This is a genomic window from Spirillospora sp. NPDC048819 (assembly GCF_040650055.1).
Classification (GTDB): Bacteria; Actinomycetota; Actinomycetes; order Streptosporangiales; family Streptosporangiaceae; genus Spirillospora.
In genome coordinates, this window is the sequence record NZ_JBEZGN010000001.1 from 566,064 (window position 1) to 621,525 (window position 55,462).

Sequence of the window (55,462 nt, forward strand, 5' to 3'; positions counted from 1 at the left end):
TGGTCTCGCGCGCCCCCTGGTGGAGTCGCTGCGCAACGAGGTCGTGTGCGGCGAGAACGACATCAGCCGGTATATCGCACCACCACCGGAGGGCCCGACCGGCTTCGACGAGTCGGTCGCGCTGGCGCTGCGCCGGGTCCGTGAAGCGGACGTCGCCACGCGCTGGTCGTCGGCCGGCGTCCCCGGCGCCCCGAGCGATCCGCTGCCGACGGACCCGGACTGGGCCGGCGGCAGCCTCTACACCGACGACCGGTCGTGCCGCACGGACGCGCCGCCCGAGCGGCTGTGGGAGGTCGTCGAGGGGATCGGCGGGGAACGCGGCTGGTACTCCTTCCCGATCGCCTGGCGGGCACGGGGTGTCGTCGACCGGCTGGTGGGCGGCGTCGGGCTGCGGCGGGGCCGCCGGGACCCGCGGCGGCTGCGCATCGGGGAGACGGTGGACTTCTGGCGCGTGGAGGAGATCGAGACGGGACGGCTGCTGCGGTTGCGCGCCGAGATGCGGCTGCCCGGCCTGGCCTGGCTGGAACTGGGCGTGGCGGAGCAGGACGGCCGCACGCTGTTCACGCAGCGGGCGCTGTTCCATCCGCGGGGCCTGGCGGGCCACGCGTACTGGTGGGCGTTCCGGCCGTTCCACGACCGGATCTTCGGGGGGATGTGCCGCGGCATCGCCCGCGCGGCCGAGCGACCGCGGGCCGGCGACCCCGCGGGGCGGCGCTGATGGCGGCGCGCGGCCCGGTCGTCGTGGTCGGGGCGGGCCTGTCCGGTCTGTCCGCGGCGATTCACCTGGCGGCCCGGGGCCGTGAGGTCGTGGTGGTCGAGGCCCGCGACGAGCCGGGCGGCTGCTGCGGGTCGGCGGACCTCGGGCCCTACCGGTTCGACACCGGTCCTTCGGTGCTGACCATGCCGGACGTGCTGGCCGAAACGTTGGGCGCGGCCGGGGAGGACGTCGAGGACCTGCTGCCGCTCCGGCGCCTGGACCCGTTCTACCGGCTGAGCTTCCATGACGGCTCACACCTGGACGTGGTCGCCGGTGCACGGGAGATGGCCGACAACGTCCGGGCTCTGTGCGGACCGGACGAGGCCGCCCGGTATCTACGGTTCCGGCGGCGGCTCGGCGCGATGTTCGAGGCGGAATGGTCGTCGTTCATCGACGCGGACATGACCCGGCTGCGCGGGATGGCCCGGCCCGCCGCGCTGCTGAAGCTGGCGGCGGCGGGCGGGTTCCGCCGCCTGGACGGGTTCGTGTCCTCGCAGCTGACCGACGAGCGGCTCATCAGGGCGCACACGTTCCAGGCGCTGTACGTCGGGCTGACCCCGGACAGGGCGCTGGCGATCTATGCCGCCGTCGCGCACATGGACACCGTCGGCGGCGTCTACTTCCCGTCCGGCGGCGGAATGCGCGCCGTCCCGACCGCCCTGGCCGCGGCGGCGGAGAAGGCCGGCGCCCGCATCAGGTACGGCGTGCGCGCCGAACGGGTCGAGACGGACGCGTCCGGGGTGGCGGCGGTCCGGCTCGACACCGGGGAGCGGCTCGCCGCGAGCCACGCGGTGATCGCCTGCGATCTCGTGCGGGCCCACGCGGGGCTGCTGCCCGAGGCGGCCGGCGACTGGCGGCTGCGCCGGCCGCGCTACTCGCCGTCCTGCCTGGTCATGCATGTCGGCCTCGATCGGCGCCTGCGCGGCCGGGCGCACCACACTCTGCATTTCGGGCGGGAGTGGGCGGCCACTTTCGCCGCCCTGGCGTCCGGCCGTCCGCAACCCGACCCGAGCCTGCTGGTCACCTGCCCCGCCTCCGACGCCACCGCCGCGCCGGACGGGCACTCGACGCTGAGCGTGCTGGAACCCGTCCCCAACCTCGCCGGCGGAGCGGATTGGGAACGTCTCACGCCGCGACTGGAGCGCCGAATGCTGAGCCGCCTCGCCGACCTCGGCTACGGGGACCTGGCTGCGGCGCCGAGGATCACGTTCGATCCGCCGGCGTGGGCACGGATGGGGCACTCGGCCGGAACTCCCTTCGCCCTGGACCACCGCTTCCGCCAGACGGCATGGCTACGCCCGTCTGGCCGCAGCCGCCGCGTTCCCGGCCTGCACTTCGCCGGGATGTACACCGCGCCCGGCGTGGGCGTCCCACCCGCCCTGATCTCCGGCAGGCTGGCCGCCGCACGGATCCTGGAGGGCAGCCGATGACGCTGACCACGAGCTACGAGCACTGCCGCCGCCTCAACGCCCGTCACGGGCGCTCCTTCTACCTGGCCACGCTTCTGCTGCCTGCGTGGAAGCGGCGGCATGTGCACGCCCTCTACGGTTTCGCCCGGCACGTCGACGACATCGTCGACACCTCCGACGACGTGGCCGGACGGGCCGAAGCGCTCGACGAGGTGACCCGCCGGCTGGGGACGTGCCTGGCGGGCGAGCCGGTCCACGACCCGGTGCTGCCCGCGTTCGCGCACACCGTGCGTTCCTTCGGCGTCGAACGGGCCGACATCGACGCGTTCCTGGGGTCGATGCGGACCGACCTGACCGTCACGCGCTACGAAACCTACGACGACCTGCTGCTCTACATGGAGGGGTCGGCCGCCGCGATCGGCCTGATGATGCTTCCGGTACTGGAGACGGTGCCGGGCGCCGAGCGGGCGGCGCGCGAGCCCGCCCGTGAGCTGGGACGGGCGTTCCAGCTCACCAACTTCCTGCGGGACGTGGCCGAGGACCTGGCCCGCGGCCGCGTCTACCTGCCGCGAGCCGACCTCGACGCGTTCGGGGTCTCCGAGGCCGACCTCGCCGGCGGATGCACCCGGGGGATGCGCGAACTGGTGGCGTTCGAGGCCGGCCGTGCCCGCGACCACTACCGCCGCGCGCTGGCCGGCGTCGACCTGCTGGCGCCGTCCTCCCGGCCCTGCATCAGCGCCGCGTACGAACTGTACGGCGGCATCCTGGACCGGATCGCCGCCGCCGGCCACGACGTCCTGACGGCACGGGCCCGGGTGCCCCGCCGCCGGAGGGCCACGATCTTCGCGCGGCATCTGCTGGCCGCCTCCGCCGCCGGACGGGCCGAGCGGCGCCCGTCGTCCCGGACGGCGTGACGTGGCCGGCGACCGGAGGTCCCCGGCGGGCGGCGCCGCCCGGCCCGTCGTCCTGGACGCGATGGGCGGCGACCGCGGGCCGGCCGCGACGGTGCCGGGTGCGCTGACGGCGCGCCGCGAACACGGCGTGCCGGTGGTCCTCGTCGGCCGGTCCGAGTCGATCCGCCGTGAGCTGCGGCGGCACGGAGCCGCCCGCGAGGTGGGCGTCCTGCACGCCGACGAGGCCGTGCCCATGACCGAGCCGGGTGCGGGCGCCGCCGCCCGGCCGGGGACGAGCCTGATGGCCGGTTGCGCGCTGGCCCGGCGTGAGGGTGCGGCGTTCGTCTCGGCCGGCTCCACCGGCGCCGTCGTGGCGGGCGCGGTCCGCGTCTTCGGGCGGCGGGAGGGCGTTCTGCGTCCGGCGCTGGCCGTGGCGCTGCCCACGCCGGCCGGGGCGACGGTGCTGATCGACGCCGGCGGGACGGCCGACCCGACCCCGGAGATGCTCGCGCAGTTCGCGCTGATGGGCGCCGCGTACGCGCGGAACGTCCTCGGCGTGCCCGATCCGTCCGTCGGGCTGCTGTCCATCGGCTCCGAGCCGGGGAAGGGCAATCGGCTCGTCCGCCGCGCGGGGCGGCTGCTGCCGGCCGTGCCCGTCCGCTTCCACGGCAACGTCGAGGGCCACGAGGTGCTGGCCGGAACCGTCGACGTGGTCGTGACCGACGGCTTCACCGGCAACATCGTGCTGAAGAACGTCGAAGGCTGCGTGCGCACCACCCTGGATCTCGTCGCCAGGGCCGGCATCGCCGAGCCCAGGCGGCTGGACGAGGTCGGGCGTTTGTACGACGCCGACACCCATGGCGGCGCGGCGCTGCTGGGTCTGACCGGGACGGTCGTCGTCGCGCACGGCTCCTCGACGCCGGCCGCCATCGCCCGCGCCTGCCTGGTCGCGTCCGATCTGGCAGCGTCCGATCTAGCAGGGTCCGAGCCTGCCGAGTCCGAGTCGGCGGCGGGGGATGGCCCGGTGCGGGCGCGCGACCATCCCGCCGTGGGGACGGCCCCATGACGCGTTCAGTCTCGGTCGCGAGGACGCAACGGGTCACGGCCGTCCCAGGTGCCCTGACTCCCATGGGGCGCGAAACGCGCGAACAGCTCTTCGGCGTACCAGCCTTCGCCGCGAACCCGCCCGATGACGTCAGGGTGCGCACCTCCCCGATAGGCGAAGCGGGCGATGGCGGCCTCGTCCTCCCACAACGAGAACGTGGCCTGCCGGGCCACCGGCCATTCCCCCATGCCGACGGAGGCGACGCAGCCGTGCTCGCGGCGCAGCGCCCGGTCCACGTCCGCGATCGACCGGTAGAACGCCACCAGCCGCGTGGGACGGATCGAAGCCCTGGTCAGAACGGCCACGGGCCCGCGGACACGAGGCCCGGCGGCGCCCCGCCGGAAGACGGGGGACGACCCGAACGGGTCGCGTCCGCCCCAGCCGCCGCGCGAGGCCAGCGGCGTGAGGCGCACATGCCACGACTCCTCCCCCTCCTCGCGCCACCGGGCCGCGATCGCCGAGTGCTCCAGGAAGGCGTCCAGGGCCGCCTCGTCGTCCCACACCGCGAACAGCGCCCACCGGCGCAGGTCGGCGCCCAGGCTCATGGACCGGCCGCGGCCCGTGCCCAGCAGCCGCCAGAACCGCAGCCCGCGGGCGGCGCGCAGCTTCGGCCGATCGAACGCCATGTGCCGCATGGCGTCCACACCCGCATACCTGACGAGGTGGAACGAGGCGATGACATCGCTGCCCAGCGTTTCCCCGCCGGCGACGCCCGTTGCCGTGAGATCCCTGCTCGTGCCCGTCATCGGCGGCTACCTGCTCGGCTCGATACCGGTCGCGGTCCTGGTCGGACGCGTCCACGGGTTCGACCCGCGCTCGGTGGGCGACCGCAATCCCGGCTTCTGGAACGTCATGCAGCGCGTGGGCGGACGGTCGGCCGCGCCCGTGTTCGCCGGCGACCTGCTGAAGGGCACGGCGGCGGGCCTGCTGGGGCTGGCGGCCGGCGGTCGCCGGACGGGCCCGCTGGGCGCGGTCACCGGGTCCAGCGTCCTGCCGGTGTACGCGGCGGTGGGCGCCGCGATGGCCGGGCACGCGTGGCCGGTGTTCGCCGGCCGGAAGGGCGGGCGCTGCGTCCTCACCTTCGCCGGAGGCTTCGCGGTCATCTGCCCGCCCGCGTTCGGGCTCGGTCTGGGGCTGCTGGCCGCGACCGGCGCGGGTGGACGCTCGTTCGCCCGGGGAGCGCGCGTCGCGGTGTTCTCGCTGCCCGCGCTGCAACTGCTGTTCGCTCCGGCCGGGCACGTGGCCGGCACCGGGGCGCTGATGTCGCTCATCGGGCTGCGTTTCGGCCAGGCGGCTCTCGCCGACCGCGCGGCGGGCCGCCGTTCGGGCCGGCGCTCCGGTCGCCGCGCGCGGCGTCCTGCGGCGCGTCCAGGCCGCCGGCGCACCGGCGCGCGGGTGTGACGGCGGCCCGCCGGGCGAGGCCGGCCGCGTCGCGTCCGTAGGTGCGGCCGCGCCAGGTTCGGCCGGGGCGCAGCGCGGCCAGCGTCAGCCGCACGGCGGCGACCGGATCGAGCAGCGGTGAGAGCGCCAGGCCCGGTCCCGGTTCGCGGTAGCTGCCGCGGAGCGCCGCCGTCAGCAGGAGCCGCTGCCCCAGCAGGACGAGGTCGAGCGGCGTGGGACGCCCGGCGGCCAGCCTCAGCACCGGCAGCGCTGCGGTCAGCCACACCACCGCCAGGTCCCCGGCGAGGCGGACGGGCGTCGTGACGTCCCGCAACGCGATCGAGCGACCCCATTGGCGCCACACGTCGGCGGCGGACGTGTGCATGTCGACCTCCAGCAGCGCGCCCGCGTCGGCGAACGCGACCCTCCAGCCGTCCCGCGCGAGGAGCCGGCCCAGCGCGACGTCGTCGGTGAGGTGGCGGCGGACGCGGGCGAACCCGTCCGCCCTCACCATCGCCGCCTTGCGGAAGGCCATGCACTGGCCGTTGACGAGCAGACGGCCGGGCGACCTCACCGCCGGGCCGATCGGCCCGAACCGGTAGACCAGCGTGGCCAGGAACGAGGCGTGCAACGCCTGCTCGACGCCGCCGCCGGTGACGAACCGGGGACCGGCGCTGACCAGGTCCCAGGCGTCCAGCAGTCCGGCCAGCGCCGCGCACAACCCGGCCTTGGGACGGGTGTCGGCGTCCAGCAGCACCACCACCGGCCCGGCCGCCGCCTCCACGCCCTGCCGCAGCGCCCACTGCTTCCCCACCCAGCCGGCCGGCGGGGTGGCGCCCGTGACCACGGTCGCGCCCGACCGGGCCGCCAGCGCCGCGGTGCCGTCGCGGGACCCGTCGTCCACGACGATCACCTCCCGCACCGCCGGATCGGCCAGCAGCGGCGCCAGGCACGCCTCGATCCGGGCCTCCTCGTCGCGGGCGGGGATCACCACCGAGATCGGCTCCGCCGGGTCCCGGCCCGCGTGCGAGCCGAACGGCGGCGGACGGTCCCGGCCCCGCGCCAGCCGCGCCGCCACCACCAGCGCCGCGGCCGACTGGGCGGCGGTCACGGCCCTCACGGCCGGCCCCCCTCGCGGCGGACGTGCGACGCGCCGCCGACGGGGAAGTCCTGCTCGACCAGGGACGCGACGATCCGGCCGCCCATCGCGACCAGGGGAAGCCCGCCGCCCGGATGCACCGAGCCGCCCACCAGGTACAGGCCGCGCCTGGGTCCGCGGTTGCCCGGCCTGCGCAGCGGTGCGGCCGGTCCCCCGTAGGCGGTGCCGTAGATCGCCCCGCCCGGCGCGCCATAGCGGTCCCGCAGGTCCGCGGGGGTGAACAGCTCCGTGAACCGCAGCCGTCCCGCCAGGTCGTGCCCGCGCTCCGCGAGCCGCTCCAGCACCAGCTCCCCGTAGTCCTCCGGCGTCATCGGCCACCGCCCGGGGTCTCCCGCCGGGACGTTCACCAGCATCACCCAGTTCTCCGCCCCCGGCGGCGCCTGAGACGGGTCGTCCACCGCCGAGCAGCCGATGTGGACGGTCGGGTCCCGGGGCGGTCTGCGCCGCTGGAAGATGTCGCCGAACTCCCGCCGGTAGTCGGCCGAGAACAGCACCGAATGATGCGGCAGCCCCTCGGTCCGCCCCTCGACCCCGGCCAGGATCAGCAGCGCCGACGACGACGGCCCCAGGCGGGCCATCCCGCGCACCCGCCGCCGGGCGGGCAGCAGCCGGCCGTACAGCGCGGCGGCGTCGGCGTTGACCACCACCGCGTCCGCCGCCTCCCGCTCCCCGGACGCCAGCACCACGCCCCTGACCGAGTCGCCGTCCGCGAGGACGCGGACGACCTCGCTGCCGGTGCGGACCTCCACGCCGGCCGCGGCCACCAGCCCGGCCAGGTCGCCGGCGAGCCGGGCGAGGCCGCCCGGCACGTACCAGCCGCCGTCCCCGTGCTCGATCGCCGGGACGCATCCCAGCGCGGCCGGCGCCCGGTACGGGCTCGACCCGGCGTACGTGGCGTAACGCCCGACGTACTGCCGCAGCCGCCGGTCGGTGAAGAAGCGCCGGGCCAGCCCGTGCAGGGTTCGCCCCGGCGCGACCGCCTTCAGGTCTCCGAGCCGGGCCGCCTCCGGCGGACGGCCCACCGGGCCGGCGAAGAACGTCCGCCGCGACGCCGCCAGACACCCCTGCGCCCAGCCGTAGAAGGCCCGCCAGGCGGCGCCCTGACCGGCGGCGAGCCGGTCGACCTCGACGGCCATCCGATCGGGGTCGCCGAAGGCGCGCAGGCGCGACCCGTCGGCGAACCGGTACCGGCACAGCTCGTCCAGCCGGACGGGTTCGCGCTCGACCCCCAGTTCCCGGAAGAGGCCGGGCAGGGTCAGCAGCGACGGGCCGAGCGAGAAGGTGAACCCGTCCCGTTCGCGTTCGGCGAGTTTGCCGCCCAGCCGCCCCAGCCTCTCGTGCAGCCGGACCCGGTGGCCGCCGCGCGCCAGCAGCAGCGCGGCGACCATCCCGCCGACCCCGCCGCCGACCACGATCACCTCCGCCATGCGAGCCTCCGAGGGCTTCGCGCCGGCCGCGGGCCCGTCGCCGTCCGCCGCCTGAACGCCAGCGCCGCCGCCGGGACGGCGAACACCCCCATCGCCGTCCCTCCGGCCGCCGCGACGAGCCGGTCCGGCGGATCGAACACCGCCGTGAACGCCAGCGTCTCCATCGTCGCCATCACCCCGTAAAGCGCCACCAGCCACCCCGGCGCGTCCCGTTCCCACTCCACGATCGGCTCCATCACCGCCATGAGCAGCGCCGACACCCCCAGCCACCCGGCGAAGTCGACGGCGGGCACCCCCCGGTACACCCCGCCGTCGGCCCATCTCCACAGGTCCTGCCGCATCATCTGCGGATCCAGGAACAGGTCCCATGCCGTCAGCGCCGCGGCCCCCACCGCCACGCGCGCCCCCGTCCGCCCTTCCGGGACGAGCGTGGCGGCGACCGCGTGCGAAGCCAGCCCCATACCCGCCCACGCGCCCGCCACCGCCATCGGGACACCGCCCACCTGCGGCTGCAGCACCGGCGTGTACGAGTACCTCCCGAACGGGACACCCGTCCGCACCCCGACCCACTCCGCCGCGTATCCGACCGCCATCGCCGCGCCCACGGCCCCGCCCGCACGCGCGGGCCCCCGCCGCGACGCGACGAAGCACGCGGCTCCCGCCGCCAGCAGGCCCACCACCGGTCCGGTCTGCCGCACCGGATCCGGACTCACACCCGACGCCACCTGAGCCGCGACCATTCCCGCCAGGCAGCCGGCACCCGCCACCACCAGCCCGTCCGGGCCGGGTCCGGTCCGGCCCGCGGCGCGCCGCCTTCTCAGAAACCCCACACTCGTACCTTCGGAACTCACCCGGGCCCCGGACGCCTCCCGCTCGCAGAATGTGCCCACGCGCGGCCGCGGAGGACGCGATTCGGTCTCCGCCGACCCCGGTGCGGGCTTCGCGCTACCCCATGAGACGGTCAGAGTTGTGACCAACTACGCCCGTATGTACCGCTTCGGAATCACCCCTTGGGAGCGCTACGGAAAGGCGGCGGAGGCGAGCATCGCCGCCCTGCTCGACCGTGAGGAGAACGAGCGCTCCCGCCCGCTCGGCCGGGCCCTGGACCTCGGCTGCGGCCGCGGCCAGTTCACCCCCGAACTCGGACGCAGGGGCTGGGAGGCGGTCGGCGTCGACTACGTCCCGGCCGCCATCGAAGCGGCCGAGCGCCAGGGCGGGGAGGGCGTCACCTACGTGGTGGGCGACGTGACGGACCTGCCGTCGGCCGACCTGGGGACGTTCGACTTCTTCCTCGACGTGGGCTGCTTCCAGGGCTTCGACGCCGACCAGCAGCGGGCCGAGGGGCGGGGCGTCTCCGCGCTGGCCGGCCCTGGCTCAACGCTGCTGATGCTCGCCTTCGGCCCCACGCGGCTGCGCTCCCGGGTGGGCGGAGTGTCCCAGGCGGAGGTCGAGGCCGCGTTCCCGGACTGGGAGCTGCTCGACGTCCAGCCCGCGGACACCAAGGGGCTGGGCTGGCCGATGAACAGGACCTCACCGCAGTGGTACCGGCTGCGCCGGCAGACCTGACCGGCCTCGACCAGGCCAGGCCGCCGGCGGGAGCGGCTATCCGGGTTCACTCGCGTCCCGGCGCCGTGACAGGACGAGCAGCGCGGCGCCGGCGGCCAGTCCCGCGACCAGTGCCAGCGAGCCCCACAGCGGGCCCGACAGGTCGACGTTCAGCAGAGCGTCCGCGGAGTAGCCGCCCGGGCCCAGCACGGCGAGTCCCACGGCGACCATCGCGACGAGGACGGTGTACTCGCAGCCTCCCTTGAAGACGAAGTAGCCCTTGCCGCGGTGGTCGGTCAGGGCCGCGACGGTCATCAGGCCGACGAACGCCGCGGCCGCGGGACCGGCCAGGAACCCGAGCGTCATCAGGAGCCCGGCGCCGAGTTCGGTCCCGGCCGCCAGCCGGGCGTGCAGCCACGCCGGCCGGAGGCCGAGACCCGCGAACCAGCCGGTCGTCCCGGCCAGGCCGCCCGGCCCGAAGACCTTGTTCCACCCGTGCGCCATCAGCATCGGCCCCAGCGCCAGCCGCACGATCAGCGCACCGAGATCTTGGTCCATGCCCGGTTCCCGTTCTCAGTTCTCATCGGCGACGACACCCAGGTAGGTGCCGTACACCTCGGCCGGGCCGCCGGCCAGCTCGACCGTCCCGAGCAGGACGGAACGCGCGGCGGGACGCTCGCCCGGCGGGACCACGTCGAACCGGACGTCGATCGGACGCGAGGTCTGCGGATCGGTGATCTCCACCTCGACGACGACCCGCCCGCCGTCCGCCTCGACCCCGGTCACGCGGTGCCGGGACGTCAGCTGCTGTGTCGAGTGGTCGCCGGGCAGCCGCAGCCGGATGGGGGCGCACAGTTCACCCGCCCTCGGCGGCACGCACAGGCTCATGCCCATCGCGCGGCCCTAGACGTTCTCGCCGAGCTTCTCGGCGCGCCCGGAGATGTCGGCGTCCGCGGTGACCTTCGCCGGGTGCTGGGCGGCGAAGTTCGTCATCCGCGCCCACGCGTCCAGGTCGCGCTGGCTCGCCTCCCGCCCCACGTGCGTGACGACGTCGACGTCCGTCGCCTGGGAGCGCAGGTACCCGGCGCGCGCGTTCTCCTTCGGGACGTGCTTGAACGGGTCGAAGGAGTACGCCGCCATCGCGTTCTCGTGGGTGATCTTGTTGATGAGCGCGTCGTCGAGGTGGCCGAGGGTCTCCATGACGTCCTCGGGCGCGAACGGCCAGTTGCTGTCGGAGTGCGGGTAGTCCGACTCCCAGCAGACCATGTCGGTGTTGAACCAGTCGAGGATCTTCGGGCCGACCTTGTCGGCGATGAAGCATGTGTGGACGTGCCTGTTGAACACGTCCGACGGGCCGTCGTAGCCGGGCGGGAAGGTCGCCTTCGTCCAGCCCGAGTGCCGGTTCTGCACGTGCTCGGCCCGCCAGAGGAAGTACGGGATCCAGCCGATGTCGCCCTCGGTCAGCGAGAACCGCAGGTCGGGGAAGTCGCCCCAGAACTCGGCCCACATCAGTTCGAGCATCGTGTACGCGCTCATGATCGAGGACGCCGTCATGGCGACGCTCGCCGGCGCGTCGCTGGAGAACATCGGCGCGCGCGACGACGACCCGATGTGCGTGCACAGCACGGTCTTGCTCTCGCTGGCCGCCTCGAACAGCGGGTACCAGTACTTGGTGTGGATGCTGGGCATGCTCAGCGCCTCGGGGTTCTCCGAGAACGTCACGGCGTGGCATCCCTTGTCCGCCAGGCGGCGGATCTCCTTGGCGGCCTCGTGGACGTCGAACAGCGGGAGGATCCCGCAGGGGATGAACCGGCCGGGGTACGCGCCGCACCACTCGTCGATGTGCCAGTCGTTGTACGCCTTGATCATCACCAGGTTGGTCTCGCGGTCGGGCCCCTGGTTCAGGACCTGGCCGGAGAACCCGGTCCAGTTCGGGAAGTTCAGCCCGGCGAGCTGGCCGCCGGCGTTCATGTCCCGGACGCGCTCGTCGACGTTGAAGCAGCCAGGACGCATCTCGTCGTAGCTGCTGGCGTCGATGTTGTACATCTCGCGGGGCTTCCCGGCGACCGCGTTCAGCCCCATGTTGCGGCCCCGCAGATCACCGTAGTACCACTGCTGCACGCCGTCCGGTTCGATGACCACGCGCGGCATCCGGTCCCGGTATCTGCCGGGGACGTGCGCGTCGAACATGTCGGCGGGCTCGGCGATGTGGTCGTCGACGCTGATGAGGATCAAGTCGTCCTTGTGCATGGGGGAACCCTTCGCTCGGTCTTCCGGGGTCAGGCGGGGACGAAGTAGGGGAGCCAGAGGTCGCCGCCGGTCCGGCGGAACGACACCTGGACGGGCAGGCCGGCGCGCAGGTCCTCGGGCGCGGCGTCGATGATGTTGGTCAGCATCTGGTAGCCCTCGTCGAGGGTCACGATCGCCGCCGCGTACGGCGGCTCGAACGCGGGCGTGACCGGCCGGTGGACGACGGTCCAGCTGTAGAGCGTCCCGCGGCCGGCGCTCGCCTCCCAGACCTGCCGCCGGGCGAGGCAGCCGCGGCAGTGCTCGCTGGGCGGGAAGGTGATGTGCGCGCACTGCCCGCAGCGCTGGAACAGCAGCTCCCCCCGCGCGCAGGCGTCCCAGAAGGGGCGGGTCACCTCGCTCGGGGTCGCGTGCGGAACGTCGCGGGTCTGGGCCCGCAGCCGGGTCGTCATGGCAGGTCGTCTCCCAACAGGATCACGCCGGTGAACAGGGCGCCGGCTCCGCCGGTCGTGCACAGGGCGACATGCGCCTCCGGCACCTGGAGCGGCCCGGCGTCGCCGCGCAGCTGCTGGACGCCGCGGATCACGCGCTGCATCATCTGCGGGTTCGCGCCCGCGTGGCTGAACGACATCAGGCCGCCGTCCGTGGTGATCGGATGGCTGCCCGTCAGCTCGATGCGGCCGTCCTCGACGAACGGCCCGCCCTCCCCCTCGGGACAGAACCGCAGCGCCTCCAGCTGGCGGATGATCTCGAACGAGAAGGGGTCGTAGAGCTCCAGCACGTCCACGTCGCCGCGGTCGAGGCCGGCCTGGCGGAACGCGAGGTCGGCGGCGCGGCGGCCGGCCCATCCGTTGGCGGTGTCGTCGCGCCGCCCGCGCAGGTCCCAGCTCGGCGGGAACTGGTAGGACGGGCCGAAGAAGTCGACCCCGGCGCCGAGCACGTGCACGGGCTGGCGGCGCAGGGACCGGGCGCGCTCGGCCGTGGTGATGATCGCGGCGCAGCCGCCCTCCGACGTCATGGCGCAGTCGAGGAGGTGGAAGGGCTCGGCGATGGGACGGGACGCGGTGATGTCCTCGGGCTTGAACGGGCCCCGCCCGTGGTAGACGGCCTCGGGGTTGCGGTCCCCGTTGTTGCGGATCGTGGCCGCGACCCGCGACATCTGCTCCCGGGTCGTCCCGAAGACCTCCATGTGCCGGCGCGCGATGAGCGCGAACTCGGCGGCGGTGAACATGCCCCAGGGGGCGACGAACTCGTTCTCCGGGCGCGTCCACGGCGCGGTCGCCGCCCGGTCGGTGTAGCTCCCGGCCTGCGCGGCCACGAGCACGACGACGTCGGCGTAGCCCTTCTCGACCGCGGCGGCGGCCTCGGCGAACATGCCGACGCCGAAGTCCTGGCCCTGCCAGGCGGGCCCGACTCCGAGGTCGTAGATCAGGGACGTGCTGTTCTCCATGGCGCTGATTCCGTCGACATCGGACAGCTCCAGCCCGGCATCGTCCAGCGCGCCGAGGATCGCCTTGACCGTGAGACTGCGGGAGGTCTCCTCCTCCAGACGGCGCGCCTGGCGCGTGTTGTGCACCCCGGCGATGACGGCCCGGCGGTTCGATGCCCTCACTCGGTGCTCCTAGGGGTCGATCGATGTGCTGTAGATCACTGCGAGCTAGGCACTATTAGACTTATGTATTTCCCGGGTGTCAAGGGTCAGATTCCGCAAGCGGCCCCGCGATCGGCTGACGGACCCCCGGCGCCCCAGCCCCGCAAAATGCCTGCTAACCGGCAGTCAGCCTCGACGAATCCGGCGAACCGAGCCTTCTACGAGGACCGGGAGGGCGCCGGGAGGACTGGCGCTTGCGCGGCCTCTGTGTGACCATCGTGATTGACTATTAGTTCAAGGTAGCCGTGTGACGAGGCATGGAGTTCGCATGACCATCCGCCTGATCCTGGACATGGCCGCACAGGGAGAGGCCGACCGCGCCGCCCTGGTGCCCGACGACGGCGAGCCGATGACCTTCGGCGGCCTCGCCGCGCTGGCCGACGCGGGAAGCGCGCTGCTCAGACGCCTGCACGGCCGCTCCCTGGCGTTCATCGGCGTCAACTCCCCCGCGGTTCCCGCGCTGCTTTTCGCCGCCGCCGGCGCGGGCGTCCCGTTCGCCCCGCTCAACTATCGCCTGTCGGACCACGCGTTGCACGAGCTGATCGCCCGCCTCGACGCGCCCGTCCTCGTCACCGACCCGTCCTACCGCGTCGAACCGCCCGGCAACGTGATCGCGTCGATCACCACGCGTGAGTGGTTCGACCTCCTCGCGGCCCCGGGCGCCGCCGATCACGGCGAGCACGGCGAGCACGACGATCACGGCGATCAACCGGGAGCGGCGGAGGTGCCCGAGACGAGCCCGGCGGTCCTGCTGTTCACCAGCGGGACGACGTCGGCGCCGAAATGCGCCGTCCTGCGGCACACGAACCTGCTCTCGTACGTCCTCGGGACCGTCGAGTTCGGCTCGGCGGCGGAGAGCGACTGCGCGCTCCTCAGCGTCCCGCCGTACCACATCGCCGGAATCGGCGCCGTGCTCACCAACGCCTACTCCGGCCGCAAGGTCGCCTACCTGACGGACTTCACGCCGGAGGGATGGCTCGACGTGGTGCGGAGCCGGCGGGTGAGCCACGCGATGGTGGTGCCGACGATGCTGGCCCGGATCGTCGAGCACCTCGGGGACCGCCCGGCGGACTGCCCGAGCCTCACGACGCTGGCGTACGGCGGAGCCCGGATGCCGCTCCCGGTGCTCACCCGGGCACTGGAGGCGTTCCCCGCGACCGGGTTCGTCAACGCCTACGGCCTCACCGAGACCAGCTCGACGATCGCGGTCCTCGGACCCGGCGACCACCGTGAGGCGGTGGCGTCCGGTGAGCCGCACCGCCTCACCTCGGTCGGCCGCGTCGTCCCCGGCATCGAGGCGCAGATCCGCGACGGGGACGGACGGGCGGTGCCCGGGGGGACGGCCGGTGAGCTGTGGGTCCGGGGGCCGCAGGTGTCCGGCGAGTACACGGGGCTCGGCTCGGTCCTGGACGCCGACGGCTGGTTCCCGACCCGCGACCTCGCCCGCATCGACGGGCAGGGCTACCTGTACGTGGAGGGACGCGCCGACGACACGATCATCCGCGGCGGCGAGAACATCGCGCCGGCCGAGATCGAGGACGTCCTGCTCTCCCATGCCGCGGTCCGTGAGGCCGCGGTGGTCGGCATGCCCGACCCCGACTGGGGGCAGCGCCTGGTGGCCGTCGTGGTCCTCGCCGAACGAGCCGACCCCACCGGACCCGGCAGCGAGGAGCTCGCGGAGCCGCAGGAGCAGATCGCGGCGGAGTTGCGGGCCTTCGTCCGTTCCCGGCTGCGCGGTTCCCGGACGCCCGACGAGGTCGTCTTCCGGAACGAGCTGCCCTACACCCCGACCGGCAAGGTCCTGCGCCGCGAGATCGTCGCGGGGCTCGCATCACCGACGCACGCCTGATCGAATAGCCCCATAGATACTGAATACGGACAGGAGACAGAGTTGACCGACACCGTCATCAAGCCCGGTACGCGCCTGCACAGCCAGGTGTGCGGCACCGGCGTCATCGTCGTCCGGCCCGCTTCGTCGGCGATCGACCTGCGATGCGGCGGGGTCCCCATGTCCCCGTCGGCCGACCGCGCGACCGTCGGGGAGCCGCGGAGCCCCTTCGACGGAGGGTCGCTGCTGGGCAAGCGCTACACCCATCCGGACGACGACTCTTTCGAGCTGCTGGTGACCAACCCGGGGGAAGGCACGCTGTCCGACGGTGACACGCCGCTCGTGGTCAAGGAGGCCAAGCCGCTTCCCGCGAGCGACTGACCCGCGGGAAGGCGGCTCAGTCTTCCGCGTCCGGCTCCGGGTCGCCTTCCGGGCGGACCCTGCGCCGCACGGACGTCTTCGGATGGTCGGCGTGCTGCTGGTAGGCGTCCCCGATGTTCCAGCTGATCTCGTCGCGCAACTGCCGGATGTTGGCCATCTCGGCGTACAGCGAACGCAGGGTGTAGGCGGTCACCACCTGCGGGTACCGCGCTCTCGGGTCCTGCAGCAGGCCGAGCTCCCTGCCCCGGCCCTGCGCCCACAGCAGCTCGTCGATCGACTTCTGGACGGTCTCCAGGTAGCGGTCGATGGCCTCCAGGACCAGGCCCGGTTCGGTGTCGCCGGCCAGCCAGATCTTCAGCATCAGCGGATGCTTGGTCATCACCGGCTCGTCCCCCGGCAGGGCCTCGGCCCAAGCGTGCAGGGCGCGTTCCCCCCGGGCGGTCGACTCGTAGACCGTCATCTTGCGCTTGCCGACGTGGATGGTGCGCTCGGCCGCCATCTCGTGCTCGATCAGGCGCGTCAGCTCACGCCGGATGTGGCTGACGGCCGGCGCCCAGTAGAAGTGGCCGACCGTGTGCTGGGAGCGCACCTTGATCTCGCCCGCGGTGAGCGACTCGTCGGTGACGATGAGGATCCCGAGGACGAGGTACGCGGTCGTCGGCAGATCCGGGTAACCGGCGCCGGAGGCGTCCTCGTCCGCATCCCGCGATACTTCGAGTCCCACGTCGTCATCCCCGCCGGTCGCCGTCATTCCGTGGAGCGATCGTAGTCCTCCGGCCCGCCCGGTCTCCGCCTGTCGCGCGGGCCGGCGGTCACAGGCCGGCGGGCCGGGAGCCGATGACCCCGGCCTCCTCCAGGCCCTCGATCTCGCTCCGGCCGAGGCCGAGCTCCGCCAGGACCTCGTGGTTATGCCGGCCATAGAGCGGAGCCCCGCTCCGCACCCACCCGCCGGGCACGGTCCGGGACCCGAAGGGCAGTCCGGTCGTGAGGAACTCGCCCGCCACCGGATGCCGGACGCGCTCCCAGAACCCGCGGGCGTGCAGGTGCTCGTCGGTCAGCAGGTCGCTCGCGGGCGTCACCCGGGCGGACGGGACGCCCACCGCGCGGAGCGCCGCGACGGCGGCCTCGACGTCCATTCCCGCCGCCCAGGACGCGATGGCCTCGTCGACCTCCGCGGCGCGGGCGCGGCGCCCGTCCGGGGTCGCCAAGCCGGGGTCGCCGGCGAGGTCGGGGCGGCCCATGACGGCGGCGAGCGAAGGCCACTGCGCGTCCTCGGTCACGGCGATCGCGGCCCACTCGTCGGCCCCGGCCGTCTGGTACACGCCCTGCGGCGAGGCGCCCGGCCCGCGGTTGCCGTCGCGGCGCAGCGTGACGCCGCGGACGGCCTGCTCCAGCAGCGCCTCGGCCGCCACGTTGAGCGCGGCCTCGACCATCGTCCCCTCGACGTGCACGCCCCGACCGGTGACGTCGCGGCTCTCCAGCGCGATCACCGCCGCGAAGGCCGCGTGGAGGCCGGCGACCGGGTCGCAGACGCCGCGGGGGATGATCGGGGGGCCGTCCGGGTGCCCCGTCATCCACGCCATGCCGCTCGCCTGCTCCATCGTCTGGGCGAACCCGACCCTGTCCCGCCAGGGGCCGTCGAGCCCGAAGGCGGGCATCCGCACCATGCACGCGCGGGGGTTGGCCTCCGCCACGTCCGGCCATTCCAGCCCGAAGTTCGTCATCACGCGCGGCGAGAAGTTCTCGACGACCACGTCGCACGTCCCGATGAGCTTCAGGGCGATCTCGCGTGCCCGCGGGTTGCTCAGTTCGAGGCTGATCCCGCGCTTGTCGTTGTTGCTCGCGAGGAACACCGACCCCCATTCCCACCACTGGTCGACGCTCGGCGGCCGTCCACCGGAGAACCGCATGCCGTCCGGACGCCGCAGTCCCTCGATCTTGACGACGTCGGCGCCGAACGCCGCCAGCAGCTGGGTGGCGGTGGGACCGGCCCAGAAGGCCGTGAAGTCGGCGACCCGCACCCCGTGCAGCGGCCGCTGGTCCGCCGGCGCGCCCGGCCGCGCCGCGTGCTCGCGCGCCGGCCAGCGCACCTCGCCGGTGTCCCGGCCGAGTTCCGGCACCGTCCCCGGCGGGGCCGCCTCGAACGCGCTGGTCCGGTACGGGACCCGCGGCTGGAGATGTCCGAGCGCGTTCTTGACGAAGACGCCGCGCTCCCGGAACTGGTCGATCTCGGCCAGGGTCTCCGGCGTGCCGATCGGGGCCACCGGGATCCGCAGGGCGGCCGCGAGCTCCACGATCTCCGCGGTGGTCCTGGTGGCGGCCCAGGCGTGCACCATCTCCAGGAACTCGTCGCGCCGCCGCGTCCGGCCCACGAACGACGCAAGGTCGGCGTCGTCGAGCAGGTCCGCGCGATCGATCAGGACGAGGAAGTCCGCGAACTGCTGCGCGGTGATCGTGCAGAAGCCGACGAGGCCGTCGGCGGTGGGCACGATCGACGGCATCTCCAGGCTCCGGCCCGGCGGCGGTGCGTCCTCGCCGAGAACGCCGGCGGCGACGGCGCCGAGCCCGCCCATGGTGACGATCATGGCCTCGTAGATCGACACGTCGAAGACGTCGCCCCGCCCGGTCCGCCGGAGGCGGCGGACTCCGGCGGCGGCGGCGAACGCGGCGTACGCGCCCGCCACCCATTCGCCGATCCTGCCGCCGGCCTGCAGCGGCTCCTCGCCGGGCCAGCCGCGGCTCCCCGTCGAGCCGCACAGCGCCTGGAGGATGAACTCGTTGGCCTGGATCCCCTGGTCGACGTAGGGGCCTTCGGTGCCGAACGGGGTGATGCTGACGACGACGGTCTCGCCGCCGGCCGCCAGGAGGGACCGCACCCGCGCCAGGTCCCAGCCCCCCGTCCCGTCGACGATCACGACGTCCGCGCCCCGGACCAGGTCGCGGGCGGCGGGCGACTCCACGCCGTCCGGGACGACGGACCGCTTGCCCGCCGCCAGGAACTGGAACAGGGGCGCGTGCTCGCCAGGACCGAGGTCGAGATCCCCCGACGCGCTCCACGAGCGCAGCGGATCACCGGCCGCCGGCTCCAGCTTCACGACCTGCGCGCCGGCGTCGGCGAGCATCTTTCCGCAGTACGCGCCAGGGATGTTCCCGGTGCACTCCAGGACACGGACATCGGCGAACGGGAGAGGGCTGGGCATCGGTTCCTCGCAACGTAGACGTGATCTGGTTCTCTTCTGGCTCCCGGGCGCCGGCGCCGCGCGGGACGCCGGCGCCCGGTGAACCCTCAGTCGAGCCGGACGGCCGGCTCGCGTCCCGGGAGGGCGACGCCGTCGTCCCGGTACGCGAGCGTCGAATCGCGGTAGCGCGACGCGGCGGCGGCGAGCAGGAACCCGATGACGGAGGCGACCACGGCCACGACCGCGACGGTCTCCAGCCCCTGCTCGCTCAGGAAGGCCATGTCCCCCACCTTGATCTCACCGCGCGCCAGGAAGACGCCCGAGAAGGACGCGGCGACGCCCTGGAACGTCGTCCGGACCACGGCCTGCATGCCGACGGCCGCGCTGGTCTCGTCCTCCGGGACGCACTCGACGATGAGGGTCGGCAGCGCGCCGTAGCAGAACGTGACGGCGATCGAGCTGATGATCGTGAAGACGATGAAGCCGCCGACCGTGGTGTGCAGGTGGACGACGGACCAGAAGGCCCCCACGGACACCGCGGCCCCGATCATGATCGTCCTGGCGGCGCCGTACCGGCGGGATATCCGGCCGGGCAGCGGCGAGATCGTGAACCCGATGAGCGCGCCGAGGCCGCCCACCAGCCCCGTGACGGTGGCGGTCAGCCCGAGCCCGACCGGCAGCTCGATGGGGGCGCCGCCCGGCACGGGGATGTGCGTCGGGGTGCGCAGGACGGCCGTCGGCATGACCTGGCTGAGCCCGAAGACCCCGAAGGCGATGATCACCGTGGCGAGCATCCCGATCGCGAACTTGGGGTTGGCGAACCGCCGGACGTCCATCATCGGGTGCTCCACGCGCAGCTCCCAGAGCGTCCACAGGGCGAGCAGGACGAACCCGACGCCCAGGAAGCCGAGCGTCCGGGAGTCGGTCCACGTCCATTCGCTCGACCTGGTGACGCCGAAGAGGGTCGTGCCGATGGCCACCGAGAACAGCGCGGCGCCCAGGTAGTCGACCTTCCCGGGGTCGCTCTCCGCGGCGACGGACCGGGGGATGACGGCGCGGATCGCGAAGATCGCGAGCACGGCCAGGAGCACCGCCGTCCAGAAGATGTAGCGCCAGTCGAAGTGATCCAGGATGAAGCCGGACACGAGCATGCCCGACGCCCCGGCGATGAGCGCCGAGGCGCTGACGATGGCGATCCCGGTGGTGATCTTCTCCTTCGGCAGGATCTCCCGCGCCAGCCCGATCACCAGGGGCAGCACCGCGCCGGACACGCCCTGGAGGCCCCGGCCGAGGATCACGACCTCCAGGTTGGGGGCGACCGCGCTGACGATGGAGCCCACCGCCGAGATCAGCAGCACGATGTTGAGCACGCGGGTGCGGCCGAACTGGTCTCCCAGGCGACCGCACACGCCCGTGGCGGCCGCCGCCACCAGCATGTACGCGGTCACGATCCAGGTGAGCTTGCTGATGTCGGTGCCGAAGAAGGGGTGCTGGGCGTAGAGCAGCTGGACGGACATCGTGGTCTCGAATGCCGACACCGTCTCGGCGAGCACGAGCGCCGCGATCAGGAGGGCTGCGGACCGGGTCGTTCTGTCTCCGGGCATGGCCGTACCGACTTTCCGATGTGGGTGGGGGCGGTGTAGTCGGGGCCCGGCCGAGGTCCTCGCGCCCGACTTGGGGGCGTGCCGTCAGCGTCGTCGCCGGGCCGTTTGCCGTGGGCTGGATCACATTGAGGTGTGACTAATAGAACGCTGTTTCCCCGGGATCGTCAACCCTCCAGAGCGAAAGTTCCAGCAAGACCGAATGTATCCTGCGACCGTGCAAAGAACTTTAGACTCAGGGTCGAGACAGAAAACGCGCCCGGATGCGACGGGGGAAGTCGCATCCGGGCGCGTGCTCCCGGCCGGCGGGCGGATCAGCCGATCTTGGTGTCGCGGGACTCCCAGTAGGGGTCGCGCAGCCGCCGCTTGAGGGTCTTGCCCGACGGGTTGCGGGGGATCTCGGGGATCCGGTCGAAGCCCCGCGGGGTCTTGTAGGCGGCCATGTGCTCCCGGCAGAAGTCGCGCAGCTGCTCGTCCGTGACGGCGGCGCCGTCGTGTGACAGGACGATGGCGGCGTGGACGGATTCTCCCCACTCGTCGGAGGGGATGCCGAACACGGCCGCGTCCGCGACCGACGGATGGGAGGTCAGGACGGCCTCGATCTCCGCCGGGTAGATGTTCACCCCGCCCGAAATGATCATGTCGGTGCGGCGGTCGCAGATGTAGTAGAAGCCCTCTTCGTCGCGGTAGGCGATGTCGCCGACCGTGAGCCAGTCGCCGTGCCGGGCGTCCTGGAACTTGCCCTCGGCCTTGTAGTAGTCGTTGAAGGTGGAGGCGCCGCGCACGTACAGGTCACCGGCGACGTGCGGCTCCTCGACGGGCTGCCCGCCCTCGTCGAACAGCGCGATCTCGACACCGGGCGCCGCGCGGCCGCAGCTGCCGGGTTTGCGCAGCTGGTCCTCGGGACGCAGGATCGTGTCGACGCCGAGTTCGGTGGAGCCGTACACCTCGAACAGCGAGCCCTCGCCGACCTTGTCGACGTAGCGGCGCTTGAGCTCGAAGGGCCACGGCGCCGCGTTGGCGATCATGCGCCGCAGCGAGGAGAGGTCCCTGCGGCGGATCACCTCGTCCGGCAGGTCCACCACCCGGCGGATCGGCGTCGGGGCGGAGAACGTGGTCGTCACCCGGTGCCGTTCGACGAGGTCCAGCCAGCGCTCCGGGTCGAAGTCGCGCATGACGACGACGGTTCCGCCCATGAGCTGGACGATGAGCATGAAGCTCATCGGGCCGGAATGGTAGAGGGGACCGGTCGTGAGGTAGACGTCGCCGGGTTCGAAACCGATCTCGGTGACCAGCCCGAGCACCAGCGCAGGGTCCGGCTCGCCCCGCACGACGCCCTTGGGTTTGCCGGTCGTCCCCGACGTGTAGAACATCGAGGTTCCGGCGGCCGGATCGGTGCCGCGGACGGCCGGTTCGGTCACCGGGCTCGTCGCGGCCAGGGCGTCGAGCGAGGAGGCCCAGCCCGGCGCGTCCTCTGCCGCGCAGCCCCAGGCGAGCCAGGCGCGGACGTCGTCGACCTGCCGGGACGCCGCCTCCAGCTGGGGCGCCTGCTCGGCATCGAACACCACCAGGGCGGCGTCGGCGTTCTCGATGACGTAGGTCGTCTCCTCCGGGCTGAGCCGGTAGTTCAGCGGAACCCCGACGGCTCCGCACTTGCGCAGCGCCGCGATCAGCACGACGACCTCGGTGCTGTTGCGGCCGCACCACACGACCTTCGTGCCCGCCCGGACGCCGTGGTCGCCCAGCAGGTTGGCGTACCGGTTCACCATCGCGTTGAACTCGGCGTAGGTCAGGCGCCGGTCGTCCTCGATGAGCGCGGTCTTGGACGGGGCGGCGGCGGCCAGCGCGGCCAGCGGGTCCTCGACGGGTTCGGTCATGGTCTTCGACCTCCTGGTCGCCGGTTCGGGCGGACGCGTCGCCGCGGCCGCGCTTCACGGGCGCGCTTCACGGCGCGCTTCACATGGGACGCTGTGCCAGGGCGCGTTCCAGCCGCTGCTGTGCGCGGGCCGCCTGCCGGGCGCGGTAGGCGATCGGCATGTAGCGGACGCGTTCGGGGAGCAGCGGCGTGCTCCGCCCGATGACCTGCCCGGCCAGGCGCAGCCGGCGCTCGTCCGACGCGGTCCAGGTCAGCCCGAGCTTCTCGCGCGCCGCGGCGGGGAGGGTGCCGATCGTGATGAGCCGTCCGAGCCGCCCGCCGGCCATGCTCAGTGGGGCGACCGCCGGCCGGAGCGGTTTCGGGACGTTCGGCGGGACCCGGCCCATCTGACCGAGGACCTCGTGGGCGACCTTGTGCGGGACGAGCGTGTTGGCCACCATGTCGTCGAAGTAGTCCCAGTAGTCGGGGATGCTCGCCGGCAACATGCGTTCGGGCACCTGGAGGATCCTGCCGAGCTGGAGGAACTCGTCGAAGATCCGCTGTTCCTCCTCCTTGTTCAGCGGGGCGGGAGCGAAGTACCTCGCCGCGGTGACGGCGGCGTAGAAGCCGGTGAGGTGCACCCACGCCCATGGTTCGGCCGACAGTGCGTGGTGCCGGCGTCCCTCTTCGTCGACGGCGCTGAGCGGCTTGTGCATCTCGCGGAGCCGCCTGCCCTCCTCGATGGCGGTCCGTCCCCCGTAGACCCAGGTCTGCACGGAGGCGAAACTGCGCGCCGCGCGTCCGAGCGGGTCGGTGCGGAAGCTCGACAGCCGGTCGACCACGGTGCCGATCGCCGGATGCATCACCTGCAGAATGAAGACGCCGTTGCCCGCGATCGCCGACGTGTAGAGCCCCATCTGCTCCCACATCAGCGAATCCGGTCCGAACGGGACGGGCTCCTCGCGGCGTTCCCGTTCGCCCGGTGGACTGGCGGGCATCCCTTCGGCCACCGTCATGTGCGCAACCTCCTGACGCGAACGACTCACGTTCCCAGTGGAACGCGAATAAGTAGTCGCTTACAAGTCGCGTTCGGCAACACGTCGCCGATAGCCCGCTGACCTGGGCCTTCACCCCGCAGATTTCTTTCCGGAACCCGTTCGCGCCGCAGGGGCGGACGCATCCCGGGCGCCGCCACTCGCGTTCTGCGGGTTCGAGCGGCGGCGCCTGCGGGCTGCGGGCGGGCGTTCACACGAAGAAGATGAGCTGGGCGGCGATGAGGACGTCGATCACGCCGCACCATAGGGCGTAAGAGCGGAGCACGACCTTGTCGAGCTTGAGGTGGACGAGGTCCCAGATGCCGTGCAGGAACCAGCCGGCCGCCACGATGTAGCGGCCCGCCTCCGGGTCGGCGATCAGGCCGGCCAGCGCCACGGCGCCGAAGCCGATCATGGCAAGTGCCTGTGCCTGGAGCTCGCCCGACCGGAACAGCCGCCCGTCGGCGGCGCCCCAGACGAGGACGGCCAGGGCCACGGCCGCGGCGACGCCGGCCGGGTCGACGACGTCCACCGCCTCCAGGGCGGTGAAGGAGACGAGCAGGACGGCGAGCACCGCCCACGTCCCCCGGCGCCACTGGAACTTCGCGACCAGCAGGTACAGCAGGGGCAGGAGGACGAACGCCTGCGCCAGGGACGTGACCTGCGCGCCGGTGTCGCCGCCGCCGCCCCAGGTGGCCGCGCTCATCGCGACGGCGAGGGCCGTGGGCCAGAGATACCGGGCGGCGGTGCCGATTCTGGACGTGGGCCGCGCTTCCGTACCCGGCGCGGCGGTGCCGATCTCAGACATGGGCCGCACTCCCGTACTCGGAGCGGCGGCGGAGCATGAGCAGGAACATCGCAGGCAGCATCACGACGTGCTCCAGGAGCATCAGCGAGCCGCCCGCGATCGCGCCCAGCCACAGCAGCGGGAACAGCAGGGCGAGCGGCGCGAACATGGCGGCCGTCATCTCCAGGGAACTCGCCCAGCCGTGACCGCGGTAGCGCATCCAGACGACCATTCCGATGGACATCTCGGCCGCCATCTCCACGGAGGCCCACTCGTCGCCGCTGGGGAACTCCAGCCCGGTGAGGGCCATGGCGCCCCGGACGGCGATGCCGAGGACGGCCATCCCGACGAACATCGCTGCGATCATTTCCAGGTAGTGGCGGAGGAAGTGCCGCCAGGCGATCGCCTGCGGGCGACCGGTGGTGGGTGTCGTCATGACCAGGTCCCTTCGATACGGGGGTCGGGTATCTTCGCGTTCAAGCCTGGTGGACGCCCGGAACAGCCGTCAGTGCCGGAACCGCACGGGAGAGCAGGAAATCGTCATGGGATCCGATGACATTCGTCATGCGCCGCCCGGATCCGGTGCGCACCGCGCGGACGGGGCCGCGGCGGGGCGCGAGCCGGGCCTGGAGCGTTTCCGCAGGCACGTCCGGTGGAGCCTGACCGCGACGTTCGCGATCTTCGTGGTCATGTTCGCCGAGGACTGGATCACGCATCCCGAGCTGGGCGTCCCGGGGCGCGCCCTGGCCGCGGCGGCACTGCTCCTCATGACCGTGGCGATGGTCGTGTTGTTCGGCCGGCGGCTGCCGTCCGCCGACGCGGACGGAGACGCGGACGCGGGCCTGCCCCCGCCGCCGGTGGCGTGGCTCGCCGCCGGGTGGGCGGCCGCGGTGCCGCTCGCGGTGATTCCGCTGGCGCTGCCCGGCCAGCGGCTGTGGTCGCTGGCGCCGGCGGTGATGGTGTCGGTCACCGCGACGTTCCTGCCGCCGGAGCGGCGGCGGCTCCTCATCGCCGCCGGGATCGTCGCCGCCGCGGCGGTCGGCGGGCTGGCGGGCGGCGCCACCGGCGACGGGTGGCGGTTCGCGACCGGGTTCCCGGCCGGGATGGTGGCCTTCACGGCGTGGACGACGCTCGGGGCACTGTGGGCGTGGGACGTCGCCGACCGGCTGAACCAGGGCCGCCGGATGGCCGCGGAGCTGGCGGTCAAGGACGAGCGGCTGCGCTTCGCCGCCGACCTGCACGACATCCAGGGCCATCACCTCCAGGTCATCGCGCTCAAGAGCGAGCTGGCCGCGCGGCTCGCCGACACCGACCCGGCGCGGGCCGCGGCGCAGATGACGGAGGTGCATCAGCTGGCGGTCGACGCGCTGAGCGACACCCGGGCCGTGGTGCAGGGGTACCGGCGCACCACGCTGGACGAGGAGCTCGCCAACGCGGCCAAGGTGCTGTCGGCCGCCGGCATCGAGACCCGCGTGGAACCCGGACACGACCCGGGGGCGGACCGGCTGCCGGACGCCTGCCGGCACCTGCTGGGGCTGGTGATGCGGGAGGCGACCACCAACATGCTGCGGCACAGCCGGGCGCGCAGCGCCACGGTCGGCTGCCGGGTGGCGGACGGCGCGGCCCGGGTGCGGGTGCGCAACGATGGGGCGGTGGACACGCCCGGGACGGGAACCGGCACCGGCCTGCGCACCCTCGCCGACCGGCTGGAACAGGCCGGCGGCAGGCTGACCTGGGAACACGACGGCGAGTGGTTCGAGCTGACCGGCTCGCTGCCGCTGCACGCGGAGGCGGGCGAGCGATGATCCGGCTGCTGATCGCCGACGACGAGGACCTGCTGCGCGGCGCGCTCGCGGCGCTGCTGGAACTGGAGGACGACCTGACCGTCGTCGCGGAGGCCGCGACCGGGACCGACGCCGTCGAGCTGGCCCGCCTGCACCGTCCCGACATCGCGGTGCTCGACCTGGAGATGCCGCCGGCGGACGGGCTGCACGCCGCCGGGCTCATCCGCGCCGAGCTGCCGACCCGGATCATCCTCGTCACCCGGCACGCCCGCCCGGGAGTGCTGCGCCGCGCGCTGACCGCCGGGGTCCAGGGGTTCGTGCCGAAGACCACGCCCGCGTCCCGGCTCGCCGAGATCGTCCGGGACGTCGCCGCGGGCCGCCGCTACGTCGACCCCGACATCGCCGCGTCCGCGCTGACCGAGAGCGACTGCCCGCTCTCCGGCCGGGAGCTGGAGGTGCTGCGCGCGTCCCGGACGGGAGCGTCGGTCAGCGAGATCGCCGCCGAGGTGCACCTCGCCCCCGGCACGGTCCGCAACTACCTGTCGTCGGCCATGACGAAACTGGGTGCGAGCTCGCGGCACGCCGCCGCGCACCGCGCCTGGGAAGAGGGCTGGATCTGATCACGCCCCTGGTCGCGGTCCCCTGCGTCACGGGCTCCGGGCCGCGCGCCTCCGGGTGTGGGCGGCGCGGTGGGCGGCCATGCGGACGGGCGCGTTGGCGGTGCCGTAGCCGGCATAGCCGGAAGAGCGCTGGACGAACTCGAAGAAGACCCGCGATCCCAGGATCTCGGTGCAGAGGTGGAAGTACTCGGCGTCGCCGTCGCGGTCGTAGAAGACGTCGTGCTCGCGCAGGGCGGCGAGCAGGGCCGGTTCGGGCGCGAGGCGGGCGTCCAGGTCGTCGTAGTAGTTGGCGGGGACGTTCAGGATCGGGGCGCCGCGGTCGCGCAGGGTCTGGGCGGTGCGGAAGATGTCGTCGGTGTGGAAGGCCACGTGCTGGGGGTCGGGGACGGCCGGAGCCCAGGAGCCGCGGCGCAGCACCGTCCCGTCGAGCAGGAGGCGCAGCCTGCGGCCGGGATCGGTGACGGCCCGGCTGCGGACCAGGCCGAAGGGCGCGGCGAGCTCGGCGTCGTGCTCGGGCTCGAGACCGAACAGCGAGCGGTAGAAGAGGGTCGCCTCGTCGAACGCGTCGAAGGGCTGCGACAGGGCGAGGTGGTCGATGGCGGTGACGCCGGCCCCTGCCGGTTCCGGCATGCCGGAGAGGATGAAGTCGCCGAGCCAGCCGTCCGGGGCGCCGGTCCGGCAGAAGAAGACGGCGGTGCCGTCGGGGGCGGCCACCGAGGTCAGGTCGGCCTCGGCCGCGCCGCGGGTCCGCGGCAGGACGGGGGCGAGCAGCGCGGTGGCGCGCCGCGCCGAGCGTCCGGGGTCGCCGGTCTCGACGGCGAACGCGCCGATGGCGGCCCGGGTCGCGCCGGTGGCATTGAGCACGACCCGGGCGTCGCCCTGTTGCCAGAGCTGCACCGGCTTGGACCGGTGCTGCCCGATGTGCGCGAAACCGGTGGCGGCGAGGGTCCGGGCCACCTCGGTGCCTGACTCGGCGTCGACCGCCAGTTCCACGAAGGCGAAGCCCTCCGGCGCGGATGCGGGTGCGGGCGGAGGCGGCGCGGCGCGTCCGCGGCGGGCCGCCGCCGCGGGGTCGTGGCGGACGAGTCCCTCCTCCAGCACGATCAGGGAACGCATCGCGTCGACGGCCGCGCGGCCGGGCGGCGCCTGCCGGAAGACGTCGTTGAAGACCTCCAGCGACAGCGGGCCCTGGTAGCCGGCCGCGAGCACCCGCGAAGTGAACCCGACGAGGTCGAAGGCGCCCTGCCCCGGGAAGAGCCGGTGGTGGCGGCTCCACTGGAGCACGTCCATGCGCAGGTGCGGGGCGTCGGCGAGCTGGAGGAAGAAGAGCTTCTCGGCGGGGAACTCCGCGATGCCCGCGATGTCGCCGCCGACGGACAGCACGTGGAAACTGTCGAGGCACAGCCCCAGCGCGGGATGGTCGGCCCGCAGGACGAGGTCCGCCGAACGCTCCCAGGTCCGGACGAACCTCCCCCAGGCCAGCGCCTCGTAGGCGACCCGGACCCCGTGGTCGGCGGCGACGCCGGCGAGGGCGCGCAGCCGCCGGGCGGCGAGGGCGTCGTCGTCGACGGCCTCGGGCGCGACCGACGAGCACACCAGGACGGTGCCGGCGCCGAGCCGCCGCGCCAGCTCGAACTTGTGCCCGGCCCTGCGCAGGTTGCGCCGGTGCAGTTCGTCCGGGACGGCCTCGAAGTCACGGAACGGCTGGTAGAGCTCGACGGTGAGGCCGAGGCCGGCGCAGCGTTCGGCGACCTGCTCGGGGCTCAGCGGACAGGCGAGAAGGTCGTTCTCGAAGATCTCGACGCCGTCGAACCCGGCGGCCGCGGCCGCGCTCAGCTTGTCCTCCAGCGTGCCCGACAGGCACACCGTCGCGATCGACCGTCGCACGTCCTTCCCTCCATTCCTGCGCAGGCCCGGGCAGCCGGGTCAGGGGGCGGTGGAGCGGATCGTCTTGAACAGCGCGGCCTGCTCGCCTTCGAGGTTCTCGCCGAAGTACTTCCTGGCCTTGTCGGCGAACGCGTTGCGGTCGACGTCCTCGACGATCGTGGGCTCGCCCTTGCTCTTCCACTCGGCGAGGATCTTCGCCTCGTCCGCCTCGATGCACTTCCGGTTGGCGGTGCGGGTGTCCGAGACGGCCTTCTGCAGGGCCTTCTGCTGCTCGGGACTGAGCTTCTTCCAGCTCTCCTCGTTGATGACGATGAGCTGGGAGCCGGTCTGGTGGCCGGTCAGGCTGACATGGGTCTGGACCTCGTCGAGGCTCTTCTCCGCGATCGTCGGGATCGGGTTCTCCTGCCCGTCGATGGTCTTGCGCTGGAGGCTCAGGTACAGCTCCTCGAACGCGACGGCGGTGGGCGTGGCGCCGACCGCCTTGGCGTTCTCCAGGTAGATCTTGGAGTCGGGGAACCGCATGCGCAGGCCCTTGAGGTCCTCGGGCTTGCGGATCGGCTTGTTGGCGGTGAAGTGCCGCATCCCGAAGTACCAGACGTCCAGCACGCGGGTGCCGGTCGCCTTGGCGAACTCCGCCTTCAGGCCGGCGCCCTCCTGCCCGTCGAAGAAGGTGAACAGGTGGTCCGGCCCGTTGAACGCGTAGGCCATGTCCAGGACGCCGATGGGGGCGTAGCTCCCGGCCAGCGCGGACGAGCCCTGCACGTCCATGTCGAGGTCGCCGGACCTGACGGAGGTGAAGCGCGTGTCGTCGTTGCCGAGCTGGCTGTTGGGGAACGTCTCGACCTTCACGCCGATGTCCTGGCCGTTGACAGCGTCGGCGACGGCCTTGATGCCGCAGCGGGTGTGCGGATGGTTGTCGGTGTAGCTGTTGGCGAAGGACAGGGTGACGTCTCCTCCGTCGTCTCCGCTGTTCATCGCGCTGCAGCCGGACGCCAGAACGGCCGTGGCGGTCAGGGCCAGCAGCGTCTTGCGGGGGGTTTTCGGCATCTGCCTTGCTCCTCACGGGGGTGGGGGTGTCGGGTCGTGGGTGGGGACGGCCCGGGTGCCGCTACAGGCCGAGCAGCCGGGGCAGGAAGGTGACGATCCCGGGGACGAAGGTCACCAGCATCAGGACGACCAGGAGCGGGAGCAGGAACGGAAGGGTGCCGCGGAAGACCTCGTGGACCGGCATCCGCGCGACGGGGCTCATGACGTACAGCACCGCGCCGATCGGCGGGGTGAGCAGGCCGATCATCAGGTTCATGATGATGATCACGCCGAAGTGCATCGGGTCGACGCCGAACTCGGCGGCGATCGGCAGCAGGATCGGGACCGTGATCACCAGGACCGAGATGCCCTCCAGGATGGCGCCCAGCAGGATCATCAGCAGGTTGACCAGCAGCAGGAAGACGATGGTGTTGTCGGTGAGGCCGAGCATCGTCTCGGAGATCTTCTGGGGGATCCGCTCCCGGGCGAGGATCCAGGCGAGCAGCCCGGAGGCGCCGACGATCAGGGTGATCGACGCCGTGGTCGCGGCGGTCTCCCGGGCTATGTCGAACAGGTCCCGCCAGGTGATGCGGCGGTAGACGGCGCCGAGGACGAGCACGTAGGCGGCCCCCACCGCCGCGGCCTCGGTGGGGGTGAACACCCCGCCGAGGATCCCGCCGAGAATGATCACCGGTGCGCCCAGCGGGCCGAGGACGCGCAGTCCCGTGCGGCGGAGCGTCCCCCAGGAGAAGGGCTCGCCGCGCAGGCCGCTCTGGCGGCGCACCAGGAAGTAGACCATGACGGCCAGGCCCGCCGCCATGAGGAACGCGGGCGCGACGGAGGCGGCGAACAGCGCCCCCGTCGAGACTCCGGCGATGCCGGCGTAGACGACCGCGGGGATGCTCGGCGGCATGACCGGTCCGAGGAGGCTGGAGGAGGCGCTGATGCCGACGGCGAACCGGGGCGAGTAGCCGTTGCGGACCATCGCGGGCACCTCGACCTTGCCGAGGCCGGCGGCGTCGGCGAGCGCCGAGCCGCTCATCCAGGAGAACCCCAGGCTCACGCCGATGTTGACGTAGCCGAGGCTGCCCTTGACGCGGCCGACGGCGGCGAGCGCGAACTCGAACAGCCGGTCGGCGATGCCCGCGTGGTTGGCGACGACGCCGAGCAGGATGAACAGCGGGACGGCCAGCAGCGGGAAGCTGTTGACCGCCTCGGTGGCCTGCCGGACGCTCAGCCCCGCCGAGTACCCCTCCAGGGAGACGTAGGTGAGGCACGGGCCGAGCAGCGCGAACGCGACGGGGACGCGCAACAGCAGGAGGGCGGCGATGGCCGCGCCGAGTAGCACCATGCTCATGTCGGCTGCCGGTCCTCTCGGTTGTCGGGACCGGCCTGGCCGCCTTCGGCGGTCGGGTCCGTCTCGTCCGTGTCGTCCGCCTCGGGTTCCGGCCGGAAGACGGCGACGATCGAGCGGACGGTGGTCAGGAGCAGTCCGGCGAGCGGGATGACGTAGAAGAAGCGCATCGGCATGCCGAGCGCGGGCGAGGCCTGCGAGTCGCCGTTCGCGACCAGGACCCACGCCTCGTAGAGGAGGTTGAGGCAGACGATCGCGACGGTGATGTTGGCCGCGGCGCAGACGATGCGCAGCAGCCGGGGCCCGGCCACGATGTCGACGAGTTTCAGGGTGATGTGGCTGTCGCGGGCCGCGAGGTAGCCCGACATGGCGAAGGTGAGCCAGACGAAGCTGAACCGCGCGAGTTCGCCGGTCCAGACCCATCCGCCGGCGGGCAGGTAGCGCTGCGCGGCCTGGAGCAGCATCAGGACGCCGATCACGGCGAGCAGGACGCTGCCGGTGATCGCCTCGGCCAGGGACAGCGCCCGCAGGACGCGACCGGGCCGGCGGCCCGTGGGCACGGTGGCGGCAGGGGTCATCGGAGGTCCTCCCCCCAGTCGGAGAGATCGATCCAGGATTTGCCGGGAGCCGTCCGGGCCTCGGCGAAGGCGCGCTCGGCCTGGCGCGGGGGCACGCCCGGCCGCAGCAGCCCGGCCAGCCGGGGAGCCGCACCGGCGACCGCCGCGACGGTCGCGGCGAAGTCGTCCGGATGGTCGTAGATGAGGGAGCCGCGCACCTGGAGCTGCCGCCGCGTCAGCTCCATCGTCGACAGCCCGACCGGTTCGCTGCTCATGCCGATCACCATGACGGTCCCGCCGGTGGCGACCTTGTGGGCGGACGTCTCCCAGGCGGCGGGGACTCCGGCGGTGTCGAAGACGAACGGGAAGTGACGCTCGTCCTCGGCGCCGGGGCCGGGCGCGACGGCCCGGGCCCCGATCCGCTCGGCGACCGCGACCCGGTCGGCCCGGGGGTCGGTGACGGACACGCGGGCTCCGGCCTCCAGGAGCGATAGGCAGGTGAGGAGACCCTGTGACCCGGCGCCGACGACCAGGCACTCGGTACCGGGGCCCACACCGGCGCGGCGCACCGCCGACCGGGCGACCGCGAACGGCTCGACGCAGGCCGCGGTCTCGGCGCCGACCGGGGACGGCAGCGGCCAGGCGAACCGCGCGGGGACCGCGACGCGTTCGGCGAGCAGCCCCGGGACCGTGATGCCGGGGCTGAGCCTGCGCTCGCAGCCGGAGGTCAGGCCGCGCAGGCACGGCGGGCAGGAGAAGCAGCAGTAGTTGGGCTCGATCACCACGTCCTGTCCGACGTGCCGGTCGTCGACGGCCGAGCCCAGGGCGACGATCCGTCCGCCGCCCTCGTGGCCCGGCACCCAGGGCAGGGTGGGCGTGGGGCGGGTGCCGTCGTGGACGGCGAGGTCCGATCCACACAGGCCGACCGCGCTCATCGCGACGACCACGTCGTGGGGTCCGGGTTCCGGTTCCGCCCAGGAGTCGACGACCTCGGTGCGCCGGGGTTCCGTCAGGACGATTGCCCGCATGTGATCCGTTCTTCGCGCAGGTGTGGCCGAGGTCGCTGTGACCCCCGCCACATTTCTCGAATGTGCCGTTGACCCTAAAATCGGTGGTCGAGCCATGGCAAGCGGTTGCCAAAACTTTCCATCACGGAAAAACTGGGGCCCCCGGCGGGCCGAGCGGAGGGTGGGCGAGTGGCAGAGGGACGAGCGGGCGGCGGACGGCCGACGATCTACCACGTGGCGAAGGAGGCCGGGGTGTCGCCGTCCACGGTGTCGCGTGCGATGTCCAACCCCGGACGCGTCAACGCCGCGACCGCGGCCCGCGTGGCCGAGGTCGCCGCCCGCCTCGGTTACCGCACGAACACCTTGGCCAGGGCGCTGCCGTCCGGCCGGACCGACACCCTCGCGCTGTTCGTCTCCGACATCACCAACCCCCACTTCTTCGGGGTCATCCGCGGCGCCGAGCACCAGGCGCGCGCCGCGGGCTGCACGCTCATCGTCGGCGACACCGAGGAGTCACCCGAGGTCGAGGCGCGCAACATCGAACGGCTCGGGCCGTCCGTCGACGGGTTCGTCATCGCGGCGAGCCGCATGTCCGACGAAGAGATCACGAAGCTGTCGGCAGGGCACCGCCTCACCCTGATCAGCCGGCAGGTCGCCGACGTGCCCAGCGTCATCGTCGACCACGCCGAGGGCACCCGCCAGATCGTCGAGCACCTCGCCTCGCTGGGGCACCGCTCGATCGTGTTCCTCGGCGGGCCGCCCCGCTCCTGGCTGGGCGCACGCCGCTGGAAGTCACTGGCCGCAGCCGCAGGCCGGCACGGCATCTCGACCCGGCGGATCGGGCCCTTCCCCCCGACCGTCGCCGGCGGCGCCGCCGCCGCGGACGCCGCGCTCGGCACGGGCGCCACCGCCGCCGTCGCGCACAACGACCTGCTCGCCATCGGCGTCCTGCGCCGCTGCGCCGAACGGGGCGTGGCCGTGCCCGCGGACATCAGCGTCGTCGGCTATGACGACATCTTCGGCGCGGACTTCTGCTCTCCGCCGCTGACCACCCTCGCCGGCCAGTTCGAGGAGTCCGGCCGCACCGCCGTCGACATGCTCCTGGCCATGCGCGACCGCGACGGCATCCGCCCGGCCCGCGACATGGTCGTCCTCCCCTCCCACCTCGCCATCCGCCACTCCACCGGCCCAACCCCCCGCTGACCACGGGCCCGCCCGCCAGGTGCCGCGCCGACTGCCTGGAGGCCATTTTCGTCAAATTAAGCCGCGTCGGGCGGCGTGGACGCCTGCCTGGAATCTGGTGCGGGCGTTGAGCGTGCGCAGGAGGCGGGCGACGTGCCGGCTGACCGTGCGCGCGCCCATTCCGGTGTGGCGGGCCACTGCTTCGTCTTTGAGGCCGGCTGCGAGCAGGGTGAGCAGATGCCGGTCGGCATCGGACAAACGCGGCCAGACATCGTGCGCCCCGGACTGGTCGTCGACGTGCAGTGGTGTGGCCTGTTCCCAGCAGGTGTTGAACACGCCGATGAGAATGTCGAGGAGCGTCGAAGGGCGGATGAGCGCGGTGATGCCGGGTTCATCGCCCTGCAGCGGCATCAACGCCATTTCGTCGTCCACGATGACGAGTTTGGCGGGCGGATTCTCCAGAATGCGGGCGCGTTCACCAATTCCGGAGTCGTGCCGGGCCATTTCGAGTCGTTCGGGGATGGCGAGGGCCTCCGGGGTGTAAATGACCCTGTATTCCACGCCGCTGGCGAGCCGCTCGCGTTCGATCTCGTTCGGGCGGGCCGGATCGACGGCGTAGGGCGGCTTGTCGATCGCCTTGATCTGCTCGACCGCGCCGCGCTGGACCTGCTCGTACCGCTGCACCACCGCGTCCAGGCCGTCGATGATCTCCACGAGCTTCTGGGGGTTCGTGCGCTGCTCGGCGGCCAGAAGGTCGCCGCTGAGGCGCTTGGCCTCGATGCGGGCGCGGATGAACTCCGTCTCCCGCCGGCGTATCAGCGTCTCGACGACGGCGTCCGGCGGATAGGGGACGTACGTCGGGTCGGCGGAGGCGTTCACGCCGACCATGCCGAGAGCCTCGAGTTCCACGAGAAGCCCCGTCAGCCGGGGCCGGGGCTCGCCCGACAGTTGCGTCAACTCGCCCAGCGTGCTGCCGGGGTTGTGCAGCAGCGCCGTGTAAAGGATCTGCTGCGAGGCGGTGACACCGAGAGCCGCGAATGGATTCTCACCGGCTGAGCCCACGGGGAACATGGACGGGATTATCCAGCAAGGGACGTGAAGCGGCCAGGCCTTCGCGGATCATTCGATCTCAACGGCCATGCGCGAGTGGCATTGATGGCGGAAAACGACACCGGCGATAACTCGCCAGAACGCGGCCGGGTGGAGGGTTCCTCACCCTGCGCAAAGACATTTACCTTTGCCGCACCCCCACCCCCTAGGAGAGAACCATGTCTCACAGACGCGTCTTGCGCGTCGCCGTGCTTTCCGTCGGCGCGCTGTGCCTGGCGGGCACTCAGGGCGTCGCGGCGGCCCAGCCGGACCCGGCGGCGCCGGCGCCGTACTCCGCGGCGGCCGCCGCGGACGTGCCGCCGGCCATGCTGAAGGCGATGCAGCGCGACCTCGGCCTCACCGAAGCGCAGGCGAAGGAGGCGCTGGTCAACCAGTTCGACGCCGGCGTCACCGCCGGCAAGCTGCGGCTGAGGCTCGCCGGGAGCTTCGCCGGAAGCTGGGTCAGCGGCAAGACCGGCGCGACGCTGCACGTCGCCACCTCCGACCCCGCCGAGGCGGGCGAGATCGCCGGCCACGGCGCCCGCGCGAAGGTCGTCGACCACAGCCTCACCGAGCTCACCGCCGCGAAGGCCCGGCTGGACCGTGCCGCCGAGCGGAGCGCGCCGGCCGACTCCCCGGTCTGGTACGTGGACGTCCGCAGCAACCGGATCGTGGTGCTGAGCTCCGCGCCCGCGAAGGCGCGCGACTTCGTGGCGGCCGCAGGCGTCGACGCCGGCAAGGTCACCGTCCAGCGCTCGGACGTCCGGCCCCGCACCTACTACGACCTGCGAGGCGGCGACGCGTACTACATGAACGGCTCGGGCCGCTGCTCGGTCGGCTTCCCGGTCACGCGGGGCGGGCAGGGCGGCTTCGTCACCGCCGGGCACTGCGGCCGGCCCGGCACCACCACCAGCGGATACAACCAGGTCCAGCAGGGCAGCTTCCAGGGCTCCACGTTCCCCGGCAGCGACTACGCCTGGGTGGCGGCCAACAGCAGCTGGACGCCGACCGCCCGGGTGAACGGCTACGGCCAGGTCCAGGACCGGGCCGTGACCGGTTCGACCGTGGCGCAGGCCGGATCGCCGGTGTGCCGCTCCGGCTCCACCACCGGCTGGCACTGCGGGACGATCCAGCAGCTCAACACCAGCGTCACGTATCCGCAGGGCACCGTCTCCGGGGTGACCCGGACGAACGTGTGCGCCGAACCCGGCGACTCGGGCGGGTCGTTCATCGCCGGCACGCAGGCGCAGGGCATGACGTCCGGCGGTTCCGGCAACTGCTCCAGCGGCGGCACGACGTTCTTCCAGCCGGTCAACGAGGCGCTCCAGGTGTACGGCCTGACGCTGTTCACCGGCGGTTCCGATGACCCGCCGGACGACCCGCCGGACGACCCGCCGAGCGGCACCTGGGCGGTGGGCACCGTCTACCAGGTCGGGGACGTCGTCATCTACAACGGCGCCAGCTACCGGTGCCTCCAGGCCCACCAGGCGCAGGCCGGCTGGACGCCGTCCAACGTGCCGGCGCTGTGGCAGCGCATCTGAGGACGGGAGCCGCCCGGCCCCAGTGACCGACGGCGCCCGGCACCGCTGACCGGGTACGCCGTCCCACCGGACCTTCCCCCGGCACCACCGCCGGGGGAAGGTCCGCGTTCATCACCGCGTGCCTTCGAGGAGCGACGCGTGACCCAGGCAGGCGTCAAGGTTCCGCCGCAGGGTGACGGCGTCGTCGGCGAGCGCGCTGATCACCACGGCGTCGTCGCCGAGGGACAGCGTCGCCGCGTCGGCGGCCGGCGGGCGCGGAGATCCGCCGGGCGGCGCGTCCGGATCGACGAGCAGTGCGCTGCCCACCGCCCGGTGGCCACCGGTCACGGCGGGGCCCGCCCAGCCGGGGGCGCCCGGGCCGAACGCGAGTTCCTGGTCGTAGAGGGGCTGGCCGGCGAGGGTGACGCGCAAGCGCTGGCGCACGGCCCCCGGCCTCTCTCCGTGGCGGCCGAGGATGAGTTCCTCCCGGGCGAGCAGACGGGCGCCCGGGCCGAGGTCGATACGGGTCGCGGCCCGGTGGTCGCAGTTCCGGGCGGCGATGACCGGCCGCGGCAGCCACAGCAGCGTTCCGCGTTCGGCCACGTGAACGTGCACGTCCGAGTACGAGGGTTCGCCGTGCGGGCCGGGCAGCGCGAGCGTGGCCGACACGCCTTGGAGGACGAGGGCGGCGCCGGGGCCGACCTCCACGTCCAGCCGGAACCGGTCGCCCCCGATGGGCCCCGCCGTCGCGGCGGCGAGCGCGACGTGCACCGCGCCGCCCGGAACGCGGGGGCGGGCCGTCGAGGGGCGGGCCGCGATGGTGGGACGAAGGACCAGCGGCGCCTCGGACCGCAGCCGGCCGATCCGGCTCCGGTCCCCTTCGGCGGTCACCGAGAGGCGGGCGTGCGCCCGCATCACCGGACCGGTACGGCGGCGAGCCGCTGCCGCACCCAGGCGGCGACGTCTGCCGCGGCCGGATCCCCCGTCAGCGAGGTGAACAGGACGGGCAGTTCGCCGCGTAGGGCGCGGGCGTCCCGGTCCATCACGGTGAGGTCCGCGCCGACCTGGGGAGCGAGGTCGGTCTTGTTGATGACCAGCAGGTCCGACGTGCCGACGCCGGGCCCGCCCTTGCGCGGCACCTTGTCGCCGCCGGCGACGTCGATGACGAAGATCTGGTGGTGGACGAGGCCCCGGCTGAACGTCGCGGTCAGGTTGTCGCCGCCGCTCTCCAGCAGGACGAGGTCGAGCGGCGGCAGCCGCGCCTCCAGTTCCTCGACGGCGTCGAGGTTCGCGGAGATGTCGTCGCGGATCGCGGTGTGCGGGCACGCGCCGGTCTCCACCGCGCGGATCCGTTCGGCGTCGAGGACGGCGTTGCGCAGCAGGAAGTCGGCGTCCTCGGTCGTGTAGATGTCGTTGGTGACGACGGCCAGCGACAGTTCCGCCGACAGTGCCCGGCACAGCGCCGCGACCAGGGCGGTCTTGCCGGAGCCGACCGGCCCGCCGATGCCGACGCGCAGCGCGCGGCCCGGCCGGCGGGGCAGGTCGCCGGCGCGGTCCGCTTGCGCGTGGTGATGGTCGTGTCGTTCAGGACGCAAAGAGACGCACCTCCCAGGTGGCGTGGCATTCGGCGGAGATCTCCAGCAGCGGGGCGGCCGCCGACGGCAGGTCGGCCGGCGCCGCATGCGCGGTGCGCGCCGCATCGCCGGCGGCCTCGGCGATCCGCGGTGCGAGCGTGGCGACGGCCGCGTGCACGGCGAACGGGTCGAGGCCGAGCAGCCGGACCGCCGCGGTCGCCGGGCCGAGGACGGCCTCGTGGGCGGCGGCGAACGCGGCGGCGTCCGGTCCGAGCCCGCCCGCCGCCGCCACCGTCCCGAGGGCGATCGGGTGGTGGGGACCGTGCGCGGGGTCGGCGGACGGGGCCGGGTCGTCCAGCCGCGGGTGCGGCCAGACGGTGCGGCCCGCGCGCAGAAGCTGGCGGCCCAGGCGGCGCGACACGGTCCGCAGCACCGGTGAAGGTGTCCTGGCCTCGAACTCGCTATCCAGTTCGGACAGTGGGCGGCTGTCGTGGAACGCGGCACAGGCTGCGGCGGCGAACGCGGCGGACACCCGGCCCGTCGTCGCCAGGCGTCCGCGCAGGAACTCCGACAGCGTCACGACGTCGGCCACGCCGTGCAGCGCCGCGGCCGCCTCCAGGCCGCCGGAGTGGGCATGGCCGCCGGACGGGAAACGGCCGTCGGCGAACATGAGCAGGGTCGGCAGCGCGGCGTCTCCGCCGGTCACACCGGTTACGCCGGTCACGCTGGCCGCGGCGGCCATCAGAACAGGAAGTACCGCTGCGCCATCGGCACCTCGGCGGCGGGTTCGTGGTCGATCAGCTCGCCGTCGACCCGCACGCTGTAGGTGTCGGGGTCCACCTCGATCCGCGGCGTCGCGGTGTTCTCCGGCAGGTCGCGTTTGCCGCGGCCCCGGACGTCGTCCACCGCGACGAGTTTCCGGCGGATGTCGAGCCGTCCGGCGAGACCGTCCTCGATCGACGCGGGCGACACGAACGCGACGGAACCGGCCGTCGCGGCCGGGCTGCGGACGTTGTACCCCATCCGGTTCAGCACGGGCTGCGGGGTGGGGATGGACGCGTTCGGATCGCCGAGCGCGGCGCAGGCGGCCATGCCCGCCTTGAGCACGACCGTCGGCCGCACGCCGAACAGCGCGGGCTGCCACAGCACCAGATCCGCCAGCTTGCCCGGCTCGACGGACCCGATCTCGCCGTCGAGCCCGTGGGCCACGGCCGGGCAGATCGTGTACTTCGCAACGTACCGACGGGCCCGGTGGTTGTCGGCGCGCCCGTCGCCGGGCAGCGCGCCGCGCAGCCGCTTCATCTGGTGCGCGGTCTGCCAGGTGCGGGTCACGACCTCGCCGATCCGGCCCATCGCCTGCGCGTCCGACGACATGATGGACAGCGCGCCGATGTCCTGAAGGACGTCCTCCGCGGCGATGGTGGTCGGCCGCACCCGGCTCTCGGCGAACGCGAGGTCGTTGGGGACCTGCGGGTTCAGGTGGTGGGCGACCATGACCATGTCGAGCGCCTCGGCCACCGTGTTGCGGGTGAACGGGCGGGTCGGGTTCGTCGAGGCCGGGAGCACGTGCGGCTCACCGGCGATCCGGATGATGTCGGGCGCGTGGCCGCCGCCGGCGCCCTCGGTGTGGAACGCGTGGAAGGGGCGGCCGCGCACCGCGGCGAGCAGGTCCTCGACGAATCCCGCCTCGTTGAGCGTGTCGCTGTGGATGGCGACCTGCACCCCGGCCTCGTCGGCGACCGTCAGCGCGGCGTCGATCGCGGCCGGTGTCGCGCCCCAGTCCTCGTGCACCTTGAAGCCGCCCGCGCCGGCCCGCAGCTGCTCCCACAGCGCCTCAGACGAGACGGTGTTGCCGCGCGCGAGGAACAGCACGTTCACCGGCCACGGCTCGCACGCCTCCAGCATCCGCTCCAGCCACCAGGCGCCGGGCGTGGTCAGCGTCGCCTTCGACCCCTCGGCGGGCCCGGTGCCGCCGCCGACGAACGTCGTCGTGCCCGCGGCGAGCCCCACCTCGAAGGTGGCCGGGTCGACGAAGTGGACGTGCGTGTCGATCGTGCCGGCCGTCAGGATCATCCCGTTGCCGGCCGTGACCTCGGTGGACGGGCCGATCACCAGGTCGGGGTGCACGCCGTCCATCGTGTCGGGGTTGCCCGCCTTGCCGAGTGCGACGATCCGGCCGTCCCGGATCCCGACGTCGGCCTTCACCACGCCCCAGTGGTCGAGGACGACCGCGCCGGTGATGACCAGGTCCGGGGTGCCCTCGGCGCGGGTGGCGCACGACTGGCCCATCGACTCCCGGATCGACTTGCCACCGCCGAAGACGGCCTCGTCGCCGCCCCCGCAGCGGTCCTCCTCCACCTCGATGAACAGGTCGGTGTCGGCGAGCCGGATCCGGTCGCCGGTCGTCGGCCCGAACGACGCGTCGTACTCCCGCCGGCCGATCTCACCCATCGAGCGCACCCCCGCACAGTCCCCGCAGTCCCCGGACGACGCGGCGGCCCGCGATGGGGATCAGCTCGACCTCCTCGGCGGCACCGGGCTCGAACCGCACCGAGCCGCCGGACATGATGTTCAGCCGCAACCCCCAGGCCGCTTCGCGGTCGAACTCCAGCGCGGCGTTGGCCTCCGCGAAGTGGAAGTGCGACCCCACCTGGATCGGACGGTCCGCGGTGTTCTCCACCCGCAGCACGGTGACCGGGCTGCCGTCGTTGATCACCACCGGGTCGTCGCCGTGCAGCACCTCGCCGGGGATGAGCGGTTCGTCGACCTCCGGCCGGTCGCCGACGTACCGCCGGCGCGCCGCCTGCCGCGACCCGGTGCCGGCCCGGCGCGGCGGGCTGGGACTGGACGCGCCGCTGGAGGGATGCTCGACCGAGCCGTGCAGCCCCGGCCGCCCGGGGTCGTCGCTCGCGTGCCCGCCGCGCGTCACGGGATCGGCCCCGTCACGGTGATCAGCTTCGTCCCGTCCGGGAACGTCGCCTCGACCTGCACCTGGCCCAGCATCTCCGGCACGCCGTCCATGACCTGGTCGCGGGTGAGGACGGTGCGGCCCGCCTCCATCAGCTCGGTGACCGACAGCCCGTCGCGCGCACCCTCCAGCAGATGCGACGTGATGATCGCGGTGGCCTCCGGCAGGTTCAGCCGGACGCCGCGGGCCATGCGCTCCTGGGCCAGCTTCGCGGCGGTGTAGATCATCAGGCGCTCGCGCTCATGCAAGGTCAGCAGCATGGAAGCCCTCCACAGCGATCAGACGCGGACAGCGCCCTCCCTACCCTCGGGCGGGCGCTGCAGGCGGGGCCGTGGAAGGTCGGAGCGGTCAGGGTGTGGAAGGCGCCTCATCCGCGGTGAAGCGGGCGCGCAGGGTCTTGCGGTCGAGCTTGCCGACCGCGGTCTTCGGGATGGCGTCGCTGAAGACGATCCTGCGGGGCTTCTTGTAGGAGGCCACTCGCTCGGTCACGTGCGCGACGAGGCGTTCGCGGAGCTCGTCGTCCGCGGCGGCCCCGGGGGCGAGGACGACGACGGCCGTGACCGCCTCCACCCAGCGTTCGTCGGGGGTGCCGACGACCGCGGCCTCGCGCACCGCCGGGTGCTCCAGCAGGACGTCCTCGACCTCGCGGGGGTAGACGTTGTAGCCGCCGCTGATGATCATGTCGGAGGTCCGGTCCTTGAGGTGCAGGAAGCCGTCGTCGTCCAGGACGCCGACGTCACGGGTGTGGACCCAGCCGTCGCGGAAGGCGTCCGCCGTCAGCTCCGGGGCGTTGAAGTACCCGTCGACGGCCGAGGGGCCGCGCACCACGATCTCGCCCGGCTCGCCCGGCGGGACTTCGCGGCCGTCCTCGTCCAGCAGCCGCAGTTCGATCTCGGCGGCGATCTGCCCGCAGGCGGCGAGCCGGTCGCCGGTGTGGTCCTCGGGACGCAGCACCGCGATGCACAGCGGGAACTCGGTCTGGCCGTAGTACTGCCAGAAGCGGTCCCGGCCCCACACGTCCATGGCGCGCTCGATGACGGGACGCGGCATGGGCGAGGCGCCGTAGATGATCCGGCGCAGCGTGGAGACGTCGGCGGCCGCGAAGTCCGGGTGCTCGACCAGCATCTGGATCATCGTCGGCACCAGGTTGATCGCCGTCGCCCCGTAGCGGGTGATCGCCCGCAGGAACGGCTCCGGCGCGAAGCCGGGCAGGATGACGGTGCGGCCGCCGCGCAGCCACAGCGGCAGCACGAACACCCCGCTCGCGTGGATGAGGCTCGCCGCGTGCAGCATGGCGTCCTCGCGCGTGGCGGGGAAGAGGTTGAGCAGCACGTTCCGGCAGATGCCCGCGTAGGACGCCTGGGTGTGCTGGGCCGCCTTCAAGGTCCCGGTCGTCCCGGACGTGAACAGGGTGAGGATCACGTCGTCGTGGCCGACCTCGACGTCGGGCAGGGTCGCGGGCGCGCTCTTCGCCCGCTCCATGAGAGACGGTTCGCCGTCCAGGCCGGTCTCCAGGCCCAGGAACGTCACGCCGGGCAGCGCGGCGGCCAGTTCGCGGGCCCGGTCGGTCAGGTCGGCGCCGAACACCACGAGTTCGCACCGGGTGTCGGTGAGCATGGTGACGTGCTCGGCCACCGACAGCCGGGCGTTGAGGGGGACGCGGTTGATCCCGCCCTTCACGCAGGCGAAGTCGACCGGGACGCTGAGCATGCCGTTGTTCACCAGGAGTCCGACGCGCCGGCGGTGGCCCGCGCCCTCCCGCGCCAGGGCGTGGGCGAGCCGGTTGCTGAGCTCGTCGACCTGGCCGAACGTCATCTCCTCGTCGCCGAACACCACGGCGGTGCGGCCGGTGTGCTGGCGTGCGCCTCGGACGATCAGTTCACGTGTGGTGGGGCTCATGGTGTGGTCTCCTCTCGGGCGAAACGTCCGTGCCGCCCGGCGCCGTCGACGAAGCGGGCGGCGCCGGCGACGCCCTCGCGCCGGACGATGGGAACGCCGGCGGCGCCCTCGGCGCGCAGTGCCTCGGCGACGGGCAGGTCGAGGCCGGCGTAGGCGGAGGCGCGATCGGCCAGTACGCACTCGAACGGGAAGCCCGCGATCTGGTCGGCCAGCTCCCGCGCGGCGTCGACCGCCTGCCCGGGCTCGACGACCCGGTTGGCGAGGCCCATGGCGAGCGCCTCGTCGGCTTCGACGGGCCGTCCCGTCATGATCAGGTCGAGCGCCCGGCCCAGGCCGACGATCCGCGGCAGGCGGACGGTGCCGCCGTCGATGAGCGGCACGCCCCAGCGGCGGCAGAAGACGCCCAGGATCGCGTCGCGCTCCACGACCCGCAGGTCGGCGAGGAGTGCCAGCTCCAGCCCGCCCGCCACGGCGTACCCGCTGACGGCGGCGATGAGGGGCTTGCCGAGCCTCATCCGGGACGGGCCCATGGGGCCGCTGCCGCCGCCGTCGGGGTCGAGTTCGTTGCCGCGTCCGGGATCCCCCACCGCGGTCAGGTCGGCTCCGGCGCAGAACGTCCCGCCGGTTCCGGCGAGCACCGCCACGCGCTGGCCCGGGTCGGCCTCGAACGCCTCGAACGCCTCGCGCAGCTCGGCGGCCATCGGCCCGTCGACGGCGTTGCGCCGGTCGGGGCGGTCCATCCAGATCGTGGTGGTCGTGCCCGCCACCTCGACACGCACGTCAGCCATCGGCACCTCCCGCGGTCCGCAGAGACACGGCCTACAGTGAAACGACCTCTTCTATTTGTAACACATTGTGGAAATATTTTGCTGGGAGCTGTTACAAGTGCTCGAGCTGACCGCCCGCAGATTCCTGCTGGACCTGGTGACGGCCCGCCCGCGCATCCGGTTCTCGATCGCCACGCTGTGCCTCGCCGGGGAGATCGTGGGGTTGAGCGCGCCGAGCATCCGGATGGCCGCGAAGCGGCTGAACGAGCAGGGCGTGCTGGAGCGCGACGGCCGCGGCGTCTACATCGCGCGGCCCGACCGGCTGCGCGCCTACCCCCACATCGAGCAGTGGGCGACCCGCCACACCACCCGCGTCCCATGGACGGGACGCTGGGCGGCCGTCGAGAACTCCGCCACCGCACGCACCGACCGCGCGGCCCTGCGCCAGCACGACCGGGCCCTGCAGCTCCTGGGATTCCACGCCTGGCGCGGCGCCCTGCACGTCCGCCCCGACAACCTGCGCGGCGGCGTGGACGGGCTGCGCCGGACCCTCACCGGCACCGGCATGGCCCCCGGGGCCGTCGTGTTCGCGATCGACCGCCTCGACCCGGCCACCGACCGGGAACTGCGCGAGCTCTGGGACACCGGCGACCTCATCGCCCGCCTCACCCGGACGGCGGACGAGCTCACCCGGAGCCGCGAACGCCTCGGCGCCCTCAGCCCGGAGGAGTTCGCGCACGAGTCCCTCCTGCTCGGCAGCCGGGCGATCGCCACGATCCTGCACGACCCGCTGCTCCCCGAAGAGCTCTGCGACTCCGGGCCCCACCGCCGGCTGGTCGCGGTGACCACGTCCTACCAGGACACCGCCCAAGCCGTCTGGGGGCGGCTCCTCGGCCTCGACGACGAACCGGACTAGGAGGGGCCCCCGAGCCGGTCAGCCGCCGCGCCGCACGAGGGCCTCCAAGCCGTCGAGCAGGCAGTCCAGGCCGAAGGCGAAATCGTCCTCGGGGGTGTCGTCGCCGGGCTCGGCGAAGATCTTCGACTCGAGGAGCGCGCGTATCTCGGGGAAGCGCCGGTCGTCGGCGGTCAGGGCGGCCAGCAGGTTCCCGTAGTCGATCGCGACCTGCCGGTCGGAGGTTCCGGCGGCCCGGTACGCGCTCTCCAGGTCGGCGATCAGGGTGGACTGGTACCGGACGTAGCCGGTCACCTGCATCAGCACCGACAGCCGGGTGCCGGCGTCCAGGCCCATGCCGCGCATCCGGCGCAGGCCGGCCTCCATCCAGGCCACGTTGTTCGGCATGGCCGGCGGTCCGGTGACCGGGATGCGCAGCGCCCACGGATGGCGGCGGGTGACCTCGCGCAACGCCATCGCGTAGTCCCGCAGCGCCTCGCGCCAGCCGGTCCCGGGGTCCGGCGGCCCCGGCGGCTCGCCCAGCAGCTCGTCCAGGACGAGGGCGAGCAGGTCGTTCTTGGACGCGACATAGCGGTACAGCGCCATCGTCGACGCGCCGGCCTCGCGCGCGACCCGGCTCATCGACAGCGCGTCCAGGCCCTCGGCCGCCCCGACCGCGACGGCGGCCTCGACGATGCCCTTCAGGCTCAGCGTCCGCCTCGGGCCCTTGCCCGGCCGCTCCCGCAGGCCCCAGGCCAGCTCGACGGTCTCCGGCAGCCCGCCCTCGTCGCTCTCGTTCCGCTCGCGCATCGCCTCTCCGGGGTTGACCGCCTCCGCCCTGCTGTGTATACCCTACGCAGTACCGCGTATGCGATACACAGTAACGCGTACGCCATAAGCAGAGAGAGGTTCCATGACCGACGAACCCGCCGTCGACGCGACCGGGCTGCGCAAGTCCTACGGCGCGGTCACGGTCCTGGAGGGGGTCGACGTCCAGGTCGCCGAGGGCAGCGTGTTCGCCCTGCTCGGCCCGAACGGCGCAGGCAAGACCACCACCGTCCGGATCCTGTCCACGCTCACGCCCCCCGACGCCGGAACCGCCCGCGTCGCCGGCTTCGACGTCGTCCGGCAGCGCCGCCGGGTCCGCCGGGCCATCAGCCTGACCGGCCAGCACGCCGCCGTCGACGAACTGCAGACCGGCGAGGAGAACCTGCGCATGATGGGACGGCTCCACCGCCTCCCCCGCGCGCGGGCCCGCGCCCGCGCCGCCGAACTCCTGGAGCGCTTCGACCTCGCCGAGGCCCGCGGCCGCCGCGTCGCCACGTACTCCGGCGGGATGCGCCGCCGCCTCGACCTGGCCGCCGGGCTGGTCGGCACCCCTTCGGTCCTGTTCCTCGATGAACCCACCACCGGGCTGGACCCGCGCAGCAGACGCGCGATGTGGGACGTCGTCACCGGCCTCGCCGACGAGGGCGTCACCGTCCTGCTCACCACCCAGTACCTGGAGGAGGCCGACCGCCTCGCGGACCGGATCGCCCTGCTGGACGCCGGCCGGATCGTCGCCGAAGGAACCGCCGCGCAGCTCAAGAGCCGCATCCCCGGACACCGCCTGGACCTCACCGCCGCCGACCCGGGCGCCTACGACGACCTGCGGCGGGCCCTCGGCGCACGCGCCGACCACCACGACCCCGCCCGGCTCGCCCTCGGCGTCGCCACCGGCGGCTCGGCCGCCGAGATCCGGGCCCTGCTGGACGAGATCGACCCCGGACGCTCCGCCGTCCGCGGCTTCACCGTGAACGAGACCACCCTCGACGACGTGTTCCTGGCCCTCACCGGCCAGGCGGCTCCGGCGGCGCGAGCGACGTCCCGCGAAAGTGAGGCCACCGGTGTCTGAGCTCGCCGTCTGGCCCGTCATGGCCGCCCGCACCCTGCGCCTGACGTTCCGCAACCTCGAAGCGCTGCTGATCACGCTGCTGCTGCCGGTGATGCTGATGCTGCTGTTCGTCTACCTCTTCGGCGGCGCCATCGAGACCGACGCCCCCGAGTACGTCACCTACGCCGTGCCCGGCGTCCTCATCCTGTGCGCCTCGTACGGGGCGTCCATGACGGCCGTGGGCGTGGCCGACGACATGAGCAAGGGGATCATCGACAGGTTCCGCTCCATGGACATCGGCGGCCCGGCCCTGCTGTCGGGGCACGTCACCGCCAGCGCGCTGCGCAACCTCGGCTCCATCACCGCCGTCTTCGCCGTCGCGTTCCTCATCGGCTTCCGCCCGAGCGCCGGCCTGCCCGCCTGGCTCGGCACCGTGGGCGTTCTGCTGGCGTTCATCGTCGCCATATCCGCCCTCTCGGCCGCCGTGGGCCTGCTGGCCCGCTCCCCCGAGGCCGCCAGCGGCTTCACGTTCTTCGTGCTGTTCCTGCCCTACCCCAGCAGCGCGTTCGTCCCGGTGGACACGATGCCGGACTGGCTGCACGGCTTCGCCCGCAACCAGCCCGCCACCCCGGTCATCGAGACCGTCCGCGGGCTGCTGCTCGACCAGCCCGTCGGCACCCGGCCCTGGACGGCCCTGGCCTGGTGCGCCGGCATCCTGGCGGTCTCGGTCGCGCTGTCGGGCATCCTGTTCCGCCGCCGCACCCGCTGACCGCCCGCATGCCCTCGCCTGGGGCGGACCAACGGTGAGTGGAACGGACGCGCGACCGTTGTCAACTCTTCCACTTGAACCGCGCCGGATCCTGGGTGATGGTCGCAGGAGCGGCGTCGTCCGGTACGTGATCCGGCCGTGTCGCGGCGGGGGCACAGCGCCGGCGGAACCGGATCGTGGAAGGGATGCCCCCGATGGCGGCCAAGGAAGTGTTCGGCAGCAGGATCACGTTCGTCGCCGCCGCGATCGGGATGGCCGTGGGCACCGGGAACATATGGCGGTTCCCCCGGGTCGCGGCCGAGTGGGGCGGGGGCGCCTTCCTGGTCGCCCTGGTGGTGGCCAACCTGGTGTGGGCGATCCCGATCCTGATGGCCGAATCCTTCATGGGCTCCAAGAGCAGGCTCGGCACGGTGGGCGCCTTCCGCGACTTCATGGGCCGCAGGTTCGCCTGGATGGGCGCCTACATGGGGTTCGTCACCGTCGGCATCCTGTTCTACTACTCGGTGGTGTGCGGGTGGACGCTGCGCTACCTGCTCTACTCGCTCACCGGAACCTTCGACGAAGGGCGCGACACCCAAGCGCTGTGGGACGAGTTCACCTCCACCCCCTGGCAGACGATCCTGTTCCACCTGCTGGCCATCGGGCTGGTGGGCGCCGTCGTGGCCCGCGGACTCAAACGCGGCTACGAGCAGATCCTCAAGTGGGCCATCCCGGCGCTGTTCGTGATCCTGCTCGTGCTGGCGGTCCAGGCGCTGACGCTGGACGGCGCGGAGGAGGGACTGCGGCACCTCTTCGTGCCCGAGTGGGACCGGCTCGGCGACGCCCAGCTCTGGCTCCAGGCGTTCACCCAGATGGCGTTCTCCACCGGTGCCGGGTGGGGCCTCTACCTGACCTACGCGGTCTACATGCGGCGGCGGGAGGACTTCGGGCTCAACGCCACGGTGGTCTGCGCGGGGAACCTGCTCGCCTCCCTGTTCGCCGGCACCGCCGTGATCGGCGCGCTGTACGCCCTGGGCGAGCCGCAGCAGATCGCCGCCGCCACCGCGGGCAACGAGGGCCTGGCGTTCGTCTTCTTCCCCCAGCTGTTCGCCGAGATGCCCGGCGGCGCCTTCTTCGGGGTGCTGTTCTTCCTGGCGCTCGTCATGGCGGGGCTCTCCAGCCTGATCGCGATGGCGGAGCTGGCCGCCCGCAACGTCATGGACGCCGGTGTGACCCGCACGCGCGCGGTCGGGCTGGTCGTCGGGGTCACCGCCGTCGCCGGCATCCCCTCGGCCCTCAGCCTGGACTTCTTCGCCAACCAGGACTTCGTGTGGGGGGTCGCGCTGCTGATCAGCGGCCTGCTGGCGGCGATCGCGATGATGAAGTACGGGCTGGAGCGGGCGCGGGCGGCGATGGACGCCGACAGCGACTTCCGCATCCGGGCCTGGTGGCCGTGGCTGATCCGGCTGTTCCCCGCGATGTTCGCGTTCGTGATCGGCTGGTGGGTCTACCGGGCGATCGACGAGTTCGCACCCGACGACTGGTGGAACCCCTTCGCGACGTTCAGCGTCGCCACGCTGGTGCTGCAGTGGACCCTGCTGTTCGTCGTCCTGTACGCGCTGAACAACGTCCTCGCCGACCGGATCGGCGGCGGGCCGATGACCGCCCCCGCGCCCGCCGGCGCCGCGCCCGTTGAGGCGGCCGAGGGCGGCGATGGGAAGACCTCCTAGTTCCGACCGGTGAGAAGGGAGAACCCGTGGACGCCGAAGTCCTGGTGTGGACCATCGTGTTCATCGGCGGCGACGTGCTGGTGCTGATCCTGCTGCTTTTCTGGGCCGTCAAGAAGGACCGGGAGAAGCGCGCCGGGAGCGCATGATTACCGAAGGTTTAGGGGCCGGGCCGATTGGCCTGGACGGCCGCCGGTAGGTACGTTCCGTGGTCGCCGAGCGGATGGCCGGGCTGCTCAGCCGGATCAGGGAACAGGCCGCGCCGTTCTACGGGCTCGCGGCCGCCCTCGGGATCGGCCTGCCCCTGCTGCTCGGCGTCGTGACCGGGCAGATGGACCGGGCGACGCTCGCGGGCATCGGCGCCTTCCTGCTCGCCTTCACCGCGCCCAGCGGCCCCTACGGGGCCCGTGCCCGGTCACTGGCCGTGTCCATCGCGGTCATCGCCGCGGGCGGTGCGCTCGGCGGGCTGCTGGCGGGCCACCGCTGGGCGACCGTCGCGGTGATCGCGGCGGTCGTCCCGGCGGCCGTGTCGGTGTCCTGGATGAGGCCGACCGCGGTGATGGCCGTCCTGCTCACCGCGGTCCGCCCGCCGCCCGGACACCCCCTGGAGAACGCGCTTTTCATGGCGCTGGGCGGGCTGTGGCTGGCGCTGCTCCTCCTGATCCCCTGGCCCGCCCGGCGGCTGCGTCCGCTCAGGGAGGCGCTGGGCGGGGCCGCCGGCGCGATCGCGGCGCTGCTCGACGTCGTGGCCGGCGAACTGGAGAACCCCGCCCGGACGGACGCGGATCAGGCCGCGGACACCACCCGATGGGACCGCTGCCACAAGCAGGCGGTCGCGGCCGTGCGGGACGCGGCGACCACCCACCGCCTCTACCGGAGCGGAGGCGAGGAAGAGCGGCGCGGTACCCAGCCACAGCAGCTCATCGACACCTTCTACCGCATGATCCGGACGACCGTCGGCCTGCACGAACAGATCCAGTCGCTGACCGCGCACCCGCCCATGCCCGGGACGACCCCGGATCCGTGGCGATCCGGCGCGCATGAGGCGGTCGCCGCGCTGGCGGACCGGGCACGGCTGCTCTCCGAGACCCTGGCGGGTGCCCGCCCTGCAGGCGCGGGCGGTGAACCGCCGATACAGGCCGAACCCTTCACCGGCGCCGGGGCCGTGCGGGACGGGCACCGAGACCGGGAGGGGCTGATCCACGCGGCGATCGCCGGTCAGATCAGCCGGTCGATCGACCGGCTCGACAGCATCCTGAGATCGGCCCGGCACATCCTGGGCGACGGGCTGCGGACGGGTCTCCCGGCGCACCGGCCGAGGCCCCCGCCGGCCGTCGACCCGGCCGGCGTCGCGGCCGCGCTCGTCCGGGCCGTGCGGGACAGGTCGCCGCTGTTCCGGCACGCCACGCGTGTCGCCGTCCTGGTCACCGCGGCGATGTCGATCTCCACGGCCCTGCGGCTCACGCACGGGCAATGGCTGCCGGTGACGGTCCTGCTCAGCCTCCGCGACACCTACGGGCAGACGATGTCGCGGGTCGGGCAGCGGGTCGCCGGCGGGGTGGCGGGCAGCGCGATCGCCGCGGTCGTGCTGGCGCTGGCGCCCAGCCGGCCGCACATCGTCCTGCTCATGACGGTGTTCGCCGCCGCGGGTTTCGGGCTCCGGTCGATGAGCTACACGTTCTGGTCGGTGTGCAGCACACCGCTGCTCATGATGCTGATGGACCTCACCCGCCTGTCGGACTGGGACGCGGCGCTGCAGCGCATCGCCATGGTCGCGGCCGGCGGCGGGATCGCGGTGGTTGGAGCGCGGGTCCTGTGGCCGAGGGCCGCCGGACAGCAGATCCCCGCCCGCACCGCCGAACTGCTGTCGGCGAACGCGGAACTGACCCGCGCCGCCGCGTCCGTGGTGGACGGCCAGACGGCGCACCTGCCGGGCGACAGGCTCGCCGCCGCCGACGCCGCAGTCAACAACGTCGCGGACCTGCGGAGCCGGCTGGAGAACGAGCCGTCCCACGATCCCGGCAGGGCCGACCGGCTGGACCGGCTGGACACGGTCGTCCGGGCGTCGCGCCACCTCCGCGACCGTCTGATCGCGGTGGCGGACACGTCCAGGGAGAACTTCGGCGAGGACGACCCCATCGCCCGCATCCTGGACCGTGTCGCCGACGGCATCGAACGCGCCGCCGTGTCGGACGACGCCGCACCGGGTGACTCCGGACCGGCCGGCCGGCTCGACCTGACCGACCAGTTCGCCGCGCTGGACGTACAGATCACGTCACTGACCCGCGACGGCCGCGGGGAGGACGGGCTCACGGACGAGAGACTGCGCCGGCTCGCCCCCGCCCCCCACACGCTCGGCGCGCTGGTCGACGACGCCAACGAGCTGATCAGCGCGGCGGGCCTCGTCAGGTGAGGTGTTCGAAGAGTGCGTAGAAGGCGAGGAACACGCCGAATCCCAGCAGCAGCGTGCCGATGACGTTGACGGCGGCCTTGCCGTACGCACCGTCCTGGAACAGGTGGACGGTGTCGAGTTCGAAGGTGCTGAACGTGGTCAGCGCACCGGCCAGGCCGGTCCCCATCAGGGCCTCGACGTAGGTTCCGCTTCCGGCCCCGTGAAAGGTGCCCAGGACGGCGGTGCCCAGCATGTTGACGCCGAAGGTGCCCCACGGGAAGGACTTGCCCGCGGCGGCCTTGATGTAGCCGTCCACGACGTAGCGGGTGACGGCTCCCACGGCACCGCCGGCAAGGACCAGGACCACCACCACGAGCGTCGTCATGTCGTCTCCTGGGAGCCGTGGCGCGGGATTCGCCGCCCGAGCACCAGGCCTACGGCGATCGCGACCCAGCCGAGCACCACGCTGGCCACCGCGTAGCCGATGCCCAGGCCCGCCTTGTCGTTGTCACCGAGCACGTGGACGTCGTCGATCAGGTGCGAGAACGTGGTGAAGCCGCCCAGGTAGCCCGTCACGGCGAGCGGCCGCACATAAGCGTGCGGACGGCCGCTCAGCAGGTACGAGGTCAGGACGCCCATGGCGAGGCAGCCGAGCATGTTGATGGTGAAGGTGTCCCACGGGAACCCCGTCATCGATGTCGGAATCGCCTTGCCCAGCGCGTACCGGGCGAGCGCGCCGAGCGCGCCCCCGGCCGCGACCTCCGCGATGACCCGGGCTTTCAATCCGGGCGGAGGAGCCTTGCCCCGGTGCGGATGGAGCGCGACGGCTTCGGCCCGCTCCCGATGGTGCAGGCGGCCTTTCAGCGGTTCCTTCATGGTTCCACGGGCCGTCCGCACCGGCCCGGCGCGGGGACGCCGATCAGCAGCCGGCGGACGGCGTCCCACGTCCGGTGGAACGCGGCCTCCACTTCAGGGGAGCGGTCGCCGAGGATCCGGGCCCACGCTCCGCAGTCGCCGGGAAGCACGCTCGCGCCGCCGCGCAGGCCCGTCGCGCCGATCGTCTCGTGCATGGCGTCGGCCACCTCACCCGCGGGCCTCGCCCGGGTGACGACGTACAAGGACGCCATGAGCCCGTGGTCGCCCATCACCGCGGGGCCGGTCACCTCGTATTCGTCCGGGACGAGCCTGACCGGGTCCGCGAACAGCAGCCCGCCCTGCGGGTCCTGGACCTCAAGGTCCGTGCAGTACGCGGTGTAGGCGTGCCATTCGTCCCGCGCCAGCCGTCCCGCCATCAGCCTCTCGCCCATGACCACGGTCGCGTCCGGGGCGACGGTGACGTTCATCCGCTGGTAGAACCGCGAGTCCTCGAACGGGATCGTGGTCTCGGGCAGGTACTCGACATAGCTGCCCGGCGCGGCGCTCAGCTCGACGATCTGGGTGGCGTAGTCGTGTTCCATCCGGTACAGCCGCGTCGCGGTCTGGGTGGTGAAATGCACGGACGTGCCGGGCCCGCAGTCGAGCCCGACGTGGTACCGGTCCCCCTGGAGGACGCCGCCCCCGGACGACATGAACATCACGTACGGCATGCCGGGCCGGCCCACGTCCGGGTAGAGCGGGCGGGTGATGTGCAGGGGCGCCTTCTGGAAGTGGCCGGTCAGCTCGGTCCGGCCGCCGGCCACCGCGAAACCCAGCTCCAGCACCCCCGTCTTGCCCGGTGCGCCGACCGGGAGTGTGTCGGGGACGGCGGCGTGCCGCGCCACCTCGGCGGGCAGCCAGCCCGGGGTGAAGCGCTCCACCGCCGTCCGGACGAGGCCCGGCGGCGTCCCCGTCACCGCCGCCCCGGGCGCCGCCTCCGACTCCGGCTCCGCCTCCGACGAGGTCATCACGCCGGTGAGCACATCGCCTCCCTGCGTCCGAGGACGAAGTCCGCGACCTCGGTGACGCCCGTCCCGGTGAGGCAGTCGGTCAGGACGACCGGTCCCGTCCCGCGCACCATGCGGGCGTCCCGCTCCATCACCGACAGGTCGGTGCGCACATAGGGCGCAATGTCGATCTTGTTGATGACCAGCAGGTCGGAGTCGGTGGTGCCCGGCCCGCGTTTGCGGGGCATCTTCTCCCCCTCGGCGGTGTCCAGAACGAACACGTACACGTCGGCCAGCGCCGGGCTGAAGGTGAGCGTCAGGTTGTCGCCGCCGCTCTCGAACAGCAGCACGTCGATGTCGGGGAAGCGGTCGAGCATCTCGGCCGCCGCCGCGAGGTTCATCGTGGGGTCGTCGCGGACCGCGGTGTGCGGGCACGCCCCGGTCTCGACGCCGACGACGCGCTCGGCGTCCAGTGTCCCGGCCAGCGTCTGGCGGACGTGCTCGGCGTCCTCCTGCGTGTAGATGTCGTTGGTGATGACGCCCGGACGCTGCCCCCGCTCCACCAGCATGGGCACCAGGGCCTCGATGAGGGCCGTCTTCCCCGACCCCACCGGCCCGCCGACACCGATCTTGAATACCTGCTCCAGCTCCATGCGCTTTCCCTCCGGATGTTGATCGGGTCAGGTGATGAACAGGCGGGCCTCGGCCCGCTCGTGCACGGCCGAGACCGCGTCCGCCGCCGGGACCGTGGAGTGCAGGTCCCGCGGGTCCCGGGCGGCCAGCGCCACGCCGGCCGCCCGGACGAGGTCCGGCCTGATCTCGCGCAGCAGCGCCTGCGCCCGCCGGAAGTCGATCCGGCCGAGCCGCACCGACGCCGCGGCGCAACTCGCCGCGAAGGCGTACAGGTCGCCCGCCACGGCGTGCTCGACGGGCACCCCCAGCCCGGCGTGCACGGCCCCGACGACGACCCCGTGGTTGCCGGGCGTCGTCCGGTCGGCGACGAGCCGCGCGAGCCGGGCCGCCGGGGCCGAGGCGAACGCGGGTCCGGCCGAGTCCAGGACCTGCCGGCCGGTGCGCACCGAGGCCGTCCGCTGCTCCCGGTTGAGCTTGATCGCGTGCAGCCTGCGGTCGGTCTCCAGCAGCCGGTCCCAGTCGTCCGCGGTCACCGCCCGGTGCGCCAGCACCAGCGCCGCCGCGTCGGACGTGCCCGCGGCCCGCACCAGGTCCGACACCAGGACGGGCAGGTCTTCGGCGCCCGCGAGGCGGAGCTGGACGTGCCCCTCCAGCCCGTGCGACAGGGTGTAGAGCCCGCTCGGAAAACCGGAGTCGGTGAGCTGGAGGTGCGCCAGCAGCGATTCCAGTCCCCCGGTCTCCGGCGGCGGGGACGTCGCGAGGCGCGTGCCGGCGCCCTCCGTCGTGCGATGCGTCATGCGATGTAGTGCAGCCGGTTCAGCGGCAGCTTGCTCGCCGGCTTGATGGAGACCGGATCGCCGTCGACGGTGACCCGGTAGGTCTCCGGGTCGACCCTGACGTCGGCCACCGTCGAGTTGTACTTCATGTGCCGCTTGTCGACGGTGCGGCACTGCCGCACCGGCCGGACGATCCGCTCCAGTTCGAGCTTCTCGGGCACGTTGTCGGAGATCGCCGCGTCCGACATGAACGTCACGCACGTCTTCTGCAGCGCCTTGCCGAACCCCCCGAACGTGGGCCGCATGTAGACGGGCTGCGGGGTCGGCAGTGAGGCGTTCGGGTCGCCCATCTGCGCCCAGCTGATCAGCCCGCCCTTGACGACCATGAACGGCTTGGCCCCGAACGCGCGGACCGGCCACAGCACGATGTCGGCGAGCTTGCCGTCCTCCAGCGACCCGATCTCCCCGGACATCCCGCAGGTGCGGGCCGGGTTGATGGTGACCTTGGAGATGAAGCGCAGGACGCGGTGGTTGTCGTTGCGCGAGGAGTCCTCGGGCAGCGGGCCGCGCTGGTCCTTGCAGTGGTGGGCGATCTGGAAGGCGCGGGTGACCGACTCGCCGACCCGCCCCATGGCCTGCGAGTCCGAGCTGATGATGCTGATGATCCCGAGGTCGTGCAGCACCGTCTCCGCCGCGATGGTCTCCGCGCGGACGCGGCTCTCGGCGAACGACACGTCCTCGGGGACGTCGTAGCTGAGGTGGTGGCAGACCATGGTCATGTCCAGCAGCTCGTCGACCGAGTTCACCGTGTACGGCAGCGTCGGGTTCGTCGACGCCGGCAGGACGTTCGGCTCCGAGGTGATCTGCAGGATGTCGGGGGCGTGACCGCCGCCGGCGCCCTCCGAGTGGTAGGTGTGGATCGCCCGGCCGTTGATCGCGCTGATCGTGTCCTCCACGAACCCCGCCTCGTTCAGCGTGTCGGTGTGGATGGAGACCTGGACGTCGTGGTCGTCGGCGACCCGCAGGGCGCAGTCGATGACCGCGGGCGTCGTGCCCCAGTCCTCGTGCACCTTCAGCCCGCACGCTC

General features: G+C 73.0%; 53 protein-coding genes and 1 pseudogene (2 of these 54 only partly in view). 17 read left to right on the forward strand and 37 right to left on the reverse strand.

The features are described from left to right. The 4 genes in view from AB0C35_RS02705 to AB0C35_RS02720 are tightly spaced (at most 1 nt apart) and all read left to right on the forward strand, a layout consistent with a single transcriptional unit that may run on beyond the window. On the forward strand, window positions 1-718 hold the final stretch of the coding sequence (locus AB0C35_RS02705; protein WP_358449673.1) for an SDR family oxidoreductase. It extends 791 nt beyond the left edge of the window; only the last 718 of its 1,509 coding nucleotides appear in the window; the start codon falls outside the window, past its left edge; it ends in the stop codon at window positions 716-718. After that, complete coding sequence (crtI, locus tag AB0C35_RS02710; protein ID WP_358449675.1) at window positions 718-2,187, forward strand: phytoene desaturase family protein; 1,470 nt, start codon at window positions 718-720, stop codon at window positions 2,185-2,187. The genes AB0C35_RS02705 and crtI (AB0C35_RS02710) overlap by 1 nt, the downstream gene beginning before the upstream one ends. Continuing rightward, window positions 2,184-3,080, forward strand: a complete 897-nt coding sequence (locus AB0C35_RS02715; protein ID WP_358449677.1) for a phytoene/squalene synthase family protein — start codon at window positions 2,184-2,186, stop codon at window positions 3,078-3,080. The genes crtI (AB0C35_RS02710) and AB0C35_RS02715 overlap by 4 nt, the downstream gene beginning before the upstream one ends. A gap of 1 nt (window position 3,081) precedes the next feature. Next, a complete protein-coding gene (locus tag AB0C35_RS02720) occupies window positions 3,082-4,125 on the forward strand; it encodes a phosphate acyltransferase PlsX (RefSeq protein WP_358449679.1) in 1,044 nt (347 codons plus the stop codon). A gap of 5 nt (window positions 4,126-4,130) precedes the next feature. Here the strand turns inward: AB0C35_RS02720 and AB0C35_RS02725 are convergent, their stop codons facing one another. After that, a complete protein-coding gene (locus AB0C35_RS02725; RefSeq protein WP_358449681.1) occupies window positions 4,131-4,910 on the reverse strand; it encodes a spheroidene monooxygenase in 780 nt (259 codons plus the stop codon). Between AB0C35_RS02725 and AB0C35_RS02730 the strand changes: the two are divergent. Continuing rightward, window positions 4,840-5,421, forward strand: a pseudogene (locus AB0C35_RS02730) (glycerol-3-phosphate acyltransferase); the annotation flags it as partial. The gene AB0C35_RS02725 and the pseudogene AB0C35_RS02730 sit on opposite strands and share 71 nt — an antisense overlap. Before the next feature lie 10 nt (window positions 5,422-5,431). Here the strand turns inward: AB0C35_RS02730 and AB0C35_RS02735 are convergent. From AB0C35_RS02735 to AB0C35_RS02745, 3 genes are read right to left on the reverse strand one after another with little or no spacing between them, the layout of a single operon-like run. Further along, complete coding sequence (locus AB0C35_RS02735; protein ID WP_358449683.1) at window positions 5,432-6,664, reverse strand: glycosyltransferase family 2 protein; 1,233 nt, start codon at window positions 6,662-6,664, stop codon at window positions 5,432-5,434. Beyond that, the gene (gene crtI / locus AB0C35_RS02740; protein ID WP_358449685.1) at window positions 6,661-8,130 is read right to left on the reverse strand and encodes a phytoene desaturase family protein; all 1,470 of its coding nucleotides are present in this window, start codon (window positions 8,128-8,130) and stop codon (window positions 6,661-6,663) included. The genes AB0C35_RS02735 and crtI (AB0C35_RS02740) overlap by 4 nt, the downstream gene beginning before the upstream one ends. Further along, on the reverse strand, window positions 8,118-8,960 hold the full coding sequence (locus AB0C35_RS02745; RefSeq protein WP_358449687.1) for a carotenoid biosynthesis protein: 843 nt from the start codon (window positions 8,958-8,960) through the stop codon (window positions 8,118-8,120). Before AB0C35_RS02745 ends, crtI (AB0C35_RS02740) begins: the two co-directional genes overlap by 13 nt. A 157-nt stretch (window positions 8,961-9,117) precedes the next feature. On the opposite strand from AB0C35_RS02745, the gene AB0C35_RS02750 reads away from it, so the two are divergent. Beyond that, window positions 9,118-9,696: a methyltransferase domain-containing protein gene (locus AB0C35_RS02750; protein ID WP_358449869.1), complete on the forward strand. Its 579-nt coding sequence runs from the start codon at window positions 9,118-9,120 to the stop codon at window positions 9,694-9,696. Window positions 9,697-9,732: 36 nt separating this feature from the next. On the opposite strand, the gene AB0C35_RS02755 is transcribed toward AB0C35_RS02750, so the two are convergent. From AB0C35_RS02755 to AB0C35_RS02775, 5 genes are read right to left on the reverse strand one after another with little or no spacing between them, the layout of a single operon-like run. Then, entirely contained in the window at window positions 9,733-10,233 is a 501-nt protein-coding gene (locus tag AB0C35_RS02755; protein ID WP_358449689.1) for a DoxX family protein, read from the reverse strand. 15 nt (window positions 10,234-10,248) lie between these two features. Beyond that, window positions 10,249-10,569: a hypothetical protein gene (locus tag AB0C35_RS02760; protein ID WP_358449691.1), complete on the reverse strand. Its 321-nt coding sequence runs from the start codon at window positions 10,567-10,569 to the stop codon at window positions 10,249-10,251. Window positions 10,570-10,578: 9 nt separating this feature from the next. Continuing rightward, window positions 10,579-11,925 carry an amidohydrolase family protein gene (locus AB0C35_RS02765; RefSeq protein ID WP_358449693.1) on the reverse strand — a complete coding sequence of 449 codons (1,347 nt, stop codon included), beginning with the start codon at window positions 11,923-11,925 and terminating at the stop codon, window positions 10,579-10,581. 29 nt (window positions 11,926-11,954) lie between these two features. Further along, window positions 11,955-12,374, reverse strand: coding sequence for a Zn-ribbon domain-containing OB-fold protein (locus tag AB0C35_RS02770; RefSeq protein WP_358449695.1), 420 nt, complete (start codon window positions 12,372-12,374; stop codon window positions 11,955-11,957). Continuing rightward, entirely contained in the window at window positions 12,371-13,534 is a 1,164-nt protein-coding gene (locus AB0C35_RS02775; protein WP_358449697.1) for a thiolase family protein, read from the reverse strand. Before AB0C35_RS02775 ends, AB0C35_RS02770 begins: the two co-directional genes overlap by 4 nt. 307 nt (window positions 13,535-13,841) lie before the next feature. On the opposite strand from AB0C35_RS02775, the gene AB0C35_RS02780 reads away from it, so the two are divergent. Both AB0C35_RS02780 and AB0C35_RS02785 read left to right on the forward strand, forming a co-directional pair. After that, window positions 13,842-15,422 carry a fatty acid--CoA ligase family protein gene (locus AB0C35_RS02780; RefSeq protein WP_358449699.1) on the forward strand — a complete coding sequence of 527 codons (1,581 nt, stop codon included), beginning with the start codon at window positions 13,842-13,844 and terminating at the stop codon, window positions 15,420-15,422. Window positions 15,423-15,464: 42 nt separating this feature from the next. After that, a complete protein-coding gene (locus tag AB0C35_RS02785) occupies window positions 15,465-15,782 on the forward strand; it encodes a hypothetical protein (RefSeq protein WP_358449701.1) in 318 nt (105 codons plus the stop codon). Window positions 15,783-15,798: 16 nt separating this feature from the next. On the opposite strand, the gene AB0C35_RS02790 is transcribed toward AB0C35_RS02785, so the two are convergent. The 7 genes from AB0C35_RS02790 to AB0C35_RS02820 form a co-directional block, all read right to left on the reverse strand. Next, window positions 15,799-16,506, reverse strand: coding sequence for a hypothetical protein (locus AB0C35_RS02790; protein WP_358449703.1), 708 nt, complete (start codon window positions 16,504-16,506; stop codon window positions 15,799-15,801). A gap of 88 nt (window positions 16,507-16,594) precedes the next feature. Further along, window positions 16,595-18,982, reverse strand: a complete 2,388-nt coding sequence (locus tag AB0C35_RS02795; protein ID WP_358449705.1) for a CoA transferase — start codon at window positions 18,980-18,982, stop codon at window positions 16,595-16,597. 86 nt (window positions 18,983-19,068) lie between these two features. Then, the gene (locus AB0C35_RS02800) at window positions 19,069-20,565 is read right to left on the reverse strand and encodes an MFS transporter (RefSeq protein WP_358449707.1); all 1,497 of its coding nucleotides are present in this window, start codon (window positions 20,563-20,565) and stop codon (window positions 19,069-19,071) included. A 311-nt stretch (window positions 20,566-20,876) separates the two neighbouring features. Further along, entirely contained in the window at window positions 20,877-22,439 is a 1,563-nt protein-coding gene (locus AB0C35_RS02805; RefSeq protein WP_358449709.1) for an AMP-binding protein, read from the reverse strand. 79 nt (window positions 22,440-22,518) lie between these two features. Next, window positions 22,519-23,433 carry an oxygenase MpaB family protein gene (locus AB0C35_RS02810; protein ID WP_358449711.1) on the reverse strand — a complete coding sequence of 305 codons (915 nt, stop codon included), beginning with the start codon at window positions 23,431-23,433 and terminating at the stop codon, window positions 22,519-22,521. Between the two features lie 229 nt (window positions 23,434-23,662). Further along, window positions 23,663-24,259, reverse strand: coding sequence for a hypothetical protein (locus AB0C35_RS02815; protein WP_358449713.1), 597 nt, complete (start codon window positions 24,257-24,259; stop codon window positions 23,663-23,665). After that, window positions 24,252-24,674, reverse strand: a complete 423-nt coding sequence (locus AB0C35_RS02820) for a hypothetical protein (RefSeq protein ID WP_358449715.1) — start codon at window positions 24,672-24,674, stop codon at window positions 24,252-24,254. The genes AB0C35_RS02815 and AB0C35_RS02820 overlap by 8 nt, the downstream gene beginning before the upstream one ends. A gap of 106 nt (window positions 24,675-24,780) precedes the next feature. Here AB0C35_RS02820 and AB0C35_RS02825 point away from each other — a divergent pair, with 106 nt between their 5' ends. Beyond that, window positions 24,781-26,043 carry a histidine kinase gene (locus tag AB0C35_RS02825; protein ID WP_358449717.1) on the forward strand — a complete coding sequence of 421 codons (1,263 nt, stop codon included), beginning with the start codon at window positions 24,781-24,783 and terminating at the stop codon, window positions 26,041-26,043. Next, complete coding sequence (locus tag AB0C35_RS02830) at window positions 26,040-26,642, forward strand: response regulator transcription factor (protein ID WP_358449719.1); 603 nt, start codon at window positions 26,040-26,042, stop codon at window positions 26,640-26,642. The genes AB0C35_RS02825 and AB0C35_RS02830 overlap by 4 nt, the downstream gene beginning before the upstream one ends. 27 nt (window positions 26,643-26,669) lie before the next feature. Here AB0C35_RS02830 and AB0C35_RS02835 read toward each other — a convergent pair whose 3' ends face one another. The 5 genes from AB0C35_RS02835 to AB0C35_RS02855 all read right to left on the reverse strand — a co-directional run bounded on the left by AB0C35_RS02835 (window position 26,670) and on the right by AB0C35_RS02855 (window position 32,494). After that, the gene (locus tag AB0C35_RS02835) at window positions 26,670-28,529 is read right to left on the reverse strand and encodes a TIM barrel protein (protein ID WP_358449721.1); all 1,860 of its coding nucleotides are present in this window, start codon (window positions 28,527-28,529) and stop codon (window positions 26,670-26,672) included. A 39-nt stretch (window positions 28,530-28,568) separates the two neighbouring features. Further along, a complete protein-coding gene (locus tag AB0C35_RS02840; protein ID WP_358449723.1) occupies window positions 28,569-29,576 on the reverse strand; it encodes a DctP family TRAP transporter solute-binding subunit in 1,008 nt (335 codons plus the stop codon). 61 nt (window positions 29,577-29,637) lie between these two features. Further along, window positions 29,638-30,912, reverse strand: coding sequence for a TRAP transporter large permease (locus AB0C35_RS02845; RefSeq protein WP_358449725.1), 1,275 nt, complete (start codon window positions 30,910-30,912; stop codon window positions 29,638-29,640). Next, entirely contained in the window at window positions 30,909-31,487 is a 579-nt protein-coding gene (locus AB0C35_RS02850) for a TRAP transporter small permease (protein ID WP_358449727.1), read from the reverse strand. Before AB0C35_RS02850 ends, AB0C35_RS02845 begins: the two co-directional genes overlap by 4 nt. Continuing rightward, on the reverse strand, window positions 31,484-32,494 hold the full coding sequence (locus tag AB0C35_RS02855) for an alcohol dehydrogenase catalytic domain-containing protein (RefSeq protein WP_358449729.1): 1,011 nt from the start codon (window positions 32,492-32,494) through the stop codon (window positions 31,484-31,486). Before AB0C35_RS02855 ends, AB0C35_RS02850 begins: the two co-directional genes overlap by 4 nt. A gap of 168 nt (window positions 32,495-32,662) precedes the next feature. Here AB0C35_RS02855 and AB0C35_RS02860 point away from each other — a divergent pair, with 168 nt between their 5' ends. Continuing rightward, on the forward strand, window positions 32,663-33,676 hold the full coding sequence (locus tag AB0C35_RS02860; protein ID WP_358449731.1) for a LacI family DNA-binding transcriptional regulator: 1,014 nt from the start codon (window positions 32,663-32,665) through the stop codon (window positions 33,674-33,676). Window positions 33,677-33,727: 51 nt separating this feature from the next. Here the strand turns inward: AB0C35_RS02860 and AB0C35_RS02865 are convergent, their stop codons facing one another. Further along, a complete protein-coding gene (locus AB0C35_RS02865; protein ID WP_358449733.1) occupies window positions 33,728-34,726 on the reverse strand; it encodes a LuxR C-terminal-related transcriptional regulator in 999 nt (332 codons plus the stop codon). A gap of 197 nt (window positions 34,727-34,923) precedes the next feature. Here AB0C35_RS02865 and AB0C35_RS02870 point away from each other — a divergent pair, with 197 nt between their 5' ends. Then, on the forward strand, window positions 34,924-36,285 hold the full coding sequence (locus AB0C35_RS02870) for a carbohydrate-binding protein (RefSeq protein ID WP_358449735.1): 1,362 nt from the start codon (window positions 34,924-34,926) through the stop codon (window positions 36,283-36,285). Window positions 36,286-36,396: 111 nt separating this feature from the next. On the opposite strand, the gene AB0C35_RS02875 is transcribed toward AB0C35_RS02870, so the two are convergent. From AB0C35_RS02875 to AB0C35_RS02910, 8 genes are all read right to left on the reverse strand, one after another. Beyond that, a complete protein-coding gene (locus tag AB0C35_RS02875; RefSeq protein WP_358449737.1) occupies window positions 36,397-37,179 on the reverse strand; it encodes an urease accessory protein UreD in 783 nt (260 codons plus the stop codon). Further along, a complete protein-coding gene (ureG, locus tag AB0C35_RS02880) occupies window positions 37,179-37,805 on the reverse strand; it encodes an urease accessory protein UreG (RefSeq protein ID WP_358449871.1) in 627 nt (208 codons plus the stop codon). Before ureG (AB0C35_RS02880) ends, AB0C35_RS02875 begins: the two co-directional genes overlap by 1 nt. A 43-nt stretch (window positions 37,806-37,848) precedes the next feature. After that, a complete protein-coding gene (locus AB0C35_RS02885) occupies window positions 37,849-38,580 on the reverse strand; it encodes an urease accessory UreF family protein (RefSeq protein ID WP_358449739.1) in 732 nt (243 codons plus the stop codon). Continuing rightward, window positions 38,580-40,289 carry an urease subunit alpha gene (locus AB0C35_RS02890; protein ID WP_358449741.1) on the reverse strand — a complete coding sequence of 570 codons (1,710 nt, stop codon included), beginning with the start codon at window positions 40,287-40,289 and terminating at the stop codon, window positions 38,580-38,582. The genes AB0C35_RS02885 and AB0C35_RS02890 overlap by 1 nt, the downstream gene beginning before the upstream one ends. Next, window positions 40,282-40,578, reverse strand: coding sequence for an urease subunit beta (locus AB0C35_RS02895; protein ID WP_358449873.1), 297 nt, complete (start codon window positions 40,576-40,578; stop codon window positions 40,282-40,284). Before AB0C35_RS02895 ends, AB0C35_RS02890 begins: the two co-directional genes overlap by 8 nt. A gap of 185 nt (window positions 40,579-40,763) precedes the next feature. Further along, complete coding sequence (locus AB0C35_RS02900; protein ID WP_358449743.1) at window positions 40,764-41,066, reverse strand: urease subunit gamma; 303 nt, start codon at window positions 41,064-41,066, stop codon at window positions 40,764-40,766. An 88-nt stretch (window positions 41,067-41,154) separates the two neighbouring features. After that, window positions 41,155-42,705 (reverse strand): AMP-binding protein, encoded by a 1,551-nt coding sequence (locus tag AB0C35_RS02905; RefSeq protein ID WP_358449745.1) that lies wholly within the window; start codon window positions 42,703-42,705, stop codon window positions 41,155-41,157. Beyond that, a complete protein-coding gene (locus AB0C35_RS02910; RefSeq protein WP_358449747.1) occupies window positions 42,702-43,493 on the reverse strand; it encodes a crotonase/enoyl-CoA hydratase family protein in 792 nt (263 codons plus the stop codon). The genes AB0C35_RS02905 and AB0C35_RS02910 overlap by 4 nt, the downstream gene beginning before the upstream one ends. Window positions 43,494-43,590: 97 nt before the next feature. Between AB0C35_RS02910 and AB0C35_RS02915 the strand changes: the two genes are divergently transcribed. Next, window positions 43,591-44,388 (forward strand): hypothetical protein, encoded by a 798-nt coding sequence (locus AB0C35_RS02915; RefSeq protein ID WP_358449749.1) that lies wholly within the window; start codon window positions 43,591-43,593, stop codon window positions 44,386-44,388. Window positions 44,389-44,406: 18 nt separating this feature from the next. Here AB0C35_RS02915 and AB0C35_RS02920 read toward each other — a convergent pair whose 3' ends face one another. After that, window positions 44,407-45,174 carry a TetR/AcrR family transcriptional regulator C-terminal domain-containing protein gene (locus tag AB0C35_RS02920; RefSeq protein ID WP_358449751.1) on the reverse strand — a complete coding sequence of 256 codons (768 nt, stop codon included), beginning with the start codon at window positions 45,172-45,174 and terminating at the stop codon, window positions 44,407-44,409. Between the two features lie 103 nt (window positions 45,175-45,277). Here AB0C35_RS02920 and AB0C35_RS02925 point away from each other — a divergent pair, with 103 nt between their 5' ends. The 4 genes from AB0C35_RS02925 to AB0C35_RS02940 all read left to right on the forward strand — a co-directional run bounded on the left by AB0C35_RS02925 (window position 45,278) and on the right by AB0C35_RS02940 (window position 51,125). Continuing rightward, a complete protein-coding gene (locus AB0C35_RS02925; RefSeq protein WP_358449753.1) occupies window positions 45,278-46,258 on the forward strand; it encodes an ATP-binding cassette domain-containing protein in 981 nt (326 codons plus the stop codon). Then, entirely contained in the window at window positions 46,251-47,006 is a 756-nt protein-coding gene (locus AB0C35_RS02930; protein WP_358449755.1) for an ABC transporter permease, read from the forward strand. The genes AB0C35_RS02925 and AB0C35_RS02930 overlap by 8 nt, the downstream gene beginning before the upstream one ends. Before the next feature lie 194 nt (window positions 47,007-47,200). Next, complete coding sequence (locus tag AB0C35_RS02935; protein WP_358449757.1) at window positions 47,201-48,715, forward strand: sodium-dependent transporter; 1,515 nt, start codon at window positions 47,201-47,203, stop codon at window positions 48,713-48,715. A gap of 205 nt (window positions 48,716-48,920) precedes the next feature. Next, a complete protein-coding gene (locus AB0C35_RS02940) occupies window positions 48,921-51,125 on the forward strand; it encodes an FUSC family protein (RefSeq protein WP_358449759.1) in 2,205 nt (734 codons plus the stop codon). Here AB0C35_RS02940 and AB0C35_RS02945 read toward each other — a convergent pair. The 6 genes in view from AB0C35_RS02945 to ureC are tightly spaced (at most 27 nt apart) and all read right to left on the reverse strand, a layout consistent with a single transcriptional unit that may run on beyond the window. Continuing rightward, window positions 51,118-51,489: a CrcB family protein gene (locus tag AB0C35_RS02945; protein ID WP_358449761.1), complete on the reverse strand. Its 372-nt coding sequence runs from the start codon at window positions 51,487-51,489 to the stop codon at window positions 51,118-51,120. The two genes, AB0C35_RS02940 and AB0C35_RS02945, sit on opposite strands and share 8 nt — an antisense overlap. Further along, window positions 51,486-51,980 carry a CrcB family protein gene (locus tag AB0C35_RS02950; RefSeq protein WP_358449763.1) on the reverse strand — a complete coding sequence of 165 codons (495 nt, stop codon included), beginning with the start codon at window positions 51,978-51,980 and terminating at the stop codon, window positions 51,486-51,488. Before AB0C35_RS02950 ends, AB0C35_RS02945 begins: the two co-directional genes overlap by 4 nt. Then, window positions 51,977-53,002: an urease accessory protein UreD gene (locus AB0C35_RS02955; RefSeq protein WP_358449765.1), complete on the reverse strand. Its 1,026-nt coding sequence runs from the start codon at window positions 53,000-53,002 to the stop codon at window positions 51,977-51,979. Before AB0C35_RS02955 ends, AB0C35_RS02950 begins: the two co-directional genes overlap by 4 nt. Further along, entirely contained in the window at window positions 52,987-53,619 is a 633-nt protein-coding gene (ureG, locus tag AB0C35_RS02960) for an urease accessory protein UreG (RefSeq protein ID WP_358449767.1), read from the reverse strand. The genes AB0C35_RS02955 and ureG (AB0C35_RS02960) overlap by 16 nt, the downstream gene beginning before the upstream one ends. A 27-nt stretch (window positions 53,620-53,646) precedes the next feature. Further along, entirely contained in the window at window positions 53,647-54,396 is a 750-nt protein-coding gene (locus tag AB0C35_RS02965) for an urease accessory UreF family protein (RefSeq protein ID WP_358449769.1), read from the reverse strand. Then, on the reverse strand, window positions 54,393-55,462 hold the 3' portion of the coding sequence (ureC, locus tag AB0C35_RS02970; RefSeq protein ID WP_358449771.1) for an urease subunit alpha. It continues 658 nt past the right edge of the window; 1,070 of the gene's 1,728 nt are visible here — the last part of the coding sequence; its start codon lies beyond the right edge, outside the window; it ends in the stop codon at window positions 54,393-54,395. The genes AB0C35_RS02965 and ureC overlap by 4 nt, the downstream gene beginning before the upstream one ends.

What these genes read in the sequence shown, in the direction of transcription:
- AB0C35_RS02755 (WP_358449689.1), bottom strand. Translation starts at nt 10,233, where the DNA reads ATGGACCAAGATCTCGGTGCGCTGATCGTGCGGCTGGCGCTGGGGCCG.
- AB0C35_RS02885 (WP_358449739.1), bottom strand. Translation starts at nt 38,580, where the DNA reads ATGGCCGCCGCGGCCAGCGTGACCGGCGTAACCGGTGTGACCGGCGGA.
- AB0C35_RS02760 (WP_358449691.1), bottom strand. Translation starts at nt 10,569, where the DNA reads ATGGGCATGAGCCTGTGCGTGCCGCCGAGGGCGGGTGAACTGTGCGCC.
- AB0C35_RS02855 (WP_358449729.1), bottom strand. Translation starts at nt 32,494, where the DNA reads ATGCGGGCAATCGTCCTGACGGAACCCCGGCGCACCGAGGTCGTCGAC.
- AB0C35_RS02850 (WP_358449727.1), bottom strand. Translation starts at nt 31,487, where the DNA reads ATGACCCCTGCCGCCACCGTGCCCACGGGCCGCCGGCCCGGTCGCGTC.
- crtI (WP_358449685.1), bottom strand. Translation starts at nt 8,130, where the DNA reads ATGGCGGAGGTGATCGTGGTCGGCGGCGGGGTCGGCGGGATGGTCGCC.
- AB0C35_RS02840 (WP_358449723.1), bottom strand. Translation starts at nt 29,576, where the DNA reads ATGCCGAAAACCCCCCGCAAGACGCTGCTGGCCCTGACCGCCACGGCC.
- AB0C35_RS02800 (WP_358449707.1), bottom strand. Translation starts at nt 20,565, where the DNA reads ATGCCCGGAGACAGAACGACCCGGTCCGCAGCCCTCCTGATCGCGGCG.
- AB0C35_RS02750 (WP_358449869.1), top strand. Translation starts at nt 9,118, where the DNA reads ATGTACCGCTTCGGAATCACCCCTTGGGAGCGCTACGGAAAGGCGGCG.
- AB0C35_RS02830 (WP_358449719.1), top strand. Translation starts at nt 26,040, where the DNA reads ATGATCCGGCTGCTGATCGCCGACGACGAGGACCTGCTGCGCGGCGCG.
- AB0C35_RS02900 (WP_358449743.1), bottom strand. Translation starts at nt 41,066, where the DNA reads ATGCTGCTGACCTTGCATGAGCGCGAGCGCCTGATGATCTACACCGCC.
- ureG (WP_358449767.1), bottom strand. Translation starts at nt 53,619, where the DNA reads ATGGAGCTGGAGCAGGTATTCAAGATCGGTGTCGGCGGGCCGGTGGGG.
- AB0C35_RS02825 (WP_358449717.1), top strand. Translation starts at nt 24,781, where the DNA reads ATGGGATCCGATGACATTCGTCATGCGCCGCCCGGATCCGGTGCGCAC.
- AB0C35_RS02870 (WP_358449735.1), top strand. Translation starts at nt 34,924, where the DNA reads ATGTCTCACAGACGCGTCTTGCGCGTCGCCGTGCTTTCCGTCGGCGCG.
- AB0C35_RS02925 (WP_358449753.1), top strand. Translation starts at nt 45,278, where the DNA reads ATGACCGACGAACCCGCCGTCGACGCGACCGGGCTGCGCAAGTCCTAC.
- AB0C35_RS02875 (WP_358449737.1), bottom strand. Translation starts at nt 37,179, where the DNA reads ATGCGGGCGCACGCCCGCCTCTCGGTGACCGCCGAAGGGGACCGGAGC.
- AB0C35_RS02765 (WP_358449693.1), bottom strand. Translation starts at nt 11,925, where the DNA reads ATGCACAAGGACGACTTGATCCTCATCAGCGTCGACGACCACATCGCC.
- AB0C35_RS02780 (WP_358449699.1), top strand. Translation starts at nt 13,842, where the DNA reads ATGACCATCCGCCTGATCCTGGACATGGCCGCACAGGGAGAGGCCGAC.
- AB0C35_RS02865 (WP_358449733.1), bottom strand. Translation starts at nt 34,726, where the DNA reads ATGTTCCCCGTGGGCTCAGCCGGTGAGAATCCATTCGCGGCTCTCGGT.
- AB0C35_RS02945 (WP_358449761.1), bottom strand. Translation starts at nt 51,489, where the DNA reads ATGACGACGCTCGTGGTGGTGGTCCTGGTCCTTGCCGGCGGTGCCGTG.
- AB0C35_RS02965 (WP_358449769.1), bottom strand. Translation starts at nt 54,396, where the DNA reads ATGACGCATCGCACGACGGAGGGCGCCGGCACGCGCCTCGCGACGTCC.
- AB0C35_RS02905 (WP_358449745.1), bottom strand. Translation starts at nt 42,705, where the DNA reads ATGAGCCCCACCACACGTGAACTGATCGTCCGAGGCGCACGCCAGCAC.
- AB0C35_RS02845 (WP_358449725.1), bottom strand. Translation starts at nt 30,912, where the DNA reads ATGAGCATGGTGCTACTCGGCGCGGCCATCGCCGCCCTCCTGCTGTTG.
- AB0C35_RS02810 (WP_358449711.1), bottom strand. Translation starts at nt 23,433, where the DNA reads ATGACGGTGGCCGAAGGGATGCCCGCCAGTCCACCGGGCGAACGGGAA.
- AB0C35_RS02820 (WP_358449715.1), bottom strand. Translation starts at nt 24,674, where the DNA reads ATGACGACACCCACCACCGGTCGCCCGCAGGCGATCGCCTGGCGGCAC.
- AB0C35_RS02725 (WP_358449681.1), bottom strand. Translation starts at nt 4,910, where the DNA reads ATGACGGGCACGAGCAGGGATCTCACGGCAACGGGCGTCGCCGGCGGG.
- AB0C35_RS02920 (WP_358449751.1), bottom strand. Translation starts at nt 45,174, where the DNA reads ATGCGCGAGCGGAACGAGAGCGACGAGGGCGGGCTGCCGGAGACCGTC.
- AB0C35_RS02910 (WP_358449747.1), bottom strand. Translation starts at nt 43,493, where the DNA reads ATGGCTGACGTGCGTGTCGAGGTGGCGGGCACGACCACCACGATCTGG.
- AB0C35_RS02950 (WP_358449763.1), bottom strand. Translation starts at nt 51,980, where the DNA reads ATGAAGGAACCGCTGAAAGGCCGCCTGCACCATCGGGAGCGGGCCGAA.
- AB0C35_RS02795 (WP_358449705.1), bottom strand. Translation starts at nt 18,982, where the DNA reads ATGCCCAGCCCTCTCCCGTTCGCCGATGTCCGTGTCCTGGAGTGCACC.
- AB0C35_RS02815 (WP_358449713.1), bottom strand. Translation starts at nt 24,259, where the DNA reads ATGTCTGAGATCGGCACCGCCGCGCCGGGTACGGAAGCGCGGCCCACG.
- AB0C35_RS02935 (WP_358449757.1), top strand. Translation starts at nt 47,201, where the DNA reads ATGGCGGCCAAGGAAGTGTTCGGCAGCAGGATCACGTTCGTCGCCGCC.
- crtI (WP_358449675.1), top strand. Translation starts at nt 718, where the DNA reads ATGGCGGCGCGCGGCCCGGTCGTCGTGGTCGGGGCGGGCCTGTCCGGT.
- AB0C35_RS02715 (WP_358449677.1), top strand. Translation starts at nt 2,184, where the DNA reads ATGACGCTGACCACGAGCTACGAGCACTGCCGCCGCCTCAACGCCCGT.
- AB0C35_RS02805 (WP_358449709.1), bottom strand. Translation starts at nt 22,439, where the DNA reads ATGACCGAACCCGTCGAGGACCCGCTGGCCGCGCTGGCCGCCGCCGCC.
- AB0C35_RS02890 (WP_358449741.1), bottom strand. Translation starts at nt 40,289, where the DNA reads ATGGGTGAGATCGGCCGGCGGGAGTACGACGCGTCGTTCGGGCCGACG.
- AB0C35_RS02770 (WP_358449695.1), bottom strand. Translation starts at nt 12,374, where the DNA reads ATGACGACCCGGCTGCGGGCCCAGACCCGCGACGTTCCGCACGCGACC.